This is a genomic window from Streptomyces sp. NPDC048269 (assembly GCF_040652395.1).
In the GTDB taxonomy this organism is placed as follows: domain Bacteria; phylum Actinomycetota; class Actinomycetes; order Streptomycetales; family Streptomycetaceae; genus Streptomyces.
On the sequence record NZ_JBEZLW010000003.1, the window covers coordinates 309621 to 366761 of the forward strand.

Annotated in this window: 49 protein-coding genes; 22 read left to right on the forward strand and 27 right to left on the reverse strand. The window is 72.9% G+C overall.

Going from position 1 to position 57141, the window contains the following annotated elements:
- Positions 1–597: 597 nt before the first annotated feature.
- Positions 598–2109, reverse strand: a complete 1512-nt coding sequence (locus AB0D48_RS05390) for a diaminobutyrate--2-oxoglutarate transaminase family protein (RefSeq protein ID WP_362390998.1) — start codon at positions 2107–2109, stop codon at positions 598–600.
- 250 nt (positions 2110–2359) lie between these two features.
- On the opposite strand from AB0D48_RS05390, the gene AB0D48_RS05395 reads away from it, so the two are divergent.
- Positions 2360–3529 (forward strand): hypothetical protein, encoded by a 1170-nt coding sequence (locus tag AB0D48_RS05395; RefSeq protein WP_362391000.1) that lies wholly within the window; start codon positions 2360–2362, stop codon positions 3527–3529.
- A gap of 96 nt (positions 3530–3625) precedes the next feature.
- Here the strand turns inward: AB0D48_RS05395 and hflX are convergent, their stop codons facing one another.
- The 6 genes from hflX to miaA form a co-directional block, all read right to left on the reverse strand.
- Positions 3626–5131, reverse strand: a complete 1506-nt coding sequence (hflX, locus tag AB0D48_RS05400; protein WP_362391002.1) for a GTPase HflX — start codon at positions 5129–5131, stop codon at positions 3626–3628.
- Between the two features lie 135 nt (positions 5132–5266).
- Positions 5267–6727 (reverse strand): M1 family metallopeptidase, encoded by a 1461-nt coding sequence (locus AB0D48_RS05405; protein WP_362391004.1) that lies wholly within the window; start codon positions 6725–6727, stop codon positions 5267–5269.
- Between the two features lie 87 nt (positions 6728–6814).
- Positions 6815–8893: an HD domain-containing protein gene (locus AB0D48_RS05410; protein ID WP_362391006.1), complete on the reverse strand. Its 2079-nt coding sequence runs from the start codon at positions 8891–8893 to the stop codon at positions 6815–6817.
- Positions 8894–9033: 140 nt separating this feature from the next.
- Positions 9034–9909, reverse strand: a complete 876-nt coding sequence (dapF, locus tag AB0D48_RS05415) for a diaminopimelate epimerase (protein WP_362391008.1) — start codon at positions 9907–9909, stop codon at positions 9034–9036.
- 112 nt (positions 9910–10021) lie between these two features.
- Positions 10022–10573 carry a hypothetical protein gene (locus AB0D48_RS05420; protein WP_362391119.1) on the reverse strand — a complete coding sequence of 184 codons (552 nt, stop codon included), beginning with the start codon at positions 10571–10573 and terminating at the stop codon, positions 10022–10024.
- Between the two features lie 132 nt (positions 10574–10705).
- Positions 10706–11644: a tRNA (adenosine(37)-N6)-dimethylallyltransferase MiaA gene (miaA, locus tag AB0D48_RS05425; protein ID WP_362391010.1), complete on the reverse strand. Its 939-nt coding sequence runs from the start codon at positions 11642–11644 to the stop codon at positions 10706–10708.
- A 216-nt stretch (positions 11645–11860) separates the two neighbouring features.
- Here miaA and AB0D48_RS05430 point away from each other — a divergent pair, with 216 nt between their 5' ends.
- Positions 11861–12040 (forward strand): gliding motility protein, encoded by a 180-nt coding sequence (locus tag AB0D48_RS05430; protein ID WP_362391012.1) that lies wholly within the window; start codon positions 11861–11863, stop codon positions 12038–12040.
- 23 nt (positions 12041–12063) lie between these two features.
- Positions 12064–12318 carry an antitoxin gene (locus AB0D48_RS05435; RefSeq protein ID WP_362391014.1) on the forward strand — a complete coding sequence of 85 codons (255 nt, stop codon included), beginning with the start codon at positions 12064–12066 and terminating at the stop codon, positions 12316–12318.
- 220 nt (positions 12319–12538) lie between these two features.
- On the opposite strand, the gene AB0D48_RS05440 is transcribed toward AB0D48_RS05435, so the two are convergent.
- Both AB0D48_RS05440 and miaB read right to left on the reverse strand, forming a co-directional pair.
- Positions 12539–13246 (reverse strand): hypothetical protein, encoded by a 708-nt coding sequence (locus AB0D48_RS05440; protein ID WP_362391016.1) that lies wholly within the window; start codon positions 13244–13246, stop codon positions 12539–12541.
- Positions 13247–13364: 118 nt separating this feature from the next.
- Positions 13365–14891: a tRNA (N6-isopentenyl adenosine(37)-C2)-methylthiotransferase MiaB gene (miaB, locus tag AB0D48_RS05445; protein WP_362391018.1), complete on the reverse strand. Its 1527-nt coding sequence runs from the start codon at positions 14889–14891 to the stop codon at positions 13365–13367.
- An 82-nt stretch (positions 14892–14973) separates the two neighbouring features.
- Here miaB and AB0D48_RS05450 point away from each other — a divergent pair, with 82 nt between their 5' ends.
- Positions 14974–15969, forward strand: coding sequence for a TAXI family TRAP transporter solute-binding subunit (locus AB0D48_RS05450; protein WP_362391021.1), 996 nt, complete (start codon positions 14974–14976; stop codon positions 15967–15969).
- 202 nt (positions 15970–16171) lie between these two features.
- Here AB0D48_RS05450 and AB0D48_RS05455 read toward each other — a convergent pair whose 3' ends face one another.
- Positions 16172–17137: an ROK family protein gene (locus tag AB0D48_RS05455; protein ID WP_362391121.1), complete on the reverse strand. Its 966-nt coding sequence runs from the start codon at positions 17135–17137 to the stop codon at positions 16172–16174.
- A gap of 78 nt (positions 17138–17215) precedes the next feature.
- Positions 17216–18322: a LacI family DNA-binding transcriptional regulator gene (locus AB0D48_RS05460; protein ID WP_362391123.1), complete on the reverse strand. Its 1107-nt coding sequence runs from the start codon at positions 18320–18322 to the stop codon at positions 17216–17218.
- Positions 18323–18572: 250 nt separating this feature from the next.
- Here AB0D48_RS05460 and AB0D48_RS05465 point away from each other — a divergent pair, with 250 nt between their 5' ends.
- Complete coding sequence (locus AB0D48_RS05465) at positions 18573–19823, forward strand: glycosyl hydrolase (protein ID WP_362391023.1); 1251 nt, start codon at positions 18573–18575, stop codon at positions 19821–19823.
- Between the two features lie 27 nt (positions 19824–19850).
- Positions 19851–22076, forward strand: coding sequence for an endo-beta-N-acetylglucosaminidase (locus tag AB0D48_RS05470; protein WP_362391025.1), 2226 nt, complete (start codon positions 19851–19853; stop codon positions 22074–22076).
- A 22-nt stretch (positions 22077–22098) separates the two neighbouring features.
- On the opposite strand, the gene AB0D48_RS05475 is transcribed toward AB0D48_RS05470, so the two are convergent.
- On the reverse strand, positions 22099–23511 hold the full coding sequence (locus AB0D48_RS05475) for a HAMP domain-containing sensor histidine kinase (protein WP_362391027.1): 1413 nt from the start codon (positions 23509–23511) through the stop codon (positions 22099–22101).
- Positions 23512–23522: 11 nt separating this feature from the next.
- Positions 23523–24239: a response regulator transcription factor gene (locus AB0D48_RS05480; RefSeq protein WP_362391029.1), complete on the reverse strand. Its 717-nt coding sequence runs from the start codon at positions 24237–24239 to the stop codon at positions 23523–23525.
- A 277-nt stretch (positions 24240–24516) separates the two neighbouring features.
- Between AB0D48_RS05480 and AB0D48_RS05485 the strand changes: the two genes are divergently transcribed.
- The 8 genes from AB0D48_RS05485 to AB0D48_RS05520 all read left to right on the forward strand — a co-directional run bounded on the left by AB0D48_RS05485 (position 24517) and on the right by AB0D48_RS05520 (position 30788).
- Positions 24517–25302, forward strand: coding sequence for an amino acid ABC transporter ATP-binding protein (locus tag AB0D48_RS05485; protein ID WP_362391031.1), 786 nt, complete (start codon positions 24517–24519; stop codon positions 25300–25302).
- A gap of 117 nt (positions 25303–25419) precedes the next feature.
- A complete protein-coding gene (locus AB0D48_RS05490; RefSeq protein ID WP_362391033.1) occupies positions 25420–26268 on the forward strand; it encodes a glutamate ABC transporter substrate-binding protein in 849 nt (282 codons plus the stop codon).
- 83 nt (positions 26269–26351) lie between these two features.
- On the forward strand, positions 26352–27026 hold the full coding sequence (locus tag AB0D48_RS05495) for an amino acid ABC transporter permease (protein ID WP_362391035.1): 675 nt from the start codon (positions 26352–26354) through the stop codon (positions 27024–27026).
- Positions 27023–27919: an amino acid ABC transporter permease gene (locus AB0D48_RS05500; protein ID WP_362391037.1), complete on the forward strand. Its 897-nt coding sequence runs from the start codon at positions 27023–27025 to the stop codon at positions 27917–27919. The genes AB0D48_RS05495 and AB0D48_RS05500 overlap by 4 nt, the downstream gene beginning before the upstream one ends.
- Positions 27920–28072: 153 nt before the next feature.
- Complete coding sequence (locus tag AB0D48_RS05505) at positions 28073–29662, forward strand: FAD-dependent monooxygenase (protein ID WP_362391039.1); 1590 nt, start codon at positions 28073–28075, stop codon at positions 29660–29662.
- A gap of 32 nt (positions 29663–29694) precedes the next feature.
- Positions 29695–29781 (forward strand): putative leader peptide, encoded by an 87-nt coding sequence (locus tag AB0D48_RS05510; RefSeq protein WP_311318651.1) that lies wholly within the window; start codon positions 29695–29697, stop codon positions 29779–29781.
- A 78-nt stretch (positions 29782–29859) separates the two neighbouring features.
- The gene (locus AB0D48_RS05515; protein ID WP_362391041.1) at positions 29860–30399 is read left to right on the forward strand and encodes a cysteine dioxygenase; all 540 of its coding nucleotides are present in this window, start codon (positions 29860–29862) and stop codon (positions 30397–30399) included.
- Positions 30396–30788, forward strand: a complete 393-nt coding sequence (locus AB0D48_RS05520) for a rhodanese-like domain-containing protein (protein ID WP_362391043.1) — start codon at positions 30396–30398, stop codon at positions 30786–30788. Before AB0D48_RS05515 ends, AB0D48_RS05520 begins: the two co-directional genes overlap by 4 nt.
- Positions 30789–30850: 62 nt before the next feature.
- On the opposite strand, the gene AB0D48_RS05525 is transcribed toward AB0D48_RS05520, so the two are convergent.
- The 3 genes from AB0D48_RS05525 to recA form a co-directional block, all read right to left on the reverse strand.
- Positions 30851–33400 carry an FtsX-like permease family protein gene (locus tag AB0D48_RS05525; protein ID WP_362391045.1) on the reverse strand — a complete coding sequence of 850 codons (2550 nt, stop codon included), beginning with the start codon at positions 33398–33400 and terminating at the stop codon, positions 30851–30853.
- A gap of 71 nt (positions 33401–33471) precedes the next feature.
- Positions 33472–34035 carry a recombination regulator RecX gene (recX, locus tag AB0D48_RS05530; protein WP_362391047.1) on the reverse strand — a complete coding sequence of 188 codons (564 nt, stop codon included), beginning with the start codon at positions 34033–34035 and terminating at the stop codon, positions 33472–33474.
- Positions 34036–34038: 3 nt separating this feature from the next.
- On the reverse strand, positions 34039–35157 hold the full coding sequence (gene recA / locus AB0D48_RS05535) for a recombinase RecA (protein ID WP_362391049.1): 1119 nt from the start codon (positions 35155–35157) through the stop codon (positions 34039–34041).
- A gap of 207 nt (positions 35158–35364) precedes the next feature.
- Between recA and AB0D48_RS05540 the strand changes: the two genes are divergently transcribed.
- Positions 35365–36156, forward strand: a complete 792-nt coding sequence (locus AB0D48_RS05540) for a hypothetical protein (protein ID WP_362391051.1) — start codon at positions 35365–35367, stop codon at positions 36154–36156.
- A 523-nt stretch (positions 36157–36679) separates the two neighbouring features.
- On the forward strand, positions 36680–37435 hold the full coding sequence (locus AB0D48_RS05545) for a Clp protease N-terminal domain-containing protein (RefSeq protein ID WP_362391053.1): 756 nt from the start codon (positions 36680–36682) through the stop codon (positions 37433–37435).
- Here AB0D48_RS05545 and AB0D48_RS05550 read toward each other — a convergent pair.
- Together AB0D48_RS05550 and AB0D48_RS05555 are read right to left on the reverse strand one after the other, a co-directional pair.
- On the reverse strand, positions 37389–38519 hold the full coding sequence (locus AB0D48_RS05550) for an AI-2E family transporter (RefSeq protein WP_362391125.1): 1131 nt from the start codon (positions 38517–38519) through the stop codon (positions 37389–37391). The two genes, AB0D48_RS05545 and AB0D48_RS05550, sit on opposite strands and share 47 nt — an antisense overlap.
- 238 nt (positions 38520–38757) lie before the next feature.
- Positions 38758–38952: a DUF3046 domain-containing protein gene (locus AB0D48_RS05555; protein ID WP_362391055.1), complete on the reverse strand. Its 195-nt coding sequence runs from the start codon at positions 38950–38952 to the stop codon at positions 38758–38760.
- Between the two features lie 81 nt (positions 38953–39033).
- Here AB0D48_RS05555 and AB0D48_RS05560 point away from each other — a divergent pair, with 81 nt between their 5' ends.
- Positions 39034–40008, forward strand: a complete 975-nt coding sequence (locus AB0D48_RS05560) for a hypothetical protein (RefSeq protein ID WP_362391057.1) — start codon at positions 39034–39036, stop codon at positions 40006–40008.
- Here AB0D48_RS05560 and AB0D48_RS05565 read toward each other — a convergent pair.
- Positions 39977–40285, reverse strand: a complete 309-nt coding sequence (locus AB0D48_RS05565) for an AzlD domain-containing protein (protein ID WP_362391059.1) — start codon at positions 40283–40285, stop codon at positions 39977–39979. The two genes, AB0D48_RS05560 and AB0D48_RS05565, sit on opposite strands and share 32 nt — an antisense overlap.
- Entirely contained in the window at positions 40282–40983 is a 702-nt protein-coding gene (locus tag AB0D48_RS05570) for an AzlC family ABC transporter permease (RefSeq protein WP_362391061.1), read from the reverse strand. Before AB0D48_RS05570 ends, AB0D48_RS05565 begins: the two co-directional genes overlap by 4 nt.
- Before the next feature lie 167 nt (positions 40984–41150).
- Here AB0D48_RS05570 and AB0D48_RS05575 point away from each other — a divergent pair, with 167 nt between their 5' ends.
- Complete coding sequence (locus tag AB0D48_RS05575) at positions 41151–44198, forward strand: hypothetical protein (RefSeq protein WP_362391063.1); 3048 nt, start codon at positions 41151–41153, stop codon at positions 44196–44198.
- On the opposite strand, the gene AB0D48_RS05580 is transcribed toward AB0D48_RS05575, so the two are convergent.
- A complete protein-coding gene (locus tag AB0D48_RS05580) occupies positions 44134–44976 on the reverse strand; it encodes an AraC family transcriptional regulator (RefSeq protein ID WP_362391065.1) in 843 nt (280 codons plus the stop codon). The genes AB0D48_RS05575 and AB0D48_RS05580 overlap by 65 nt on opposite strands.
- Before the next feature lie 80 nt (positions 44977–45056).
- Here AB0D48_RS05580 and AB0D48_RS05585 point away from each other — a divergent pair, with 80 nt between their 5' ends.
- From AB0D48_RS05585 to AB0D48_RS05600, 4 genes are all read left to right on the forward strand, one after another.
- The gene (locus AB0D48_RS05585; RefSeq protein WP_362391067.1) at positions 45057–49646 is read left to right on the forward strand and encodes an ATP-dependent helicase; all 4590 of its coding nucleotides are present in this window, start codon (positions 45057–45059) and stop codon (positions 49644–49646) included.
- A gap of 157 nt (positions 49647–49803) precedes the next feature.
- Complete coding sequence (locus tag AB0D48_RS05590; RefSeq protein ID WP_362391069.1) at positions 49804–50490, forward strand: hypothetical protein; 687 nt, start codon at positions 49804–49806, stop codon at positions 50488–50490.
- A 221-nt stretch (positions 50491–50711) separates the two neighbouring features.
- On the forward strand, positions 50712–51506 hold the full coding sequence (locus AB0D48_RS05595; RefSeq protein ID WP_362391071.1) for a DNA-formamidopyrimidine glycosylase family protein: 795 nt from the start codon (positions 50712–50714) through the stop codon (positions 51504–51506).
- Positions 51507–51542: 36 nt separating this feature from the next.
- A complete protein-coding gene (locus tag AB0D48_RS05600; RefSeq protein ID WP_362391073.1) occupies positions 51543–52322 on the forward strand; it encodes an SDR family NAD(P)-dependent oxidoreductase in 780 nt (259 codons plus the stop codon).
- Here the strand turns inward: AB0D48_RS05600 and AB0D48_RS05605 are convergent.
- The 6 genes from AB0D48_RS05605 to AB0D48_RS05630 all read right to left on the reverse strand — a co-directional run bounded on the left by AB0D48_RS05605 (position 52270) and on the right by AB0D48_RS05630 (position 56981).
- Positions 52270–52560, reverse strand: a complete 291-nt coding sequence (locus tag AB0D48_RS05605) for a hypothetical protein (RefSeq protein ID WP_362391075.1) — start codon at positions 52558–52560, stop codon at positions 52270–52272. The two genes, AB0D48_RS05600 and AB0D48_RS05605, sit on opposite strands and share 53 nt — an antisense overlap.
- Positions 52561–52749: 189 nt before the next feature.
- Positions 52750–53127 (reverse strand): helix-turn-helix transcriptional regulator, encoded by a 378-nt coding sequence (locus AB0D48_RS05610; RefSeq protein WP_202199433.1) that lies wholly within the window; start codon positions 53125–53127, stop codon positions 52750–52752.
- Positions 53128–53236: 109 nt separating this feature from the next.
- Entirely contained in the window at positions 53237–53746 is a 510-nt protein-coding gene (locus AB0D48_RS05615) for a CinA family protein (protein WP_362391127.1), read from the reverse strand.
- Between the two features lie 54 nt (positions 53747–53800).
- A complete protein-coding gene (gene pgsA, locus AB0D48_RS05620) occupies positions 53801–54457 on the reverse strand; it encodes a CDP-diacylglycerol--glycerol-3-phosphate 3-phosphatidyltransferase (protein WP_362391077.1) in 657 nt (218 codons plus the stop codon).
- Positions 54454–55947 (reverse strand): 30S ribosomal protein S12 methylthiotransferase RimO, encoded by a 1494-nt coding sequence (gene rimO / locus AB0D48_RS05625; RefSeq protein WP_362391079.1) that lies wholly within the window; start codon positions 55945–55947, stop codon positions 54454–54456. Before rimO ends, pgsA begins: the two co-directional genes overlap by 4 nt.
- A gap of 137 nt (positions 55948–56084) precedes the next feature.
- Positions 56085–56981 (reverse strand): RodZ domain-containing protein, encoded by an 897-nt coding sequence (locus AB0D48_RS05630; protein WP_362391081.1) that lies wholly within the window; start codon positions 56979–56981, stop codon positions 56085–56087.
- Positions 56982–57141 lie beyond the last annotated feature (160 nt).

Below are 57141 nucleotides of genomic sequence, written 5' to 3' on the forward strand. Positions count from 1 at the left end.
GGCGGGGCCGGCGGCCTCTGCGGCGCCTCGCTCGGATGCTGTGAGCGACCCGGGGGCCGGCTGTGCGGTGGGGGCGGGCGACGCCGCGGGGGCCAGGCGCTGCTGGGACTCGGCTGGGCCGGGGGGTGCTGGCTCGGCGGGGCGGGGGGACGCCGCGGCGCCTCGCGCGGATGCCGCGAGCAACCCGGGGGCCGGCTGTTCGGCGGGGGCGGGAAACGCCGCGGGCGCCAGGCGCTGCGTCTCGGCGGGGCCGGCGGACCCTGCGCCGCCTTGCTCAGGTGCCGGGTGTGACCCGGAGGCCGGCTGTGCGGTGGGGGCGGGAAACGCCGCGGGGGCCAGGCGCTGCTGGGACTCGGCTGGGCCGGGGGGTGCTGGGGGGACTCGTTCGGACACCGGGCGGGGACCGGGGGGCGCTGGTTCGGGCGTCGTGGGGTAGGCGAGGGCCCGGTGGGGGCCGGGGGCGGACGCGGCGGCCGGGTGGGGGCCGGGGGCGGGGGCCTGCTGGTGGGCGGGGGCGGCCGGGGATGTGGGGAGCGGGTCGCGGCGGGGCGGGGTGGACTGGTGCGGATCGGGCATCGCGGGTCCTTGGGGTCCGGGTCAGTGGGGCCGTCGGGCGGCGGCCGGGATGGCGTCGGCCAGGCGGTCGAGGACCGCCGCGGCCTGCTCGTCGGTCAGGGTCAGTGGGGGGAGCAGGCGGACGACGGCGTTGTGGCGGCCGCCGAGTTCGATGATCAGGCCGCGGTCCAGGCACTCCTGACGGACGGCCGCGGCCAGGGCCGGCGCGGCGGCCCCGGTGTCGGGGTCGATGAGTTCGATGCCGATCATCAGGCCGCGGCCCCGGACGTCCCCGATACAGGACTGGGCGGAGGCCAGGCCGCGCAGAGCCGTCAGCATGCGCTCGCCCAGGGCTGCCGCCCGCTCGGCGAGCCTGTTCTCGCGGACGAAGGCGAGCGTGGCGGCACCGGCCGCCATGGCGAGCTGGTTGCCGCGGAAGGTGCCCGCGTGGGCGCCGGGGGTCCACACGTCCAGGCCCGCCCGGTACACGATCACCGCGAGCGGCAGGCTGCCACCGATCGCCTTGGACAGGACCATCACGTCCGGCACCACCCCGGCGTGGTCGACCCCCCAGAAAGCGCCGGTCCGGCCGACCCCGGTCTGCACCTCGTCCGCGATCATCGGGATGCCCCGCGCCTCGGTGATCTCCCGCATCCGGCGCAGCCAGGCGTCCGGGGCGGGGAGGACCCCGCCCTCACCCTGTACGGGTTCGACGATCAGGCCGGCGGGGGCGGGCACCCCGCCCTTGGGGTCGTCGAGGAGGTTCTCCGCCCAGCGGGCACCGAGTTCGGCCCCCTCGGGGCCGCCGACTCCGAACGGGCAGCGGTGGTCCTGCGGGTAAGGTAGCCGGGTCACCCGTACGTCCGGGGCGCCCCCGGACGCGTCGAGGGCCCCCGCGGTCATCCCGTGGTAGGCCCCGGTGAAGGCGAGCAGCCCGGAGCGCCCGGTCGCGGTGCGGACCAGTTTCAGGGCGGCTTCCACGGCGTCCGTGCCGGCCGGCCCGCAGAACTGGATGCGGGCGTCGGCGGCAAGTTGCGGCGGCAGGTTGGCGAACAGCTCAGTGGTGAAGGCGTCCTTGACCGGGGTCGCGAGGTCCAGCACGTGCAGCGGGGCCCCGGAGTCGAGGACGCCGCGGATGGCTTCGAGTACGACCGGGTGGTTGTGTCCGAGGGCGAGGGTCCCGGCCCCGGAGAGGCAGTCGAGGTAGCGTCGCCCGTCGGCGCCTTCGATCGTCAGCCCGCGGGCCCGTACCGGGACGATGGGCAGCGAGCGGGCGTACGTCCGGGCGGCGGACTCCCGCTGCGCCTGCCTGCGCAGGATGCCGTCCGGGGAGAGGGACCGGCCGGGTCCGCCAACTCCCCCGGTCGCGCCGGGTCCCGGCAGCCGGCTCCCCTGCTGCGGCACGTGCGGTGTGATCTCCGGGGCGGTCTCCGGGACGGTCTCCGGCATGAGTTCCGGCATGAGTTCCGGCATGGGATCCGGCATCAGATCCGGCGTGCTCTGCGGCGTTTTCTGCGCAGCGGCCTCGGCCGCGGCCGGCTCGGTCAAAGCCACGAGTTTCGTCCTCCCGCACGGATTGCCCTACCGGATCGCGCCTCGAACACGAACGCTGCCCGCCCATCCCCCGTACGTACCAACGACGGTGACGGCGACGGATCACGGGTGGACCCAAGATCCTTGGCCCTCAAGGCCCGTCGGGACGGGAGCCCGGGGGAACCACGCCCCGGGCTGTGCCGTCCCTCACCACGGCGGCATAGTGGGGTGCTGCACTCCACGCCTCGAAACCACCAGGGGGACGAACGACATGCGACCGAACCGACCGGTCACCGCGATCCTGTGCGCGGCCGCGCTCGCGCTGACCGCCGCGGCCTGCGGCCCCGGCGACGGGGAGGCCGGCGGCGACGCCAAGCCGACCGTGGCGGCGAGCCTTCCGGGCTCGGACGGGATCAAGATCCCGGACCAGCTCAAGGACAAGCTCAAGGAGCACGGCATCGACCTGGAGAAGTGGAAGGGGGGTGCGTGGAAGAACTGGAAGAAGGAGGACTGGCTCCGCGAGGCGGGCGACTACGTCAACCCGATCATCGAGGGCCTGTGGGACTCGGACCGCATGCGTGACGCCGAGCAGCCGAAGCAGCCGGCCGTCGACCCGGACGCGGGCAAGGACCAGGGCGTGACGGACCCGACCCCGGCGCCGGTGACGGCCAAGGCGGCGAACGCGCCCTACCACCAGAGCGTTCCGCAGGCGGGCAAGGTCTTCTTCGACGGCCCCGAGGGCTCGATGGTCTGCTCGGCGACCGTGGTCAAGGACCCGGCCCACCCCGGCAAGTCCAACCTGGTCTGGACGGCGGGACACTGCGTGCACGCGGGCAAGTCCGGCGGCTGGTACCGCAACATCGCCTTCGTCCCGTCCTACAACAATGCGGGCAAGCCGACGGCGCAGCTCAAGGGCGCGCCCCGCGAGCAGGTGGCCCCGTACGGCGTCTGGTGGAGCGACTGGGCGCAGACCTCCGACCAGTGGATCGCGACCGGCGGTCCGACCGGCGGCGCGGGTGCCCCGTACGACTTCGCGGTCCTGCACGTGACTCCGGAGAAGGGCGGCGGCAAGTCCCTGGAGGAGACCGTTGGTTCGGCGCTCCCGGTGGAGTTCAACGCCCCCGCGGTCCCGAAGGTCGCGAGCATCACGGCCACCGGTTACCCGGCGGCGGCGCCGTTCGACGGCCAGAAGGCCTACCAGTGCGCGGACAAGCCGGGCCGGCTGTCGCTGACGGCGAACGACCCGGTGATGTACCGCATCGGCTGCACCATGACCGGCGGTTCCTCGGGCGGCGGCTGGATCGCGGCCGGCGCGGACGGCAAGCCGGCGCTGGTGTCGAACACCTCGATCGGTCCGGCCAAGGCGGGCTGGCTGGCCGGCCCCCGGCTGGGTCCTGAGGCGCAGGGCATCTTCACCGCGGTGAGCGGCAAGTTCAAGTAGTCCCCGAACGACGGAGAACGGCTGAGGCCCCCTGCGGTGCAGGGGGCCTCAGCCGTTCTCACATGTACGTCAGGCACGTCAGCGCACGCGCACGCGTCACCGCTTCGCGAGTGCGTACGGTGCCAGGTCCGCCGCCAGTTCCTGGTGGACCCGCGCCTTGAGCAGGGTGCCCTCCGGGGTGTGCTCCTCGGAGATCACGTCACCCTCGGCGTGGGCCTTGGCGACCAGCGAGCCGAGGGTGTACGGCACGAGGGCCTCCACCTCGACCTCGGGCCGCGGCAGCTCGGTGTCGATGAGCGCGAGGAGTTCCTCGATGCCCATGCCGGTGCGCGCCGAGACGGCGATGGAGTGCCGCTCGATGCGCAGCAGCCGCTGCAGGACGAGCGGGTCCGCCGCGTCCGCCTTGTTGATCACCACGATCTCGGGCACGTTCACGGCGCCGACCTCGCGGATCACCTCGCGCACCGCCGCCAGCTGCTCCTCCGGCGCCGGGTGCGAGCCGTCCACGATGTGCAGGATGAGGTCGGAGTCGCCGACCTCCTCCATCGTGGAGCGGAACGCCTCGACGAGGTGGTGGGGCAGGTGCCGGACGAAGCCGACCGTGTCCGCCAGGGTGTAGACCCGGCCGCTCGGGGTCTCGGCCCGGCGCACGGTCGGGTCGAGGGTGGCGAACAGCGCGTTCTCCACCAGCACGCCCGCGCCCGTGAGGCGGTTGAGCAGTGAGGACTTGCCGGCGTTGGTGTAGCCCGCGATGGCGACCGAGGGCACCTTGTTGCGGCGGCGTTCCTGCCGCTTGATGTCGCGGCCGGTCTTCATCTCCGCGATCTCCCGGCGCATCTTCGCCATCTTCTCGCGGATCCGTCGCCGGTCGGTCTCGATCTTGGTCTCACCGGGGCCTCGGGTGGCCATGCCGCCACCGCCGCCGCCACCCATCTGACGGGACAGCGAGGCACCCCAGCCGCGCAGGCGCGGCAGCATGTACTGCATCTGCGCGAGAGCGACCTGCGCCTTGCCCTCTCGGGACTTGGCGTGCTGGGCGAAGATGTCCAGGATGAGGGCGGTCCGGTCGACCACCTTCACCTTGACGACGTCTTCGAGGGCGATGAGCTGGCCGGGGCTGAGCTCACCGTCGCAGACGACGGTGTCGGCGCCGCTCTCCATGACGATGTCACGCAGCTCGCGTGCCTTGCCCGAGCCGATGAAGGTGGCCGGGTCCGGCTTGTCGCGGCGCTGGATCACGCCGTCGAGTACGAGGGCACCTGCCGTCTCGGCGAGGGCGGCGAGCTCCGCGAGGGAGTTCTCCGCGTCGTTCACCGTGCCGGAGGTCCAGACACCGACGAGGACGACGCGCTCCAGACGGAGCTGCCGGTACTCGACCTCGGTGACGTCTTCGAGCTCGGTGGAGAGGCCGGCCACGCGGCGCAGGGCCGCGCGCTCGGAGCGTTCGAACTGCTCGCCGTCCCGGTCTCCGTCGATCTCGTGGCTCCAGGCGACGTCCTCTTCCATCAGGGCATCGGCCCGAAGGCTCTCGGTGAAGCTCTGCGCGTCCGGCACGTCCCGTGCGTCCCGCGCGTCCTGGGAAGGGGAAGAAGAGGAGGTCATTGGATCCTTACGTCGATTCGAATAGCACTGCCGCAACACTGCTGGAACTGTCACGTCCAACGTGTCACACCGCCCGGGGATTCCCCGAACGGACCTGTCGATGGTGACATGCCCGTTCCCCGCGGGTCACACCCTTTATTTGACGGGCGCGGCCCCGCTGCGCGCGGACCCGCTCCACTCCGGGTGCCCGGGCATGGCCGGGGTCTTCTGTCCGTACAGCCACGGCTCCAGGAACGCCGTCAGGTCCCGGCCCGCCTCCTCGGAGGCCACGCGTACGAAGTCGTCCGTGCCCGCGACGCCGTCCCGGTGCTCCGCCACCCAGCGCCGCTCGACCCGGTCGAAGGCGTCCGTGCCGATCTCCTCGCGCAGCGCGTAGAGGATCAGGGCGGCCCCGTCGTAGACCACGGGCCGGAACAGCCCGATCTTCTGGCCGGGGGCGGCGGCCTTCGGAGCCGCGGGGGGGCCGCCCGCCGCCCGCCACTGGTCGGAGCGCTGGTACGCCTCGCGCATGCGCCGCTCCAGGGAGTACTTGCCGAGCCCGTCCGCGTACAGGGCCTCGTACCACGTGGCGTGTCCCTCGTTGAGCCACAGGTCGGACCAGGTCCGCGGGGCGACGCTGTCGCCGAACCACTGGTGGGCGAGCTCGTGGACCATCACGGCCTCCACGTACCACTCGGGGTAGCCCTCGCCCGAGAAGAGGCCGTGTTCGAAGAGCGAGAGCGTCTGCGTCTCCAGCTCGAAGCCGGTGGTGGCCCGGGCGATCAGCACGCCGTAGTTCTCGAAGGGGTAGCGGCCGACCCGCTCCTCCATCCACGCGATGTGCCCCGCGGTCTTCTTCAGCCAGGGGTCGAGCTTCTGCCGGTCCTGGGCGGCCACCACGTGGCGCAGCGGCAGCCCGTGCGGTCCGGTGCCGTGGACGACGGCGGAGCGGCCGACGGAGACCTGGGCCAGCTCGGTGGCCATCGGGTGCCGGGTCCGGTACGTCCACGTCGTGGAGGGGCCCATGCGGAAGGCGGGGACGTCCGGCAGTCCGTTGGCGACGACCGTGAGGCCGTCCGGGGCGGTGACGCGGAAGGTGAAGAAGGCCTTGTCGGCGGGGTGGTCGTTGCAGGGGAAGACGCGGTGGGCGGCGTCCGCCTGGTTGGCCATGGCCAGGCCGTCCTCGGTGGGCACCCAGCCGCCGTCGCCGCGCCCCCGCGGGTCGCTGGTGTGCCGGATCGTGATGTGCAGCGGCACATTGCGCGGGACGGGGCGCACGGGGGTCAGTACGAGGTCCTCCCCCACGCTCTCGAACCGCGCCGGCTCGCCGTTGACCTCGGCGGACGCCACCTTTCCGTGGGTGAAGTCCAGGTTGATCCGGTCCAGCGGCTGCAGGGTACGGGCGTCGATCACGGTGACCGCGTCGAGGGGGGTGCGGTTGTCCTTGTAGGTGAAGGACAGGTCGTACGAGAGCACGTCGTACCCGGGGTTCCCGAGCTCCGGGAACAGCCGGTCGCCGATGCCCAGCGCCGTCGGCGGGGGCAGCACGGCGGCGACGAGGGTGAGGGAGGCCGCGGCGAGCAGGGCGGCGCGCAGGCGCGGGGAGGTGAGCTGCATCCACCACCGCTTACCAGCGCCCGCCGCGTTGCCGCGAACGGCGCGCGACGAGTCCACTCGAACGGGACCTTCCGGCGCCGACCCGGCCTACGCGCGGCTGACGTCGTACACGCCCGGCACGTCCCGCATCGCCCGCATCAGGGCGGGCAGTCCGCCCGCGTCGGGCAGCTGGAGGGTGTAGGTGTGCCGGACCCGCTGCTCGACCGGTGGTTCCACGGTCGCGGAGACGACCTCGACCCCCTCGCGGGCGATGGCCTCGGTCAGGTCGGCCAGCAGATGGGGACGGCCGAACGATTCGGCTAGCAGCGTCACGCGGCAGTCCGCCGTGGCCCGCCAGTGCACGGCGACGGAGGTACGCCCGACGGCGCGCATCTGGGCCACCGCGGCGCACTGGATCCGGTGCACGGTGACGGCCCCGCCACGGACCACGAACCCGGCGACCGCGTCCGGCGGTACCGGGGTGCAGCATCCGGCGAGCCGCACGGGGGCGTCCGGCAGGTCGGCGACGGCGTTGGCCCCGCCGCCCCGGGCCCCGACGACCGACAGCGGCGCCCGCGCGGCCGAGGTGGTGGCCATCGCCCGGTCGGGATGGGCGTCGAGCCAGCGGCTGATGGCGATGCGGGCGGCGGGGGTCCGCGCGTGGTCCAGCCACTCGGCGGCGGGTCCGGAGGAGGTGTCCTGCGCGAGGAGCAGTTGCACGGTGTCCCCGTCGGACAGCGGGGAGGACAGGGAGGTGAGGCGCCCGTTGACCCGGGCGCCGATACAGCCGTGGGCCGCCTCGCCGTGCTGCGCGTAGGCGGCGTCGATACAGCTGGCACCGGCCGGCAGGCCCAGCGTGCCGCCGTCGGCCCGGAAGACGGTGATCTCCCGGTCCTGGGCCAGCTCGGCGCGCAGGACGCTCCAGAAGGTGTCGGGGTCGGGCGCGGACTGCTGCCAGTCGAGCAGCCGGGAAAGCCAGCCGGGCCGCGTCGGGTCGACCCGCTCCTCCTCGCATTCGGCGGCGTCCGCCGTCGCGGTGGCGTACGGATTGCCGAGCGCGACCACGCCCGCCTCCGCGACGCGGTGCATCTGCCGCGTCCGCACGATGACTTCGGCTACGTAGCCCTCGGGTGTGGCGACGGCGGTGTGCAGCGACTGGTAGAGGTTGAACTTGGGAGCGGCGATGAAGTCCTTGAACTCCGAGACGACCGGGGTGAAGCAGGTGTGCAGCTCGCCCAGGACGCCGTAGCAGTCGGCGTTCTCGCCGACGAGGACGAGGATGCGGCCGAAGTCGGAGCCGCGCAGTTCGCCGCGCTTGAGGGCGATCCGGTGCACGGAGACGAAGTGCCGGGGCCGGACCTGTACTTGGGCGGCGATGCCGGCTTCGCGCAGGACGGCGCGTACGGAGTCGGCGATGGCGGGCAGCGGGTCGCGTTCCCCCGCGTGGGCCGCGATGAGGGCGCGGGTGTGCTCGTACTCCTCGGGGTGCAGGATCGCGAAGACGAGGTCTTCGAGCTCCGTCTTGAGGGCCTGGACGCCGAGCCGTTCGGCGAGGGGGATGAGCACGTCGCGCGTGACCTTGGCGATGCGGGCCTGTTTCTCGGGGCGCATCACGCCGAGGGTGCGCATGTTGTGCAGCCGGTCGGCGAGTTTGATGGACATCACGCGGACGTCGTTGCCGGTCGCGACGAGCATCTTGCGGAAGGTCTCGGGCTCGGCGGCGGCGCCGTAGTCGATCTTCTCCACCTTGGTGACGCCGTCGACGATGAAGCAGACCTCCTCGCCGAACTCCTCGCGGACCTGATCGAGCGTCACCTCGGTGTCCTCGACGGTGTCGTGGAGGAGCGAGGCCGTCAAAGTGGTGGTCTCGGCGCCGAGTTCGGCGAGGATCAGGGTGACGGCGAGCGGATGTGTGATGTACGGCTCACCACTTTTTCGCATCTGACCGCGGTGGGAGGTCTCCGCGAGGACGTACGCGCGCCGCAGAACGGACAGATCGGCGTCCGGATGATGGGCGCGGTGCGCCTCGGCCACGTGGCCGATGGCGTCCGGAAGACGGTCGCGGGACGTGGGCCCCAGCAGGGCCGCACGCCCGAGCCGGCGCAGATCGAGCCTGGTCCGGCCCCGTCTACGGAGCTCAGGGCGCGCTTCGGGGTGTGCTTCGGGGTTCGTGGCCTCTGCACTCATGGGCACCTCCGGCGGCTTCGACCGGCGGTGGCGGGCATGGGGTGAACCCTCAGGGCCGGTGCCTGATGTTACCGACCCCACCACGTGGCGCAGTCCACCTCTCGCTGAGCGTGAAACGGATCACCCATTGGAGGGAACCTTCAGGCGAAAGCCGTTTCGGTGAGCCAGGCCGCTTCGAACTCTCCCGAAGCCACGATCACGGCCGGTCCCGTCATGTCGATCTGCCCGTCGGGGTGCTCGGTGATGACGAGGGTTCCGCCGGGGAGGTCGACGGTGTACGTGACGGGTTCTCCGGTGGCGGCAGGGTCCGCTCCGTCGCGGCGGATGGCGGCCACGGCCACGGCGCAGGCGCCGGTGCCGCAGGAGCGGGTCTCCCCGGAGCCGCGCTCGTGGACGCGCATGGCGACGTGCCGGGGGCCTCGGTCGACGACGAACTCGACGTTGACGCCGGCCGGGTAGGCGGACTCCGGGCTGAACGGCGGGGCGGTGTGCAGGTTCCCGGCGTCGTCGAGGCTGTCGACGAAGGCCACGGCGTGCGGGTTGCCCATGTTCACGTTGCGTGCGGGCCAGGTCTTGGCACCGACGCTGACGGAGACCTCGCCCTCGGGGAACGCGGCGCGGCCCATGGAGACGGTGACGTCGCCGCTCTTGTCGAGGTGGACCCGCTTGACGCCGCCGCGGGTGGCGATCGAGAGGTCGCCGGGCTCCACGTGGCCCGCGTGCTGGAGGTAGCGGGCGAAGACGCGTACGCCGTTGCCGCACATCTCGGCGACGGAGCCGTCGCTGTTGCGGTAGTCCATGAACCACTCCGCCTCGCCGGCCAGGTGCGCGGCGTCGGGGTGCGCGGCGGACCGGACCACGTGCAGGACGCCGTCCGCGCCGATCCCGGCCCGGCGGTCACACAGCTTCGCCACGGCGGACGCGGGCAGCTCCAGGGAGTTGTCCGGGTCCGGGACGATCACGAAGTCGTTCTCGGTGCCGTGGCCCTTGAGGAAGGGGAGGGTGGTCTGCGTCACCCGCCCATGGTACCGAGCCGCAGTTCAGGGGCGCTGCGCAGGCCCGCGGCGGGCGGTCCGGGGGCGACGCGTCCCCGGAGTCGGAGGGCGGCGCGTCCCCGGAGTCGGGGGGTCAGCGCAGCCGGGCGACGCGGTACACGGCGAGGGATACGACGGCCAGCACGACCAGGGCGTACAGCGCGGCCATGCGCCAGTCGGGGCGGCGGCCGCTCCCCCGGGCCGGGAGCCCGGGCCAGGTGTAGCCCACCCGGCGGGCGGCCATCATCCCCCAGCCGGCGGCGCAGCAGCTGATGAGGAAGCCGAGCATGGCCACGACGGCTCCGCCGTCGCCGAACTCGAAGGCGAGCGGGAAGGCGAACATCAGCGAGCCGGCGGCGGCGAGCACCGCGATGGGGGCGATCTGCCACAGGCGCAGGCGCCGCTGCGGACGCAGTTCGACCTCGAACTCGGGGCCGGCGGCGGCCTCGGCCTCCGCCGAGTCGGGCGCGTCCGGGCCGTCCGGGGTCAGCCGCGCGGGGTCGGCGGGCAGCCCGAGCCCGGCGGGGCCGTCGGGCCCCGCGGACCCGTCCACCCGGTCGGGGGACCCGTCCGTCCGGTCGAGAAGCTTCGGGTCCGCTTCCCGCCGGGTGTCGTCCCGCCCGGTGTCACGGGGGCCGGCCTCCATCGCCACGCGCCCTCCCCACTCGGACTCAGTACGCCGCAATTCACTGCCGGTGACCACACCCGCAGGAGTTTGATGATGGCACGCCGCCGGGCCCTCGACGGGCGCCCGGAGCGTCCCGATGCCATCACGTGATCAGGCTGTGACCGCTCGTTCGACCAACGTCTGCGCGAGCCCGGGGAGTTCCCCCCGGTCAGCGGCGGCGCCGCTGAGCCAGTGCACGCGGGGATCGCGGCGGAACCACGAGTCCTGCCGGCGGGCGAACCGCTTGGTGGCCCGGACCGTCTCGGCCCTGGCCTCGTCCTCGGTGCACTCCCCTGCGAGCGCGGCGAGCACCTGCTGGTAGCCGAGCGCCCTGGAGGCGGTGATTCCGTCGCGCAGGCCGCGGGCCTCCAGCTCGCGGACCTCGTCGACAAGCCCGTCCTCCCACATGCGGTCCACGCGGCGCGCGATCCGCTCGTCGAGTTCGGGCCGGGCCACGTCGACGCCGATCTGCACGGTGTCGTAGACGGACTCGTGGCCGGGCAGGTTGGCCGTGAAGGGGCGGCCGGTGATCTCGATGACCTCCAGCGCGCGGACGATCCGGCGGCCGTTGCTGGGCAGGATCGCCCGGGCGGCGGCCGGGTCGACGGCGGCGAGGCGGGCGTGCAGGGCGCCCGGGCCGCGCAGGGTGGCCTCTTCCTCGAGCCTGGCGCGGACCTCGGGGTCGGTGCCGGGGAACTCCATGGCGTCCAGGGCGCCCCGTACGTACAGGCCGGATCCGCCGACGAGCACGGGCGTGCGGCCCTCGGCGAGGAGCTTGTCGATCTCGATGCGGGCCAGGCGCTGGTACTCGGCGACGTTGGCGGTCTCGGTGACGTCCCAGATGTCGAGGAGGTGGTGCGGGACCCCGCCGCGTTCCCCGGTCGTCAGTTTGGCGGTGCCGATGTCCATCCCCCGGTACAGCTGCATGGAGTCGGCGTTGACGACTTCGCCGTCGAAGTGACGGGCCAGGGCGACGCCCAGATCGGACTTTCCGGCCGCGGTGGGACCGACGACGGCGATGACCCGCGGTGCGGGGGCTGCTTTCCTCACCGCCCCAGTCTCGCAAACCCCACGGCATGTACCCGATCGAGCTACGTGACGGGGTGGGGGCGGGGTCGTTGCCCTGGCGAGGTTCCGGCCCGGCGTATGCCCGCATGCGCCCGGCGGAGGCCGGTCCGGCCAAGGCGGAACTTCACTCACACGAGTAGCGTTATGGGAGTAGACATGGGCGTTTTTGATCGGTTTTTTCGTCGTAAGGACGGGGTTGTGACCGAGGAGGTCGCGGCGGAAGCCCTGACGGCGGAGTCCGGCGAGGCCGAAGAGGCCGAGGCCGAGGCCGAGCCCGCTGTGGCGGAGGCTCCGGCGGCGGAAGCCATGGAGATTCCGAAGCAGCAGTCGGCCGAGGTGGCCGCGGACAGCGAAGCCGGCGAGGGCGCCCGTACGTAGCGACCGCCAATGGAAGGTGCCCCATGGGCCTGCTGGACAATCTGAAGGCCAAGCTCGCTCCGGCGAAGGACAAGGTCGGAGACCTCGCCCAGAAGAACGAGGGCAGGATCAACGAGGGTCTGGACAAGATGGCCAAGGCCGTGGACTCCAAGACCAAGGGCAAGTACAGCGAACGGATCACCACGGTCGAAGCCAAGGCGAAGGGCGCCCTGGGCAAGATCGCGCACAAGGACGACACCCCCGGCGGGCCGCCGACGCCGCCGCCGATGGCCACCTGACGCGGTCCCCGAAGGGGCGTGGGAGCGGAAGATGCCGCTCCCACGCCCCTTCAGGCGTTCCGGCGGCCGTACGTCGCAGGGGCGCCGCGGGGCGCCCGGCCCCGTTCACGACGCGGCCCGGCCCGGCCCGGCCCGGCCAGATGGCCTTGCACGGTGCGGACGGGCTGGACGGTGCGGACGGGCTGGACGGTGCGGGCCGGCTGGACGGTGCGAGGGGGGCTCAGGACCAGGCAGCGACGAAGTACCCCACGCCGTACGGCGCGTCCTCGTACAGCAGGCGCCCGTCGAGGCCCGCCCCCTCGGCGGCGCCGGCCAGCACCTGCCAAGGGGCCCGGCCGGCTGCCTGGAGCTCGGCCGCGAGCTGCGCGTCCAGCGCGGCGAGCGCGGCCACGTCGCCGGCGCCCAGCGCGCGGGCGGCAGCCCCGTCGAAGGCGGCGGCGCGCTCGTCGAGGTAGCCGGGGGCCTTCAGGGTCCGGCATGCGCTGCCGTCGCCCATCACGAGCAGGGCCACCCGGGCGGCGCGCGCGGCGAGCTCCCGGCCCGTCTCAAGGCACCGGGCGGTCTCCAGCGGCTCCGCGACCCCGAGCCCCTCGACCGGAGCGGCTCCCCAGCCCGCGCGGCGCAGCAGCCAGGCGCCCACGGCCAGCGAGGTGGGCAGCGGGCGCCTCCCCTCCGCGCCCTCCCCGAGCCGTACCTCCGCCTCGACGCCGAAACCGCGGAACGTGCCGCGGGCGCCCTGCGGGTACGCACCGAGGTGGTCCTGGTCGGCGGCCCCCACGACGACCAGCAGGTCGGGCCGGGAGGCGGAGAGCACCGCGAGCGCGTCGGAGCAGGCGGTGCGGGCGTCGCCGAGTTCGGCGGCGGCCCCTGCGGCGACCTCCGGCACGAGCAGCGGCGGGGCGGGACAGACGGCAGCGGCTACGAGCATGATCCGCAGCCTAGCCCGCGGCCGCCCGCGGCGGCAGCGGGCCCCGGCTCAGCGGGGCCGGGGCCCGGGCCGGAGCCTGGGCGGCGAAGCCCTGGGCCCGGCAGGGCACGACTGCGGGTCAGGACGAGGCGGGCGCCGCGCAGCCTGACGTGGCGGCCGGCAGCGGCGCCGGTACACCCAGGGTCGGGATGCCGAGCATGACGCCCGCCGGCTGGGCCGGGGCGGCGTTGCGCTTCTCCCAGGCGTCGCCCGCGCGGGTGCGGCGTACGGTCCGCGTCGGGCCCTCGGCCAGCAGGTGGTGGGGGGCCGCGTAGGTGATGTCCACGGTCACCACGTCACCCGGACGGACCTCCGCGTCCGGCTTCGTGAAGTGGACCAGGCGGTTGTCGGGGGCACGGCCGGACAGGCGGTGGGTGGCGCCGTCCTTGCGGCCCTCGCCCTCCGCGACCATGACCTCCAGGGTGCGGCCGATCTGCTTCTTGTTCTCCTCCCAGGAGATCTCCTCCTGGAGGGCGACCAGGCGCATGTAGCGGTCCTGTACGACCTCCTTGGGGATCTGCCCGTCCATGTCGGCCGCGGGAGTGCCGGGCCGCTTGGAGTACTGGAAGGTGAAGGCGTTCGCGAAGCGGGCCTCGCGCACGGTGTGCATCGTCTGCTGGAAGTCCTCCTCCGTCTCACCGGGGAAGCCCACGATGATGTCGGTGGAGATCGCGGCGTGCGGAATCGCGGCACGGACCTTCTCGATGATGCCGAGGAACCGCTCCTGCCGGTACGAGCGGCGCATCGCCTTCAGGATCGTGTCCGAGCCGGACTGCAGCGGCATGTGGAGCTGCGGCATCACGTTCGGGGTCTCGGCCATCGCCGCGATCACGTCGTCCGTGAAGTCGCGCGGGTGCGGGGAGGTGAAGCGGACCCGCTCCAGGCCCTCGATCTGCCCGCAGGCGCGCAGCAGCTTGCTGAAGGCCTCGCGGTCGCCGAGGTCCGAGCCGTACGCGTTCACGTTCTGGCCGAGCAGGGTGATCTCCGAGACGCCTTCGGCGACCAGGGCCTCCACCTCGGCGAGGATGTCGCCGGGACGGCGGTCCTCCTCCTTGCCGCGCAGCGCCGGGACGATGCAGAAGGTGCAGGTGTTGTTGCAGCCGACGGAGATCGAGACCCAGGCGGCGTACGCGGACTCGCGGCGGGTCGGCAGCGTCGAGGGGAACGCCTCGAGCGACTCGGCGATCTCGACCTGCGCCTCCTCCTGGATGCGGGCGCGCTCCAGCAGCACGGGGAGCTTTCCGATGTTGTGCGTACCGAAGACGACGTCGACCCAGGGGGCCCGCTTGACGATCGTGTCGCGGTCCTTCTGGGCGAGGCAGCCGCCGACGGCGATCTGCATGCCGGGGCGCTTGGTCTTCATCGGGGCGAGCCGTCCGAGGTTGCCGTACAGCTTGTTGTCGGCGTTCTCGCGGACGGCGCAGGTGTTGAACACGACCACGTCGGCGTCGCCGTCGGAGCCCTCGGGCGCACGCGTGTAGCCCGCGTCCTCCAGCAGACCGGACAGCCGCTCGGAGTCGTGCACGTTCATCTGGCACCCGTAGGTGCGCACCTCGTATGTTCCCTTGACGTCCACTGCCGTGCTCCGGTCGCTGCTGCTGGTCATGCAACAAGGGTAGGCGGTGCCCGGGAGCCCTCCGGCCCCTCGTCCCGTGACAGGACGGCGGGCGGGTGGCAGGATCGCGGCCATGCCTCTCGTACCGCCCCGGATCAGCAGGCGCCAAGCCCTGCGGGCCCTGGTGGCCGTACTCGCCGTGCTCGGCGTCCTGCTGTGGTGGCTGAAGCCCTTCGGGGAGCCGGAGCTCAAGGGCGGGCTGACCTTCAGCACGGGTGTCAGGACCGGGGTCTACCACCGGTACGGCCAGCTGCTGGAACAGGAGCTCAGGCAGGACATGCCCGGGGTGAAGGTCCGGCTGGAGACCAGCGAGGGATCGCAGCAGAACCTCCAGCGGGTGGCCGCCGGGGAGGCGGACTTCACGGTGGCGACGGCGGACGCGGTCGCCAAGTACCGGCAGGAAGCGAAGCCGGGGGCGGACGACCTGCGCGGGTGTGCGCGGCTCTACGACGACTACGTGCAGCTGGTGGTGCCGGCCGCTGCTCCGGTGCAGTCGGCGCGGGACCTGCGCGGCAAGCGGGTGGCGATCGGCCAGCCGGGCTCCGGGGTGCGGCTCATCTCCGAGCGGCTGCTGACGGCGGCCGGGCTGGATCCGGCCACCGACATCACGCCGGTGTCCATCGGCATCGACACCATGCCGGCCGAGCTGGAGGCCGGCCGGATCGACGCGTTCTTCTGGTCCGGCGGGCTCCCGACGAACGCGGTGCGCGAGTTGTCGGAGCGGTTCGAGATCCGGCTCGTGCAGCTCGGGGACCTGGTGGAGGCGCTGCAGGCGAGCGGGAGCCCGGCGCGCTACTACCGGGCGGCGGTGATGCCGCAGGACGCGTACACGCGGGCGCGCAACACCAGCGCGGTGGCGACCCTGGCTGTGCCGAACTTGTTGGTGACCACGGAGAAGACGGACGCCGAGCTGACGGAGCGGTTCACGCGGACGGTGATCCTCAGCCGCGACCGCATCGGGCACCAGGTGCACGCGGCGCAGCTCGTGGACCTGCGGACGGCCATCTACACCGACCCCCTCGCGCTGCACGAGGGCGCGCGGCGCTACTACCGCTCGGTCAAGCCCTGACCTCTACGCGCCGATCGTTGCGCGCGAAGCTTCACCCGCCGACCGTCGCGCGCTGGACGTCACGCCGTGACGTCCGCGGCCTGCCCGTCACGGCCGGACTTCACGGCCTGGGCTTCACGCTCCGGCCTTCACACTCTTGGCATCCGCGGCCTGGCCCTCACGACTTCGCCTTCACGCTGCCCCGGACGTCACGCCCTGACCTTCACGAGGACGGCAGCAGCATGCTCGCCGCGGCGGCGGCTCCGATCAGGCCCGCGTGCGTGCCCAGGGTGGCCGGGACCACCTGCAGGTCCCGCACGAAGGACAGCGTGGCGTAGGCGGCGAGGTGCGTGCGGATCGGGGCGAACAGGGTGTCGCCGGAGGCGGCCACGCCGCCTCCGATGACCGCGATGTCCGTCTCGACGAGGGTCGCGGTGGCCGCGATGGCCGCCGCCAGGGCGCGGCCCGCTCGGTCGAAGGCGGCCTGGGCGACGGGGTCGCCGGCCTGGGCGGCCGCGGCCACACCCGCCGCCGTGGCGTCGCCGCCGGGCTCCGCGGGGGTCCAGCCCTGGGCCAGGGCCCAGCGGGCGATGGCGGTGCCGGAGGCGATCGACTCGACGCAGCCGTGGCCGCCGCAGGCGCACGGCTCCCCGTCGAAGGCGACGCTGATGTGGCCGATGTGGCCCGCGTTGCCGGTGGGGCCGGGGTGGAGCTTGTTGTTCAGGATGAGGCCGCCGCCGACGCCCGTGGAGACCACCATGCACAGCGCGTTCGCGTGGCCCCGGGCCGCGCCCAGCCAGTGTTCCGCCGCGGCCATCGCCACACCGTCACCGGCCAGTACGGTCGGCACCTCCGCCCCGTCCGCCCCTCGTGCCCCGCGCGCCGCGAGTTCGGCCTCGACCCGGGCCAGGACCGGGAACTCCCGCCACGCCCCGATGTTGACCGGGCTGACCGTGCCCCGGGAGGCGTCCACCGGGCCCGCGCTGCCGATCCCGCAGCGGACCGCGGACGACCACAGCGGCGAGCGGGACAGGTCGGCGACGACCCCGGCCACCGCCGCCATGACGGCGTCCGCGTCCGCGTCCGCCGCGCGCGGGGTCGGGCGACGGGTCAGGGCGGACATCGTGCCGTCGGGGTGCACCAGCGCCCCGGCGATCTTCGTCCCGCCGATGTCGATCGCCACCGTCAGGCCTGCGGCCGCGGCTCCGGCTCGCGGTGTGGAGTGGGGGGCGGTGGGAGTGATCACGGTGGCGGCTCCAGGAAGGGGTCAGGATTCAGTATGGGCCGCGGGCGCCGCCGTACTCTCGCGAGGCTCCAGCCGCGGCTGCTCGCTCTGGCGCACCCCGGCAGGCCTTCCCGCGAGGACGGCGAGGAGCTCCTCGGCGGCGAGGCGGCCGAAGCCCGCGGTGTCCCGGACGAGGGCGGTGAGCCGGGGGTGGGTGACCCGGCAGAGCGCGGAGTCGTCCCAGGCCACGATCGAGAGCCGGCCCGGTACGGGGATGCCCAGCTCGGCGGCGACCGCGATCCCGGCGACTGCCATCACGTCGTTGTCGTAGACCAGCGCGGTGGGGGGCTCGGGCTCGGCGAGGACCCGGCGGGTGGCCGCCGCGCCCTCCGCGTCGGAGTAGTCGGTGACCACGGAACGCACCCGGTCGGGCCCGAGGCCGCGCCGTGCGGCCTCGGTCCGCAGCGACTCGATCCGGCGGGCCGTGTGGGCGAGGCCGGGGAGCCCGGCGATGTGGACGATCCGGCGGTGGCCCAGCCCGTGGAGGTGGTCCAGGACCTGGACCATGGCCCCTGCGTCGTCGGCCCGGACCGAGGAGAGCGGGTCCGCGACGGGGTGGGAGGGATCCTCGGACGTGCCGTGGGAGAGGCCGTGGGAAAGGCCCTGGGAAGGACCGTGGGAGGGTGCCTCGCCCACCATGACGGCCGGCAGGGCCAGCTGACCGAGGAGCTCCGGACGCGGGTCCGTCGTGCGCGGGTCGACGACGAGGACGCCGTCGACCCGCCGCTCGGCCCACCAGCGGCGGTAGACGGCGCATTCGGCCTCGATGTCCTCGACCACCTGGAACAGCAGGGCCGTCCGGGCGGCGGAGAGGACCTCCTGTATGCCGGAGACGAGCTGGAGGAAGAAGGACTCGACGCCGAGTGTGTGCGCGGGCCGGGCGAGGACGAGTCCGACGGCGCCGGAGCGCTCGCCGGACAGGGCGCGGGCGGCGCTGTTGGGCTGCCAGCCGAGCTCCTCGGCGACCCGGCGGATCCGGGCGCGGGTCTCCCGGGAGACCCCCGGCCGGTCGTTGAGCGCGAAGGACACGGCGCTCTCCGACACCCCGGCCTGGCGGGCGATGTCCTTGATCGTGGGTCTGCGGGCCATGGCCAGACCGTACGCGATCTCGCCCTGACGGGCCGCCATGACCGAAATACCGCTGTCCATTTCCCCGCAGTTCCAGGTGGCCGGTCACAACTAAAGCGCATTAGCTTCTCCAGGTTCCGATGAACAGAACCCTTGTGTCAACAGGGCTGAAGCGCATAAGTAGGCGGTCCGGAGGCCCTGTTGACTTTCCCCATCCACACCGGCAGGTTGTGGCCCGCCCGGTGAATTCCTCAGAACTCCAGGACGCCTTGTGCACGGACACGCGCTCCGATTCGGTGCCAACTACACGCCGGCCCGCGGCTGGTTCCACCACTGGCTGGACTTCGACCTCGACGAGGTCAGGTCCGACCTCGACTCGATCGCCGCGCTCGGGCTGGACCACATCCGCGTGTTCCCGCTGTGGCCGGTGTTCCAGCCGAACCGGACGCTGATCCGGCCGCGTGCGGTCGAGCAGCTCGTCGCGCTCGCCGACGCGGCCGCCGAGCGGGGGCTCGACGTCAACGTGGACGGCCTGCAGGGCCACTTGTCGAGTTTCGACTTCCTGCCCGCCTGGACCCGGACCTGGCACCGGCGCAACCTCTTCGCCGACCCGGACGTGGTCGCCGGCCAGGAGGAGTACCTGCGCACGCTGGCCGCCGCCCTCGCCGACCGGCCGAACTTCCTGGGCATGACCGTGGGCAACGAGATCAACCAGTTCGCCGGGTCCCCCCACCCCGACCCCGACCGGATCACCCCCGATCAGGCGGCCCGCTGGCTGGAGCGGATGCTCGCCGCCTGCGAAGAGGGGGCGCCCGGGCGGTTCCACCTGCACGCCGAGTACGACGCCGCCTGGTACCAGGACGGTCACCCCTTCACCGTCGCCCAGGCCGCGCGGCTGGGCGCGGCCACCGCCGTGCACTCCTGGGTGTTCAACGGCACCGCGCAGCGCCACGGCCCGGCGGGAACGGCGACCGAGCACCATGCCGCGTACCTGATCGAGCTGTCGAAGGCCTGGGCCCTGGACCCGCGCCGCCCGGTGTGGCTCCAGGAGGTCGGCGCGCCCGCGCCGCTGATCGGGCCGGAGCGCGCGGCTCGGTTCACCGAGGCGACCGTGGCGAACGCCCTGGACTGCCCGGACCTGTGGGGCGTGACCTGGTGGTGCTCGCACGACGTGTCCCGGGAGCTCGCGGACTTCCCGGAGCTGGAGTACGGCCTCGGCCTGCTCACCAACGACCGCCGGCCCAAGCCGGCCGGCGCCGCCCTCGCGCGGATCACCGAGGAGTGGCGGGGGCGCGAGCACCGGCCGCCCGTACGGTCCACCGCGCTGGCGGTCGACGTCGGCGGGGCCGAGACGGCTCCGAGGCGCTCGGTGTGCGCTCCCGGCGGCCCGTTCTTCGAGGCGTGGGCGGCGCTCACCGCGGACGGGGTCCGGCCCGCGGTGGTGCTGGCCGAGCTCGCGGAGGACCCCGCGCACCTTTCCGCGCGCGGCATCACCGAGGTGCTGCGCGTACCCCCGCACTGATCTGACGCCCCTTCCGGAGGAGCCCGCATGTCCGAGACCGACAACGGCGTCGACCCTCGTACGGCCGAGCCCATACCCATACCCATGCCCATGCGCCTGCCCCGGCCCCTCCCCGCGCCCGCGCCGCCGCCCCCGCCCGCCTCCGTACGGCCGCCGGCCCGGCGCGCGGTGCTGGCCGCCGGGGCCGGGGCGGCCGCGCTGCTGGGCGCCCCGGCCCCGGCGTCCGCCGCCTGGGCCACGGCCACGCCCTCCACCCCCTCCACGACCTCCGCGCCCGCCGCTCCGGCCCCTCCGACCCCGGCCGACCTGGCCCCGTACGCCTCCTACTGGTTCCCGGACTCGCTCCCCAAGGGCGCCCCCGGCCCCGGGATCGTGTGGCGCTCGCTCAAGCGGTGGACCCCCGAAGGCGATCCCGACCTCGCCCACAACACCGCGACCGTGCCGCTCGCGACGCGCTTCACGCCGGTGCCGCCGCACCAGGGCGCGCGCGCCGGCCAGGCCCGGATCGCCTCGCTCGTCTCCTTCGGGCCCACCGCGCAGAACCCCTCCCAGGGCTCGGCCACCGCCGACTACTACGCGTTCACGCACTGGGCGTACATCGACGAGCTGGTCTTCTGGGGCGGCTCCTCCGGCGAGGGGATCGTGCTCGCGCCGAACGCGCCCGTGGTCGACGCCGCCCACCGCAACGGGGTCCGCGTCCTGGGCAATGTGTTCCTGCCGCCCGCGCCCTACGGCGGCGACCTCCAGTGGACCCGCGACCTGGTCCAGCGGGACTCCCTGGGCCGCTTCCCGATCGCGGAGCAGCTGGTGCGGGTGGCCACGGCGTACGGCTTCGACGGCTGGTTCGTCAACGCCGAGACCGACGGCGGAGACAGCGAACTCGCCTCCAGGATGCGGGAGTTCCTGCGCGCCCTGCGGGCGGCGGGCGAGCCGTACGGCCTGCGGATCACCTGGTACGACGCGATGGACAGCACCGGCCGGGTGGGCTGGCAGGGTGCCCTCAACGAGCTCAACCAGGAGTTCTTCGAGGACCGTGCCGGGAAGGTCGCGGACACGATGTTCGTGGACTTCCGCTGGACGCCGCAGACCCTGGCCGCCTCCGGCGCGCTCGCGCAGCGCCTGGGCCGCTCGCGCCACGAACTCTGGGCCGCCGTGGACACGGAGGCCAACGGCTGGAATTCCGGCGTCCGCTGGGACGCGATCATCCCGCGCGAGGGCGACCACGTCGTCAGCTACGGCTTCTACCGGCCGGAGTGGACCCGCAACCACCTCACCGACCGCTCCCCCGGTGCCTTCCACCGGGCCGACGACCGCTTCTGGACGGGCGAGTCCCTGGATCCCGCCCGGCCTGCGCCGGAATCGGGCTGGCGGGCTCCCGCGACGGCCGTCGCCGACCGTTCCACGGTCACCGCGCTGCCGTTCGCCTGCGCCTTCAACACGGGGCACGGGGAGCGCTGGTACGAGGACGGCCGGGCCGTGTCCGACACCCCCTGGAACCACCTCGGACTCCAGGACCGGCTGCCGGGCCGCCGCTGGGTCGTGGACACCGCCGGGGAGCGGCCAGCCGTGACCCTGGACTTCGCGCGCGCCTGGCGCGGCGGCTCCAGCCTGCTCGTCGCGGGCACGCTGACCGCCCCGGCGGCCGTCGGACTGCACTCCACCCGGTTCGCCCTCACCCGATCCACCGTCGTGGAGCTGGTGCACGCCACCGAGTCGGGCCCGGTCGCGGTGGAGGTCGGCGTGGCCACCCGCGAGCCGGCCGCTCCGGGCGAGCCGGTCCCGTACACCTGGTTCCGGGCGGACACCCTCGGCGCGGGGCCGGCCTGGCGCCGGGCGCGGGTCGCGCTGTCGTCACTGGCGGGGAAGACGGCGTACGGATGTGCCGTACGGATCACGGGACTCGGGAAGAGAGCCGTGGTGTGGCGGCTCGGGTCCTTGTCGGTGAGCGACACCGCCGCCGGTCGGCGGCCGGCGTCTCCCGCTGCCCTGACCGTGGACGCCTCGGCCCGTCACGACGACCGGGCGTGGCTGCGCCTGTCGTGGCGCCGGGCTGCCGGGGCGGTCCGGCATTACGAGGTGTCCCGCGTCCTGCCCGGCGGCACCCGCCGGTTCCTCGGCGGCACCTGCGGCACCGCCCTCCACCTGGCCGCCGTCCCCCGCGCCGGCCGGGAGCGGGCGGCGGCCTTCGAGGTCCGGGCCGTCGACGAGCTGTACGCGGTCTCCGCCCCGGCCCGTACGGTCCTCGCCTGGTAGCGGCGCCCGCCGGGCGGGGGCGTCAGGAGGTGTGCGGGTCGGTGCGCGGCACGGACACCGTCACCCGCAGCCCGTGCGGCGGGTTCTTCTCGTACGTGAGGGACCCGCCGCCAGCGGCGAGCAGGGCGCGGGAGATCGACAGCCCGAGCCCGGAGCCCTTGATGTTCTGGTGGCGGCCGCTGCGCCAGAAGCGGTCGCCGACGCGCAGCAGCTCGTCCTCGGTGAGGCCGGGGCCGCGGTCGGCGACGACCACGTGGACGGTGCGCCCTGCCGCCTCGACGGACACCTCGACCTCCTCACCCGTGGGGGTGAACTTCAGGGCGTTGTCGATGACGGCGTCGAGCGCGCTGGACAGGGCGATGGGGTCGGCCCATCCGGCGACGGCGGTCCGGCCCGTCTCGGTGAGCCGTACGCCCTTCTCCTCGGCGTAGGGGCGCCAGGCGGAGACCCGCTCGGAGGCCAGGGCCCCGATGTCGGTGAGGCTGATCTCGGCGGAGGCGTGCTCGGCCAGTGCCAGGTCCAGCAGGTCGTCCAGGACTTGCGTCAGGCGCTTGCCCTCGGCGCGCACGGAGGCGATCTCCTCGTTGCCCTCGGGGAGTTCGAGGGCGAGCAGCTCGATCCGCAGGAGCAGCGCGGCGAGCGGGTTGCGCAGCTGGTGGGAGGCGTCCGCGACGAACGCCCGCTGCTGCTCCAGTACCTCTTCGACGTTGTCGGCCATCTCGTTGAACGACCGGGCCAGGCGTTGGAGTTCCGGCGGACCGCCGGCGGCCGCGACGCGCGAGTTCATCCGCCCGGTGGCGATCCCGTGGGCGGCGGCGTCGAGGGTCTGCACGGGCTTGAGGACCCAGCTGGTGAGCCGCAGGGCGGCGCCGAAGGCGACCAGCATCGCGGCGGCGAGCCCGCTCGCGATGAGCAGCCAGCCCCTCAGGATCCGGCCGCGCATCAGATCGGTGGGCGACTCGGTGGCGACGACGGCGACCACGTCCCCGTCGAGGACGACGGGGGAGGCGACGAGCAGTTTGCCGTGGGTCTGCCAGGGCCACACCTGCGGCGGGTCGTGGCTGCGCCGTCCGGCCAGCGCCTCTTCGAAGGCGCGGCGGCCCTCGCCGGACTCGGGGAGCTGCCACCAGCCCGGGGAGCGGGCCATGGCGTTGTCGTCGCGGAGGAAGATGCCGACGCGGATGCCGTACAGCTCCTGGTAGCGGGCGAGTTCGTGCTGGAGGGTCTCGCGGCGCTCGTCGGCGCCGGTGGAGCCGGAACCCTCGGCGTCGACGACGAACTGGGCGAGGGCGGCGAAGCGGGCGCTGTCGTCGATGCGGTCGACGACGACCCGCTGCTGCTGCCCGGCGGCCAGGCTCACGGCGAGCGGGAAGCCCAGCGCGAGGAGGGTGCCCGCCATCAGGACGACGAGCAGCGGGAGGAGCCGGGCGCGCACGACAGGGCCCGCTAGGGGGCGGCCGGGGAGACGAGCCGGTAGCCCACCCCGCGGACGGTCTCGATGAGGGCGGGCATGCGCAGCTTGGAGCGCAGCGAGGCGACGTGGACCTCCAGGGTCCGGCCGGTTCCCTCCCAGCTGGTGCGCCACACCTCGCTGATGATCTGCTCGCGGCGGAAGACGACGCCGGGCCGCTGCGCGAGCAGGGCCAGCAGGTCGAACTCCTTGCGCGTGAGCGGTACGTCGATGCCGTCGACGCTGACCCGGCGGTTGGGCAGCTCGATGCTGACGGGGCCGAGCCTGACGACGGCGGGGGTGCCCGTCCCGGTGACGGCGGCCTCCTCGGAGGCGCCGGTGCGCCGGGCGACCGCGTGGATGCGGGCGAGGAGTTCACCGGTGTCGTACGGCTTGACCACGTAGTCGTCGGCGCCCATGTTGAGGCCGTGGATGCGGGAACGTACGTCGGCCCGGGCGGTCACCATGATGACGGGCGTGGCGGCGCGCTTGCGGATCTTGCCGCACACCTCGTAGCCGTCCTGGTCGGGCAGGCCGAGGTCGAGCAGGATCACCCCGTAGGGAGTGACGTTGGGCCGGCCGCCGGCGGGCAGCAGGGCCTGGAGGGCCTCCTCGCCGTTGCGGGCGTGGGTGACCTGGAAGCCGTGCCGGGCGAGGATCGCGGACAGGGCGGCGGCGACGTGGTCGTCGTCCTCGACGAGCAGCAGTCTCATGTCGTCCCCCTCTCCTTCCCTCGATCTTCGGATTCCGTACGTTGCAGGGCCACCCTGCATCCACGCCGATGCGGACGCCCACGTCAAGGGGGTTCCGCTCCGGCGCGCCTTCCGTTATGGACCCGGTACGACCGCATCCGGGCCACGCCGGTACCGCGCACGGAGCGTATCCGGGCGAGGCCGGATCGTTATGCTCAATTCTCCCTCAGATGTGATGACGCTGTGCACGTCACGTCACTACTGTCCTCCCAACCGAGGAGGACGGAGCAAGAAGCCGATGAGCGGAGTATCAGTGGCCAAGGACGTGCAGGACGCGGCCGGTGCCGCGGACGACCTGGTCGTACTGAGCAACGTCAACAAGCACTTCGGCGCGCTGCACGTGCTTCAGGACATCGATCTGAGCATTGCCCGCGGTGAGGTCGTCGTGGTGATCGGTCCTTCGGGATCCGGCAAGTCCACGCTGTGCCGGACCATCAACCGGCTGGAGACGATCGACTCCGGCACCATCACGCTCGACGGCAAGGAGCTGCCCTCGGAGGGCAAGAAGCTCGCCGAACTGCGCGCCGATGTCGGCATGGTGTTCCAGTCGTTCAATCTGTTCGCGCACAAGACGGTGCTGCAGAACGTCATGCTGGGCCAGGTCAAGGTCCGCAAGGCGGAGCAGGCAGCCGCCCGCGAGAAGGCCGTGGCCCTGCTGGACCGGGTGGGTGTCGGCTCCCAGGCGGACAAGTACCCGGCGCAGCTCTCCGGCGGCCAGCAGCAGCGCGTGGCGATCGCCCGCGCGCTGGCGATGGAGCCGAAGGTGATGCTCTTCGACGAGCCCACGTCGGCGCTGGACCCGGAGATGATCAACGAGGTGCTGGAAGTCATGCAGCAGCTCGCCCGGGAGGGCATGACGATGGTGGTCGTCACGCACGAGATGGGCTTCGCCCGCTCTGCGGCCAACCGGGTCGTCTTCATGGCCGACGGAAAGATCGTCGAAGAGGCCACGCCCGAGCAGTTCTTCAGCAACCCGCGCAGTGACCGCGCCAAGGACTTCCTGTCGAAGATCCTGCACCACTGAGGGTCCGGTCTGGTAGTCATCCGTATGCGGATCACCGCCGGAACGGTTCCTTTCGGCCGTGCGTGCGCCGTAAGCGTCGCTCGTCGTCAACAACGTCTCATCCGAGGGAAGTTCACCATGAAGATCTCCAAGGCCGCTGCGGCCGCGGCCGTAGCCGTAGCCCTTGCCCTGACCGCGACCGCCTGTGGCGGCAGCAGCGACAAGAGCAGTGACACCGGTGCGACCGGTGGCGGCAAGGACAAGATCGTTGTCGGCATCAAGTTCGACCAGCCGGGCCTGGGCCTGAAGACCCCGGACGGCAAGTACACCGGCTTCGACGTCGACGTCGCGACCTACGTCGCCAAGGAGCTCGGCTACCAGCCCGACCAGATCGAGTTCAAGCAGGCCGTCAGCGCCGAGCGCGAGAACCTGATCTCCAACGGTGACGTGAAGTTCGTCGTCGCGACCTACTCGATCAACGACAAGCGCAAGGAGAAGGTCGACTTCGCCGGCCCGTACTTCCTCGCGCACCAGGACCTGTTGGTCCGCGCCGACGACACGAGCATCACCAAGGCCGAGGACCTGAACAAGAAGAAGCTCTGCTCGGTCACCGGCTCCACCTCGGCGCAGAACGTCAAGACCAAGCTGGCGCCCGAGGCCGACCTGCTGGAGCAGGGTGGCTACTCCGAGTGCCTGACCGGCCTGGAGAACAAGGCCGTGGACGCGCTGACCACGGACAACTCGATCCTGGCGGGCTACGCGGCTCAGGAGAAGAACAAGGGCAAGTTCAAGCTGGTCGGGCTGAGCCTGAGCAACGAGAACTATGGCATCGGTCTGAAGAAGGGCGACAAGGAGCTCCAGACCAAGATCAACGCCGCGCTGAAGAAGATGGTCGAGGACGGCAGCTGGCAGAAGGCCGTGGACAAGAACCTCGGTCCGGCCAACTTCAAGAGCGAGCCTGCCCCGCAGATCACCGAAGGCAGCTGATTCATCGGTGAGGAGCGTCGCCGCCCGCCTGCCGCGGGCGGCGGCGCACCTCACCGGCCATCCTGGGGAGAGCGCAGGGCATCGTGTTCGATTTTCTTGATTCCGGGCAGTACGACGTGCTCGGAGCCTTCTGGGTGACGGTTCAGCTCACCCTCTACTCGGCGGTCGGGTCCCTGATCTGGGGCACCGTGCTGGCGGGGATGCGGGTCAGCCCGGTCCCGCTGCTGCGGGGCTTCGGTACCGCGTACGTCAACCTGGTGCGCAACACCCCGCTGACCTTGCTGGTCATCGGCTGCTCGCTGGGACTCAACCAGACCCTCCGCATCGCTCTGGGCGGCAGCACGTTCAAGGAGATCGGCTTCCGGCTCGCGGTCCTCGGACTGATCGCCTACACCGGAACCTTCGTCTGCGAGGCCCTGCGCTCCGGCATCAACACCGTGCCCGTCGGGCAGGCCGAGGCGGCCCGCGCGCTGGGACTGAGCTTCTTCCAGGTACTCACCCTGATCGTGCTCCCCCAGGCCTTCCGGGCGGTCATCGCACCGCTCGCCAACGTACTGATCGCGCTCACCAAGAACACCACGGTGGCGGCGACCATCGGCGTGGCCGAGGCCGCCCTGCTGATGAAGGAAATGCTCGAGAACGAGGCGCAGGCGACCTTCGCGGTCTTCGCGGTCTTCGCCCTCGGCTTCGTCCTGCTGACCCTGCCCACCGGTCTTCTGCTGGGCTGGGTCGCCAAGCGAGTGGCGGTGAAGCGATGACCTCCGTGCTGTACGACACCCCTGGCCCCAAGGCCAAGGCGCGCAACTGGATCTACAGCGGGATCTTCGTCGTCCTGTTCGGGCTCGTCCTGTGGTGGATGCTGTCGCTCATGGGCGAGAAGGGCCAGCTCGACGCCGACAAGTGGTCCCCCTTCGTCACCGACAGCCGGGTGTGGACCACGTACCTCATCCCCGGCCTGATGGAGACCCTCAAAGCCGGGGCGCTCTCCATGGTGATCGCCCTCCCGCTGGGCGCGCTGCTCGGCATCGGCCGCCTGTCGGACCACGCGTGGGTGCGGGGTCCGGTCGGCGCGTGGGTCGAGTTCTTCCGTGCCATCCCGGTGCTGATGCTGATGCTGTTCGGCAACGCGCTGATGGCGCCGCGGTTCTTGGACGTTCCCTCCGACACCCGGCCGTTCTGGGCCGTGGTCACGGGCCTGGTCCTCTACAACTCGGCCGTCATCGCCGAGATCGTCCGGGCGGGAGTGCTCTCCCTGCCCCGCGGCCAGACCGACGCGGCCAAGGCGATCGGCATGCGCAAGGGCCAGACGATGTTCTACGTGCTGATCCCGCAGGCCGTCACGGCGATGCTGCCGGCCCTGGTCAGCCAGCTCGTGGTGATCCTCAAGGACACCGCGCTCGGCGGCGCACTGCTGGGCTTCGCGGAGCTGCTCTCCACGAACCGGCAGATCTCGGCCAACTACAGCAACACCATTGCCACCCTCTTCGTGATCGCGCTGATCTACATCGTGGTCAACTTCGCCCTCACCACCTTCGCCTCCTGGCTGGAGGGCCGGCTGCGGAAGTCGACCAAGGGCACCGGCGCGGTCGTGGCCGGCGACGTGGCCGAGGTCGACGCGGGCGGCGCCGCGGGTGTGGGCGAGGCTCCCTGACACCCGGTCAGTACACTGGCGTGACACGTGTGGTGCGGCGGGAGTCATCCGTCGCACCACACGGCGTTGTCCCGACCTGTGTCACTTGACGCAGGCACCTCCAGTGGGTTGCATACGTTCTGTGATCACATACCGGACACCGGGAGCCACATCATGGACCCGGTGATCGTCGTCGGCGCGGGGCCCGTCGGACTCTCCCTGTCCCTCGCCCTGGCCGGCCAGGGCGTGCCCGCCATCGTGCTCGACGAAGGGCCCGGCAAGGAGGAGGCCCGCCCCGCCCGTACCGTCGTCCTGCACGCCGACACGGCTGCCATGGCACACCGGCTGGGCTGTACGACCCTGCGCTACGAGGGGGCGTACTTCGCCGCCTGGCGCACCATGCGGCGCAGCCGGCCCGCACAGCGCAGCACCTTCGACGACGGCCCGGCCCCGCTGCACCTGCCGCAGCACGCCCTGACGCGCGGGCTGCGCGAGGCCGCCACCGCGCACCCTCTCGTCCAGCTGGTCACCGACACCAGGCTGGACTCCGTGGAGCAGGACGGTCACGGGGTCACCGCGCACACCCGGGGCGCCGAGACCACGTGGTGGCGCGGGAGTTACCTGGTCGGCTGCGACGGCGCCCGCTCCACCGTGCGCAAGCTGCTCGGCATCCGCTTCCCCGGCCGCACCGCCGTGGAACGGTACGCCGTGGCCGCCCTGCGCACCGAACTGCCGTGGCCCGGCGAGGCCTTGCTGCACCGCAACGCGCCGTCCGGCCCCGAGGAGGTCACGTCCCGGCCGCTGCCCGACGGGGTGTGGCGCCTCGACTGGCTGCTCCCGGCGCGCGGAGATCTCGTCACTCCCGACGCGCTGGTGACCCTGGTCCGGGACACCCTCGCGGGGTGGTGCGGGGGCACGACTCCCCCGTACGACCTCATCGACACCGGGGTGTACACGCTGCACCACCGCCTCGCGCGGCGCTGGCGCGACGGACGCGCTTTCCTCGCCGGGGACGCCGCGCACCTGCTGGGGGCCCTCGGCACCCAAGGGGTCGAGGAGGGGCTCCGGGACGCCGAGAACCTCGCGTGGAAACTGTCCCTGGCCTGGCACCAGGGAGCTTCGGAGGAACTGCTCGACAGCTACGAGGGCGAGCGGCGCACCGCGGTCGCCGCCCGGCTGCGCGCGGCCGATCAGGCGATGCCGGCGCTGCGGGCCGGGGGCGGGCTGCGCACCTACCTGCCCGGCGCCTCGCGGTCCGCCGAATCCCTGCTCACCGACGGCCACCTGGGGCGGGGACCGCTGGGCGCGGCGCCGGCGTACGCCCCGCCGATGGCCGTACGCGAGGTCCCGACGGCCACGGAACCGGGGGGTGCGGTGGCGAACGTACCGGTGACCGCGCCCGACGGGGCGACGGTGCCGCTGCGCGACCTGCTGGGGCAGGGCCGGCTGCTGGTGGTCCTGGTCGCGCCGGGCACCGGGGTCTGGGACCGGCGGCACTGGCTCGGCGCCGGGCTGATGCCCCGCCTCGCGGCGGCGGTGAGCGCGTTGCCGGTCCGCACCGATCTGCTGGTCGCGGACCGCTACCCGGGTGCCCCGGCCCACACCGTGCTCCTGATCCGCCCGGACGGGCACCTGGCGGCGACGTTCGCGGGCGTGCGGCCGGCGGAACTGTACGAGGCGGCAGACGCGGTCCGAGCGGGCGCACCCGCGTCCCGGGTACCGGCGCCCTCGTCCGCCACGACACCGACGGCGGTGATCGATTGACCGTTTTGCGATCCCGTGGTTCACTCGCGAACATGACCGGCAACGACGTACGCCTGTGGCGGAGGGTCCACATGGACCTGCTCCGCTACGCGGGCTGCGTGTGTCGCCCTTCCTGCTGATTCGCCTTTTCCCCTGCGCGCGCCGTGCCGTCACCGGCCCGCGCGCACTTCCGCGAACCCCAGGAACGGTCCACTTCCATGTCTGCACCCGCGTACACCCCTGAGCCCGTGCTGGCCGGGGGCCCCGGCCCCACGGCCGCCGAACTCCTCGACTTCGCCCTGCGCACCGCGGCCGACGCCGAGGTCGTCGCCTCGCTGCCGCTCGACCCGGAAGGCCGCACCTGGGTCCGGCTGGACGGCCCCTCCGGCAGCGAGGCCTGGCTGATCGGCTGGCCGCCCGGCACCGGCACCGGCTGGCACGACCACGCCGAGTCGCGGGGCGCGTTCGCCACCGCGCGGGGCCGTCTCACCGAGCACTCGCTGGCCGTACGCCTGCCCTCGGAGGGCTGGCAGGCGCTGCACCTCGCCCCGGATGTGGACCGCAGCCGCAGCCTGGACGCGGGTACCGGACGGGACTTCGGCGAGCACCACGTGCACGAGGTGCTCAACGAGTCCCCGACCGAGCACGCCATCTCCGTGCACACCTACTACCCGCCGCTCCCCCTGATCCGCCGCTACAGCCGCACCGGCCCGCTGCTGACCCTGGAGCTCGTCGAGCGTCCGGAGGACTGGCAGTGAGCGGCCCGACCGGCATCGACGAGCTGCTGGAGCGGGTCCGCGAGGGCTACGCCCGGATCGACCCGCAGGAGGCCTACGCCGCCTCCCGCTCCGGCGCGCTCCTGGTGGACATCCGCTACCAGGCCCTGCGGGACCGCGACGGCCTGATCCCGGGCGCGCTGGTGGTCGAGCGAAACGAACTGGAGTGGCGCCTGGACCCCCGGGGCAGCCACCGCGTCCCTGAGGCCACGGGTCACGACCTCCAGGTGGTGGTGATCTGCAACGAGGGCTACGCCTCCAGCCTCGCGGCGGCCTCCCTCCACGCCCTGGGCCTCCACCGCGCCACGGACCTGACCGGCGGTTTCCAGGCCTGGAGGTCGGCCGGCCTCCCGGTGACCGCGCCGTCCTGAGACGCCGGCTCCGTTCCCGGCCCGCTCGGGCCGGGAACGGAGCCCCGCGGTCCGGGCCGGGATCAGCCCTTGGCCGTGGCCACATCCACCGGCGGGACCCGGAGCGCGACCCGGCCCGGGAGGGCAGTGGCCGCCAGGGCCAGTAGCCCCGCCAGCCCCACGACCACCGCGTACGCCACCGGCAGGACGGCCGGCGCCGCCGCCCCCGTCATGCCCACGCTGAACGCGGTCAGGACGGCCAGCGCGATCCCCGACCCCAGCACGACCCCGATCAGTACCACCGCCACCGCCTCGGCACGCAGCATCCGCAGCACCTGCCTCCGCTTCGCCCCGGCCAGCCGCAGCATCGCGAACTCCCGGGCCCGCTCGGCCGTCGACATCGCGAGGGTGTTCACCACGGCGACGGCGGTGAAGGCCAGTACGAGTCCCATCGCCAGCAGGTTGTTCTCCGCCCCGGCGTCCTGCCGCTCCGCCCGTACCTCGTCGGCGTCGCGCGCGGACAGCACCGCCACCCCGGGGTAGCCCCGTACCGCCGCGGCCAGTTGCTCCCGCCCGGCTCCCGGCGCCGCCACCAGGACGCTGCCCGCCAGCGGATTGTCCACGTGCGCGGCCACCAGCCCGTGCGGCAGCGTCAGGTCCCCGAAGCCCAGGCCCCGCGCGTAGACGGCCGAGACCGTCAGGGTGACCGGTGTCCCGTCGCCCAGTGTCAGCCGCAGCGGGCTGCCTGGCTCCAGCCCCAGCTGGTCGGCGGCGAGTTCGCTGACCGCCGCGTTGTCCTCGCCGAAGCCGGCCAGGCTCCCGCCGGTGACCCGGGGGTCCCACGTCCGGGTCAGCCCGGCCGGGGTCACGCCCTGGGCGGCGTACTTCACCAGCCCCACCCGTACCGAGGTGTGCACGACCTCGGTGGCCGCCTCGACCCCGGGGGTCCGGCGGATCCGCTCGGCGGCTTCCGCCGTGATGCCCGGTCCCTGTGCGGTCAGCACCCATCCGGCCCGGATCCCGTCGCGGGACTGTGCCCGGGCGGCGTCCCCGAGGGCCGGGGTGATGAAGAGCACGGTGCACGTCATGCCGACCAGCAGTGCGAGCGGGGTGACGGCGGAGGCCATCCGGGTGGCGTTGCCGCGCAGGTTCGCGGTGGCGAGGTGGCCTCCCGCCCCGGCGAGCCGCAGCGGACCGGCGAGGAGCGCGGTGGCGCCCCGTACCAGCAGCGGGCCCAGCAGCGAGACCGCACCGGCCAGCACCACCACGGCGAGGAACGTGACCGGGGTCGACGCCGGCTCGGTGCGCAGCGAGGCGAGCACCACGACCAGCACCGCCCCGCCGGCGAGCAGCAGCATCCCGAGCGCGGTGCGGGTCCAGGAGGGCCGGCGCGGTTCGAGCGCGGCTTCGGCGAGCGCCTCGGCGGGACGGATCCGGGCGATCCGCCGCCCGGTGATCCGCGCGGCGGCCCAGGCTCCGAGCAGGCTCGCGCCGACGGCGGCGAACATGGGGAAGATGCCGGCGGTGCGTTCCAGGGCCGTGGGAACGACCCCGCTGCCGACGAACCGGCCGTACAGCCAGGCGGCGAGCGGCAGCCCCGCGAACGCCCCGGCGATCCCGGCGGCCAGGCCGACGAGCAGCGCCTCACGGCCGATCATGCGCCGCAGTTGCCCGGGGGTGGCGGCGATGGCCCGCAGCAGGGCGAGTTCGCGGTGGCGCTGCTGGACGGAGAGGGCGAAGGTGCCGACGACCACGAGGATCGCGACGAGCAGCGAGGTGCCGCCCATCGCGCCGCCCATGGAGACCAGCTTGATCCGGGCCCCGGCAGCGTCGAGGAACTCCACCGGGCCGCGCTCGTCACCCGTCGCGACCTGCGCCGTGGCCGCAGGGGTGCCCTTCAGTGCCTGCCCGATGCGCCCGGCCAGTTCCCCGGGGGCGACACCGGGCCGGGGCAGCACCCCGATCGCGCTGACCTGCCCTTCGCGTGCGGCGAGCCGCTGGGCCTCGGCGTCGCTGAAGAAGAGGGAGCTCTGCTGGGCGAGGTCCCCGTGAGGGGGCGTCGCGACTCCGCTGACGCGGTACGTCTTCGGCTCGCCGGTGGACTGCACGGCGAGCTCGGACCCGGGCTTCAGCGCGGCGCGGGCTGCCAGCGCGCGGTCGACGACGACCTCGTCACCGTCCCGCGGGGCGCGGCCTTCGGCGAGCGTGAAGGGGGTGAGGGCGGCGGAGGTCCAGGCGTGCCCGTACGTGGGCTTCGGGCCGCCGGCGGCCTTGACGAGCGGGACGGCCTGGAAGGTCAGCTCGGGCACGGCCCGCTCGACTCCGGGCAGGGACCGTACGGTGTCCAGGGCGGCGGCTGGGAGCCAGGCTCGCTCGGCTACGGGCTTGGCCTTGTGCTTCGTCTTGGTCTTGCCCTTCTTCTCCTTGACCGTGGTCTCGTGGACGTTCTGGTCGGCGGAGACGAGGACCGGCGTGGCCGCGTAGCGCTCGGTGCCGATCTTGCCGCGGAGTCCTGTTTCCAGGAGCGTCCCGCACGCGGTGACGAGGGCGGCCGCGCACAGCAACGCGACGAAGGCGCCGAGGAAGCCGGCCTTGCGGTCTCTCACGGTCTGGAGGGCGTAACGCAGCATCATGCGGCCAACTCTGTTGCCGGGCACGCCTCTTGGCATTGGCGTACCCCGGCGTGTGCGCCCGGGGGCTAGCCCTACCCCATGTACCCCAGGTCTTCGGCGTCCTCGCCCTCCGCCTCCAGCGCGCGGCGGACCACCCGCAGGGCCATGCCCTCCGGGTAACCCTTGCGGGCGAGCATCCCGGCGAGCCTCCGGATCCGCTTGTCGCGTTCCAGGCCCCGGGTGGCGCGGAGCTTGCGCTCCACGAGCTCCCGGGCGGTCTGCTCCTCCTGGTCGGAGTCCAGCTGCTCCAGGGCCTCCGCCACCAGGGTGGCGTGCACCCCCTTGGTCCGGAGCTCCTGGGCGAGTGCCCGTCGGGCCAGGCCCCGGCCACGGTGCCGGGACTCGACCCAGGCCCCGGCGAAGGCGGCGTCGTCGATCAGGCCCACTTCCTCGTACCGGGAGAGGACCTGCTGCGACACCTCGTCGGGGATGCCCCGCTTGGCCAGTGCGTCCGCGAGCTGCCGCCGGGTGCGCGGCATCCCCGTGAGCAGGCGCAGGCAGATCGCCCGCGCCTGCTCCTCGGGGCTCTGGGGCGGCAGTTCCTGGCGGCGCTCACGGCCGCTCCGGTCCTCACCGCCCCCTTCCTGCTCCCGCACGGGTCAGCTCTTGGCCGCGGCGGTCTTGGCCGTCGTCTTGGCCTTCGACGCCGGGGCGGGCACGGCGGCGGCCGTGGCGTCGGCCGCTGCGGCACCGGCTTCGGCGGTGGCCGTATCGGCGTCCTTGCGGACCCCCACGCCCAGCTTCTCCTTGATCTTCCGCTCGATCTCGTCGGAGAGGGCGGGGTTGTCGCAGAGGAACTTCCGCGCGTTCTCCTTGCCCTGGCCGAGCTGGTCGCCCTCGTACGTGTACCAGGCGCCGGCCTTGCGCACGAAGCCGTGCTCGACACCCATGTCGATCAGACCGCCCTCGCGGCTGATGCCCTGGCCGTAGAGGATGTCGAACTCGGCCTGCTTGAACGGCGGCGCGACCTTGTTCTTGACCACCTTGACGCGGGTGCGGTTGCCGACCGCGTCCGTGCCGTCCTTGAGGGTCTCGATGCGGCGGATGTCCAGACGCACGGAGGCGTAGAACTTCAGCGCGCGGCCACCGGTGGTGGTCTCCGGCGAGCCGAACATCACACCGATCTTCTCGCGGAGCTGGTTGATGAAGATCGCGGTGGTCTTGGACTGGTTGAGCGCACCGGTGATCTTCCGGAGCGCCTGGCTCATCAGGCGGGCCTGGAGGCCCACGTGCGAGTCGCCCATCTCACCCTCGATCTCGGCGCGCGGCACCAGGGCCGCCACGGAGTCGATGACGATCAGGTCGAGGGCACCGGAGCGGACGAGCATGTCCACGATCTCCAGCGCCTGCTCGCCGGTGTCCGGCTGCGACAGGATGAGGTTGTCGGTGTCGACGCCGAGGGCCTTCGCGTACTCGGGGTCGAGCGCGTGCTCGGCGTCCACGAAGGCGACGGTGCCGCCGGCCTTCTGCGCGTTGGCCACGGCGTGCAGGGTCAGGGTCGTCTTACCGGAGGACTCCGGCCCGTACACCTCGATCACGCGGCCGCGGGGCAGCCCGCCGACGCCGAGGGCGATGTCCAGCGCGGTCGACCCGGTGGGGATGACCTCGATGGGGTCGTTCGGCTTGTCGCCGAGGCGCATGACCGCACCCTTGCCGAATTGCCGTTCAATCTGTGCGAGCGCGGCGTCGAGAGCCTTCTCGCGGTCGGTGCCTGCCATGGGTTCCACCCGGTTTGCTTGAGTCGATCGCTTCACGCCATTGACGCTAATGCCTGCCACTGACAATGCGCCTCCACGACCGGTTCGGCTGTGGATAACCAATCAGAATGGATGTTCGATTTCCGTGTCAAGCGCGCCGCGCCCGGCCCGTCCGTGCCCGATCATGGCTCGACAGCGAACCGGACGAGAGGGCGGTACGTGAACCGGGTGGGGAACAGGAAGGCGCACCGTACGGCGGCAGCCGCGGTCGCCGGTGCGGCACTGCTGGCCGGCGTCACCGCGTGCGGGACGGGCAACGGAGGCGGAGGCGGAGGCGCGGCCACCGCGAGCCCGGGCGCGAGCACGAGTACGAGCCCGAGTACGAGCACCCACGCCGCGACGGGTCCGGGCACGGGCTCGGGCGGCCCGGCGGGACCCGGCGTGGAGCGGCTCAGGGCCCTCGCGCTCGCGCCAGGCGAGAAGGCGGGACGCTACGAGGCCGGCGAGCCCGTCCTCGACGAGCCCATGAGTGAGCTCTACGACACCACCCCCGCGGCCTGCCGCCCGGTGACCAGCCTCGGCAAGGCGGGCCACACGGCCCACGCCTACACCAAGACCGGTGTGCCCGGCGAGTGGCAGGCCGTCGAAACCGAGATCCTGCTGCGCTCCTACAAGGACGGGGGCGCGGCCGCGGCGATGAAGAGCCTGGCCGAGGCGGGGCGGCAGTGCGCGGGCGGCTACACCGAGGACCGCGCGCTCGCCGAGGCCAAGGTCCTCAAGGTGGAGCCGGCCAAGGCACCCGCGCTCGGGGACGAGGCGCTGGCGTTCCGCATCGTCGTGCAGGACGTGAAGGACGAGGACGTCTCGCTGTACAAGTACCTCACGGTGATCCGCTCCGGGCCGGTGACCCTCGCCTTCCGCTCGGACGCCATCGACACCGAGGACTTCGGCGGAGTGCCGCAGGAAGTGGTCACGGCCCAGTGGGAGAAGTTCACGAAGGGCGGCGGCGCGGCGTCGTAGCGGCGCCGGTCCCGGCCGTTCCCACGCCGCCCGGCCGGCCGCATACCCGCGAGCACGGACACACGACACGACACGGGGAACACGCGGGCCGGGGGGTAGCCGTGTGGTCTTCATCCCCCTGGGAGCGGGGGTGCCGCTGCTCGCCGCGACCGCCGTCCGCGTCTTGCAGGTGCAGCGCGGTCAGGGCCGGTTCGGCCACGTACGGCCGGCCGCCCTGCAGGTAGGCGGCCTCGTGCAGGGTGGCGGGCGGGCCGCTCGCCGCCCCCTGCCGGAGTGTGGTGCAGTCCTCGACGGGGACGACGGCGGGGACGCGCACGGCGACGGGAACGGCCCGCCCCGTCCTGCCACGCCCTGTCTGGTGGCCGGGGTCCCGCTCCCGCGGAGGCCGCCGCCACCCTCACCCGCGTGGCCCGCGTGGGCGTCTCGCACCACGACGCTTCCGCCCCCCTGGCCATCCATCCGGCCCCCCGACATGACAACCCAAGGTTGACACCGCCTGGACTGTCAACCTAGGGTTGCACTCATGACGAACCCTTCCGTGGAACCCGTTCGCATGACCAATCCGGTACGCCTCGACGACCTGATCGAGGCCATCAAGAAGGTCCACACCGACACCCTGGAGCAGCTCAGCGACGCCGTCGTCGCCGCAGAGCACCTCGGTGACGTGGCGGACCACCTCATCGGCCACTTCGTCGACCAGGCCCGCCGCTCCGGCGCCTCCTGGACCGACATCGGCCGGAGCATGGGTGTCACCCGTCAGGCCGCCCAGAAGCGCTTCGTCCCCAAGGCCGACAAGGAGGGCGACCCGGGCCTCGACCCCAACCAGGGCTTCGGCCGCTTCACCCCGCGCGCCCGCAACGTCGTCATGTCCGCGCAGAACGAGGCCCGTGCCGCGGGCAGCACCGAAATCCGCACCGAGCACCTCGTGCTGGGCCTGCTGTCCGAGCCCGAGGGCCTCGCGGCGCTCGCCCTCGACGCCCAGGGGGTCGCGGCGGACGACGTACGGGCCGCCGTGGCCGCCGTACTGCCCCCGGGCCAGGCGGAGGTACCCGACCTCATCCCGTTCGACGCGTCCGCGAAGAAGGCCCTGGAGCTCACCTTCCGCGAGGCCCTGCGCCTGGGCCACGGCTACGTCGGCACCGAGCACATCCTGTTCGCGCTCCTGGAACTGGAGAACGGCGAGGGTCTGCTCAGCGGCCTCGGCGCGGACAAGGCCGCCGCCGAGGCGACCGTCAGCGACGCCTTGGCAGCCGTACTCGGCGCCGCGGACGGGAAGTAGAGGAGGCCGCGTCGTCCGTCAGCGCGTACCGCTTCACGTACGCGCCGAGGAACGCCTGCAGCGTGGCGACGGCCGGGATCGCGATGAGCGCCCCGACCGCGCCCAGCAGGGCGGTGCCCGCGATGACCGACCCGAAGGCCACCGCAGGATGGATGTCCACGGTCTTCGACGTCAGCTTGGGCTGGAGGACGTAGTTCTCGAACTGCTGGTAGACCACCACGAATCCGAGGACGTACAGCGCGTACCAGGGATCGACGGTGAAGGCGATCAGGATCGGCAGCGCGCCCGCGAGATAGGTGCCGATGGTGGGGATGAACTGGGAGACCAGCCCCACCCAGACGGCGAGCGCGGGCGCGTACGGCACTCCGAGGACCGCCAGCAGGACGTAGTGAGCGATGCCGGAGATCAGCGCCATCAGCCCGCGCGAGTAGAGGTAGCCGCCCGTCTTGTCGACGGCGATCTCCCAGGCGCGCAGCACCTCGGCCTGCTTGGCGGGCGGCAGTACGGAGCACAGCGCGCGCCGCAGCCGCGGTCCGTCGGCGGCGAAGTAGAAGGAGAACAGCCCGATCGTCAGCAGCTTGAAGAGTCCGCCGAGCACGGTGGCGGACACGTCGAGCACGCCGGACGCGCTGTTCTGCACGTACTTGCGCAGCCAGTCGGAGCGCAGCAGGCTGGCCTGGATGTCCAGCCGGGACAGCTCGGTGTGGAACGTGGAGTTGATCGAGTTGATCACCCTGTCGAGGTAGCCCGGGAACCCTTCCACCATCTCGACGATCTGCCCGGCGAGCATCGAGCCGAGCAGCGCGAGGAAGCCCGCGGTCCCGACGAACACCGCGAGGGTCACCAGGAAGGTGGCGAGCCCGCGGCGCATGCCGTGGGCCGCCATCCGGGACACCGCGGGTTCGATCGCGAGCGCGAGGAAGAACGCGATCAGGATGTTGACGAGCAGCCCGATGAGCTGGTGGAAGGCCCAGCTGCCGAGCTGGAAGCAGGCGACGAGGGCGAGTACGAGGACCACGGCGCGCGGCAGCCAGCGCGGCATCCGCGCGTCCGCCCCGGCGACGGCAGTACCGGTCGGGGGGATGCCGGGCCCGGCGGGCCCTTCGGGGCCTGCCGGCGGGGCAGCGCCTGTGGGGCCGCCGGGCTCGGCGGCCCCGTCCGGCGGCGGCGGGCCCTGGGCGTCCGCGGGCTGGTCTGCCGGCCGGTCCGCGGGCTGGTCGGTCGTCGTCTCATCACTGGCTGCCACGCTGCCAAGTCTGTCCCACCGGAGGCCCGAACCGCGAAGCGGTCCTCCGGGCCCTGCCCGGACCGTCAGCGCGGCGTCATCGCAGCGAGGCCGGCACGTCCATCGCCGAACACACCGCGCGCCACACGTCCTTGGCCTCCCAGCCCGCGTCCAGCGCCTCGTGGACCGTGCGCCCCCCGAGCTCCGTCATGACGTGGTCCCGAGCGAAGGAGTCCGCGTAGGCCGCGCCGAAGTGCTCCGCCATCCGTTCCCAGAAAATCGTCAACCGCATGCATCCAGTATCCCGCCCCGGAGAGTGCACCCGCCCCGTTCGGCCCCCGTCGCGGCACCACGGCGCCCTACGGTTTCTCGCATGCCTGGAGACGAAGCTCCCCCAGCGGCCGCTCCGGCGGCCACGGCCCCGCTGGCCCGCGCCGAGCAGTTCATGTGGCTCACGGCCCGCGTGCTGGAGCAGCGGCGGTTCGCGTTCCACTTCCTGGGCGGGGACGCCGACCCGGTGGACACCGCCCTCGGCTCCTACCTCAACGGCGACGGCGGTTACGGACACGCCCTCGATCCGGATCTGCGCGGCCCGCTCAGCCAGCCCCTGCACACCGCGCACGCACTGCGCGTCCTGGACAGCCTCGGCCGCTGCGCCGGGCAGCGCATCGAGAGGCTCTGCCGCCACCTGACCGGGGTCTCCACGCCGGAGGGCGCCCTTCCGGTGGTCTGGCCGACCCCGCGCGGTTACCCGGCCGCCCCCTACCACCCGGTGTTCGACGACCCGCCGGGCGAACTGCTGACCACGGGCCCGGTCGTCGGCCTGCTGCACCGCAACCGGGTCTGGCACGCCTGGCTCTTCCGGGCCACGGACTTCTGCTGGGACCGGATCGAGAGCCTGCACCACTCGCATCCGTACGAGGTCCAGAGCGCGGTGGCCTTCCTCGACGGCGCCCCCGACCGGGCCCGGGCCGCGGCGGCCGCGGACCGGCTGGGGCGGCTGGTGCGCGAGCGGCGGCTCGCGGTGCTCGATCCGCTGCGGCGGGCGGAGTACCCGGCGGCTCCCGGCTACGCGCCCGGCGAGCAGCTCTTCCCGCACGACTTCGCGCGGCGGCCGGAGTCGCTGGCGCGCGGCTGGTTCACCGACGAGGAGCTGCGCCGCTCGCTGGATTTCCTGGCCGCCGAGCAGCAGCCGGACGGCGGCTGGCCGGTGCGCCGCCGGGCCTGGGCGCCGGGCAGCTCGCTGGAGCGGCGCCCGATCGCCACGCTGGAGGCCCTGCTGACGCTGCGGGCGTACGGGCGCCTGCCGGCCGGGGTCAGCCGCCCAGGGCCCGTACTCCCGCGGTGACGACGACGGCGGCCCCGACCACGACGAGGAACGGCGCCCGCAGCAGCAGCGCGAGCGCGGCGGCCGCGAGCCCGGCCGCGCGGGCGTCGAGGACGAGCTCGTGCCCGGTGCTGAAGGTCTGCTGGGCGGTGAGCGCGGCGAGCAGGGCGACGGGCAGCAGGGCGGACAGCCGGCGCACCAGCGGCCGCTCCAGGGCCCCGGCGGGGACGAGCAGTCCGGCGAGCTTGACGGCGTAGCAGCCGAGGACGGTGAGTCCGATGGCGATCCAGACGTTCACGAGCGGCGTCCCTTCATCCACAGCACGGCGGGCGCGGCCAGCGCGGCGATCAGCACGGGCACCCCGGCGGGCAGCAGGGGCAGGAAGCCCAGTCCGAGGACGAGCGCGAGGCCGGCGACGGCCCGCTCGGTGGAGGTCTTCAGCATCGGCGCGAGGAGGGCCAGGAAGACGGCGGGTCCTGCGGCGTCCAGCCCCCAGGCGGCGGTGTCCCCGATGGCCTCGGCGCCGAGCGCCCCGAGGAGGGTGGTGACGTTCCACAGGACGTAGAGGCTGAGGCCGGTGACGGTGAAGCCGAGCCGGGCCGACCTGCGGTCAGGCTGGGCCAGCGCCACGGCCGTGGTCTCGTCGATGACCCAGTGCGCGGCGAAGGGCCGTACGGCGCGGGGCAGCGCGAGCAGGTGCGACAGCCGTAGTCCGTAGAAGGCGTTGCGCGTCCCGAGGAAGAAGGCCCCGGCGGCGGCGGTGAACGGGTTGCCACCGGCTGCCAAGGCTCCGACCAGCGCGAACTGCGAGGCGCCGGTGAAGACGAGCAGGCTCAGTACGCAGGCCTGCAGCACGCTGATCCCGGCTCCCGCGGCGGTCACCCCGAACGCGAACCCGGACAGCCCGACGGCCACCCCCACCCCGAGTGCGTCCCGCACGACGGCGGCGCGCGGCCGCCCGGCGGCGACCCCCTCGGGGGTCTCCTGTATCACCATCTGATGTTCTCCCACGCCCTGAAACTACGCAGGGGGTGGCGTGCGGGTCTTGTACGTTCTTGCGCGCGTATCGTCGCGCTCCGAACCCGGCTCGCTACGGTGAGCGCATGGAGACTGCTCCGCCACGCGTTGTTGTACGTCCTTCATACGCCGGTTGGGCCGCGTGGTTGTGCTGGTTCGGCCTGATCGCCGGTGGCGTTCTCCTCGGCCTGTACTTCGGCGAGCACAGAGACCTCCCCGAGGAGGTGTCGCTCCAGCTCGCGGGCAGCTGGGACCGCGCCTGCCGGATCATCTACGGGCAGAGTCTGTGGTGTCCGGTCCCCGGCGAGCAGCTCCGGCCGTTCCGCAGGGCCCTCTGGCTGGATTCGTTCCGCTTCGTCCCGGGATACACGCTGGCGCTGCTGGCCGTGTTCGGTCTGGGCAGCTGCTTCCTGTACCGCAAGGTGTCACGGAGGTTGATGTTGCGGGGCCTCGCCGCCACCGGGGTGATGGCCGCGGCGGACATCTGCGAGAACGTCTTCCTCTACCGGGCCATGGACGGGCTCGGCACGGGCGCGGAGGGCGACTGGCGGAGGGCGTCCTGGTGCGCGCTGCTGAAGTGGGCGCTCGCCGGGCCGCTGACGGTGGCGGCCCTGTGGATCGCCCTCACCCTGGTGGCCCGCTTCTTCCTGCTTCCCAGAGCCGTGGTGAAGACCACCGGGACCGCGCCGCCGGGTACACCACGGCCCGCCACACCTCCGCCCGCCCGGGTCCCCCGCGTACGGAAGGCCCACGAGCTGGCGAACCGCGGTGTGGTTGAGGACGACCCGGACATCATCACCCCGCCCGCCGCGCCGCACGCGATGACCCCCGTGAGCGAGTGGTCGGATCCCTCCGTCTCGGCGGAGCCGCCGGACAGCGTCAGAGAACGCTGGCGCACCCGTGCGCTCGAACTGCCCGGCCGGAAAGCGGCGGAGGTGGGCATCTGCGTCTCCGGCGGCGGCATCCGCTCCGCCTCGGTCACCCTGGGCGCGCTGCAGGCCCTGCGCGAGGGTGGTGTGCTGGCCAAGGCCCGCTACCTGGTCTCCGTATCGGGCGGCGGCTACATGTCCGGAGCGTTCCAGCTGGCGCTCACCGGCCGGCGGCCGGCCCATGTCGCGAGCGCCGGACTCGCCACGGTGCGGGACGTGTTCGCGCCCGGCAGCCCGGAGGAGGACCACATCCGCCGGCATGCCAAGTACCTTGCGGACAGCCCGCGGGAGAAACTGCTGGCGGCGGGCATCGTCCTGCGCGGCCTGAGCGTGTCGCTGGGCCTGCTGGCGCTGGCGTTCGTCGTCGTCGGTGTGTATCTCAGCGCGTTCTACCACCTCGTCCCGTTGACGGATCTGGACCGTCTGCGGACGTATCCCGCTGCGTTCCCCGGGTTGTCCGACCAGCTGCACGCAGAGGTGCGTACGCCCCTCGTCGCCCTGGTGGCACTTGCCGCGGTGGTGTCCGTGGCGGCGTCCTTGATCAGGTCGCACAACGGGAAGTCGCGCCCGCTCTGGGTGCGGACCACGGTGAAAGGCCTCCTGGTCCTGGCGGCGGCCGTCGCCGTGTTCGCCCTGATCCTGCCGACCGTACTGTGGTTCTTCGCCTGGCTGGCCAACCGTGAGGACATCTTCCCGGAGGGCCCCCAGGGCATCTCGATCTTCGGTGCGCTGACGGCCGCCGCGACCGGGCTGGGCGGTCTGTTCACGGCCTCCATGAACAGGGTGACGAAGGTGAGACCGGACGGCGACAAGGCGGGTCCGTTCTCGCGGGCCGGCTCGCTCGTGACCCGTACCGGCACCAGCTGCGTCCAGACGCTCGTGGTCTGGCTGGTGCTCACGCTCGTCGCGTTCTTCGGTCTGGCCCTGCTGTCCTGGTCCGCCGTGTACGCGCACAGCTGGAGCGGGTGGTGGCGGTGGGGCCTGGCGGCCCTGCTGCTCTTCTCGGCCCTCGCCGTCGACCAGACCACCTTCAGCCTGCACCCCTTCTACCGGCAGCGGCTGGCCAGTGCGTTCGCGGTGCGCCGGGCCGTACTGCGCGACGGCTCGGTCGGCGCCCTTCCGTACGACTACAACGCCGAGCAGACCAAGCTGTCCACGTACGGCAAGCGCGTGGCCGGCCCGGAAGACAAGGAGGGCGAGCAGCACAAGGGGGACGGGGAAGGCAAGGACGGCAAGGAAGGCACCTTCCCGCAGACCATCTTCGTCGCCTCGGCGGCCCTGTCCCTGCGCAACCGCACCGCGCCGGGACGGCCCGCGGTGCCGTTCACCTTCTCCCACGACTACATCGGCGGTCCCGACACCGGGTGGGTACGGACGACCACGATGGAGAACACGGCGCACCCCCTGGTCAGCCGCGACCTCACCGTGCAGTCCGCCGTCGCGGTGTCCGGCGCCGCGTTCGCCTCCGCGATGGGCACCCAGTCGATGGCCGCGCAGCGGCTGCTCGCCCTGTCCAACCTGCGCCTGGGCACGTGGGTGCCCAACCCTCTCTACCTCGCGGAGGTGGCCCAGCGGGGCCCGGACTGGGTCATGCCGCGGCTCCCGCGGGTACGCCGGCTCCGCTACCAGCTCCAGGAGCTGGTCGGCCGCTACTCGGACAGCAGCCCCATGCTGCTGTGCACCGACGGCGGGCACTTCGACAACCTGGGTCTGGTGGAGCTGCTGCGGCTGCGCTGCCGGACGGTGTACGTGATCGACTCCTCCGGGGACTCGCCTCCGCTGGCCACGACCCTGGCCCAGGCGGTCACGCTCGCCTACGAGGACCTGGGCGTGCAGATCACCTTCGACCAGAAGGAGGTGCTGAAGCTGGTGCCGGGAAGCGCCGAGAAGGTGGAGCCGACGGAACCGATGGCCGCCCTCAACACGAGGTTCTCCGCGAGCTGTCTCGTCAAGGGCGTCATCACGTACCCGGAGGAGGTGGACTTCGAGGACGGCAAGCCGGGCACCAGGCTCGGGACCATCGTCTTCGCGAAGGCCAGCCTGACCCCGGACATGCCGTACGAGCTGCTGAGTTACGCCCTCAGGGAGAAGGCGTTCCCCCGGCAGAGCACCATGGACCAATGGTTCGACCACACCCAGTTCGACGCCTACCGCGAACTGGGGTACCACCTCGGCGCCGCGGCCGTCTGGCCCGCGCCGGTCAAGCGCCGCCGCCTGTTCGACCGCGCCGGTAGGCCCCCGGCGGAACCCCGACGATCCGGGTGAAGTGCCGGTTCAGGTGCGGCTGGTCGGTGAAGCCGACCAGCACGGCCGCCTCCGCCGGCGGGGTGCCCCCGTCCAGCAGGCGGCGGGCCCGGCGGACGCGGGCGTCGGTCAGCCAGGTGTGCGGGGGCATGCCGTAGCGGTCGCGGAAGGCGCGCAGCAGCGCGAACGGGCTGGTGCCCAGTTCGGCCGCGAGCTGCTCCAGTGCCGGCGGGTCCGCGAGGCGTGCCTCCAGGACGGCCCGGGCCCGCTCGGCGTCGGAGGCGCCCGCGCGCCGTACCGTACGGGCGGGCAGCGGGCCCGCGTGGCGGCTCAGCATCCGCGCCACGACGCCCCGCAGCAGCGTGTCGGCCGCCAGTGCGTTCCCCGCCTCGGCGGCCCGGTGGACTTCGGTGATCGCCCGGGAGCCCTGCGGGTCGGCGACCATGTCGGCGGTGAAACCCGGGGTGCCGCGCAGGGTGCCGATCTCGTCGGCGACCTCGGTGATCAGCGCACGGGAGGGGTAGAGGGTCGCGTACGCCCAGCCCTCGGGCACCCCGGCCCGCGCCGTGTGCGCGACCTCGGGGTTGATCAGGACCACGCTGCCCGGCCCGGCCCGTACGGTGCCGCCGGGGAGCCCGATCTCCTCGATGCCGCCGGTGACGGCCGCGATGACGTACCCGTCGTGGGCGTGCCGCGGGAAGGTGTGGCGCACGTAGTGGGCGCGCAGCAGGTCCAGCCCGGGCAGTTCCGGGTACCGCCAGTGCCGGGCCCACTCCCGGCGCCCCTCGTCCGTCCCCATCTCCCCATTCTGCGCCCCGCCGGGGACGGGTGTTCTCGCAGGTCCGGCCCGTTGTCAGTGGCGGGGTGCACGATGGGGGCATGTCCGGCTCCGCGCTCGCCTCGTTCTCCCCCGCGACCCGCTCCTGGTTCACAGGGGCCTTCGTCTCGCCCACCTCCGCGCAGGAGGGTGCCTGGCGGGCCATCGGGGAGGGGTCGGACGTGCTTGTCGTGGCGCCCACCGGCTCGGGCAAGACCCTGGCCGCCTTCCTCGCCGCCCTTGACCAGCTGGCCTCGGTCCCGCCCCCCGCAGAGCCGAGGAAGCGCTGCCGGGTGCTGTACGTGTCTCCGCTGAAGGCCCTGGCCGTGGACGTGGAGCGCAATCTCCGCAGCCCGCTGACGGGTATCCGCCAGGAGTCCGTCCGCCTCGGTCTGCCCGAGCCGGAGATCCGGGTCGGGATCCGCTCCGGCGACACCCCGCCGGCCGAGCGGCGTGCGATGGTCACCCGCCCGCCGGACATCCTCATCACCACGCCCGAGTCGCTGTTCCTGATGCTGACCTCGGCCGCCCGGGACGCCCTCACCGGGATCGAGACCGTGATCCTGGACGAGGTGCACGCGGTGGCCGGGACCAAGCGCGGCGCGCACCTCGCCCTGTCCCTGGAGCGGCTGGACGAGCTGCTGCCGCGTCCGGCCCGCCGGATCGGGCTGTCGGCGACGGTCCGGCCGGTGGACGAAGTGGCCCGGTACCTCGCGCCGCGCGGCCGGGTGGAGATCGTCCAGCCGCCGTCGGCCAAGGAGTTCGACCTGTCGGTGGTCGTCCCGGTGCAGGACATGGGCGAGTTGGGCGGATCCCCCGCCACCGAGGGCCGGGAGGGCGGTGACAAGCCGTCCATCTGGCCGCATGTGGAGGAGCGCATCGCGGACCTGGTGCAGGCGCACCGCTCCACGATCGTGTTCGCCAACTCCCGCCGCCTCGCCGAGCGGCTCTGCAACCGGCTCAACGAGATCGCGTACGAGCGGGCCATGGGCGAGAAGCTGCCCGAGGGCTCTCCCCCGGCGGAGATCATGGCCCAGTCGGGCGCCTCCCACGGCGCGCCGCCGCTGCTGGCCCGCGCCCACCACGGCTCCGTCTCCAAGGAACAGCGGGCCCTGGTGGAGGAGGATCTGAAGGCGGGCCGGCTGCCGGCCGTCGTCGCCACCTCCAGCCTGGAGCTGGGCATCGACATGGGTGCCGTGGACCTGGTGGTGCAGGTGGAGTCCCCGCCGTCGGTGGCCTCCGGGCTCCAGCGGGTGGGACGCGCCGGGCACCAGGTGGGCGCGGTCTCCACCGGTGTGGTCTTCCCCAAGTACCGGGGTGACTTGGTGCAGGCGGCGGTGGTCACCGAGCGGATGCGCACGGGATCGATCGAGTCCCTCCGGATCCCGTCGAACCCGCTGGACGTACTGGCACAGCAGCTGGTCGCGATGGTCGCGATGGACACCTGGCAGCTGGACGACCTGCTGGCCCTGGTGCGCCGGGCGGCGCCCTTCGCCGCGCTGCCCGAGTCGGCGTTCACCGCGGTGCTGGACATGCTGGCGGGCCGCTACCCCTCGGACGCGTTCGCCGAGCTCAGACCGCGCGTCGTCTGGGACCGCGTCGCCGGGACGATCACCGGCCGGCCGGGGGCCCAGCGCCTCGCGGTGACCTCCGGCGGCACCATCCCCGACCGCGGCCTCTTCGGCGTCTTCCTCGCGGGCTCGGACCCGAAGAAGGGCGGCGGCCGCGTCGGCGAGCTCGACGAGGAGATGGTCTACGAGTCGCGCGTCGGGGACGTCTTCACCCTGGGCACCACCTCCTGGCGGATCGAGGACATCACCCGCGACCGCGTCCTGGTCACCCCCGCGCCCGGCGTGCCGGGCCGGCTGCCGTTCTGGAAGGGCGACCAGCTGGGCCGCCCCCTCGAACTGGGCCGCGCGGTCGGCGCGTTCCTCCGTGAGCTGGGCGGCCTGACCGACGAGGACGCCCGGCTGCGGCTGCTGGCGGCCGGCCTGGACGCCTGGGCCGCCGAGAACGTCCTGGCGTACCTCGCCGAGCAGCGGGAGGCCTGCGGCCACGTGCCGGACGACCGGACCATCCTGGTCGAGCGCTTCCGCGACGAGCTCGGCGACTGGCGGGTCGTCGTCCACTCGCCCTTCGGCGCGCAGGTGCACGCCCCGTGGGCGCTGGCGCTCGGCGCCCGCCTCGCCGAGAAGTACGGCATGGACGCGCAGGTCATGCACGCCGACGACGGGATCGTGCTCCGCCTCCCGGACGCCGACCTGCTGTCCATGGACCTCCTCGACCACGACCCCTCCCAGCCCGCCGGCTTCGAGTTCGACGACGAGCAGGCCCCGCTGGGCGCGGCCGACGTCGCCTTCGACCACGGCGACATCAACCAGCTCGTGACCGACCAGGTCGGCGGCTCGGCGCTGTTCGCCTCCCGCTTCCGCGAGTGCGCGGCCCGCGCCCTGTTGCTGCCGCGGCGCAGTCCGGGCAAGCGCACCCCGTTGTGGCAGCAGCGTCAGCGCGCCTCCCAACTGCTGCAGGTGGCCTCGGAGTTCGGTTCCTTCCCGATCGTGCTGGAAGCCGTACGCGAGTGCCTCCAGGACGTCTTCGACGTGCCCGGCCTGACCGAGCTGATGGGCGACATCGAGGCGCGCCGCGTCCGCCTGGTCGAGGTCACCACTCCCGAACCCTCGCCGTTCGCCCGGTCGTTGCTCTTCGGGTACGTCGCCCAGTTCCTCTACGAGGGCGACTCGCCCCTGGCCGAGCGCAGGGCGGCCGCGCTGTCGCTGGACTCGCGCCTGCTGGCCGAGCTGCTCGGCCAGGCGGAGCTGCGCGAACTGCTCGACGCGGAGGTACTGGAGGAGCTGGAGCGGGAACTCCAGTGGCTCACCGAGGACCGGCGGGCCAAGGACCCCGAGTCGGTGGCCGACCTGCTGCGCCTGCTGGGGCCGCTGACGGAGGAGGAGCTGGCCGAGCGCGGGGCCGATCCGGCCTGGGCGGGGGAGCTCGCGTCGGCCCGTCGCGCCATCCGGGTCCGGATCGGCGGCGCCGACCACTGGGCCGCGGTCGAGGACGCGGGGCGGCTTCGGGACGCACTGGGCACGGCTCTGCCGGTCGGCGTCCCGGAGGCGTTCACCGAGCCGGTCAAGGACCCGCTGGGCGATCTCCTCGCCCGCTACGCCCGCACCCACGGGCCGTTCACCACGGCGGCCGTCGCCACCCGCTTCGGCCTGGGCACGGCGGTCACCGAGGGTGCCCTGCACCGGCTGGCGGCGGCCGGACGGGTGGTCCAGGGCGAGTTCCACCCGGCGGGCATCGGCCAGGAGTGGTGCGACGCCACGGTGCTGCGCAGGCTCCGGCGCCGTTCGCTGGCCGCACTGCGCCAGGAACTGGAGCCGGTCCCGCCGACCTCCCTGGCCACCTTCCTCCCGCAGTGGCAGCACCTGGGCGGGGCCCTGCGCGGCATCGACGGTCTGGCCCGCGCGGTCGAGCAGTTGCAGGGCGCCCCGGTCCCGGCCTCCGCGCTGGAACGTCTGATCCTCCCGTCGCGGGTGAGCGGCTACTCCCCCGGGCTGCTGGACGAGCTGACCACCGCGGGCGAGGTGGTGTGGGCGGGCGCCGGCGCCCTCCCCGGCAAGGACGGCTGGATCTCCCTCTACCTGGCGGACGCCGCCCCGCTGCTCCTGCCCCCGCCGCACCCCCTGGAGCTGAGCCCCCTGCACCAGGCGGTCCTCGACCGCCTCTCGGGCGGGTACGGCCTGTTCTTCCGCCAGATCGCCGAGTCGGTCCGCGCGGCGTTCCCCGAAGCGTCCGATCTCGCCCTCTCCGAGGCGGTGTGGGACCTCGCCTGGTCGGGCCGGCTCACCAACGACACCCTGGGTCCCCTGCGGGCACTGCTGGGCTCGGGACGCACGGCGGGCTCCACCGCCCACCGGGCCCGGCGGACGGTCCCGCGCGGGCGGTACGGCACGCTCAGCGCGACCGTGTCCCGTACCGGCCCGCCCACGGTCTCGGGCCGCTGGTCGCTCCTGCCGTCCCAGGCCCCGGACCCCACCCACCGGGCCCATGCCCTGGCCCGTACCCTGCTGGACCGGCACGGGGTGGTCACCCGGGGCGCGGTCGCGGCGGAAGGGGTGGAGGGCGGCTTCAGCGCGGTCTACCGCGTCCTGTCGGCCTTCGAGGACAGCGGCCAGGCACGCCGGGGCTATGTGGTCGAGGGGCTCGGCGCGGCCCAGTTCGCGATGGACGGCGCGGTGGACCGCCTGCGGGCCGCCGAGCGGACCCCGCCCCCGCTGGCGGCGGTCGTGCTGGCCGCCGCCGACCCGGCGAACGCGTACGGCGCGGCGCTGGCCTGGCCGGAGCCGCCCGCCGGGGCCACCCACAAGCCCGGCCGGAAGGCGGGCTCCCTGGTGGTCCTGGTCGACGGCGAGCTCACCCTGTATCTGGAGCGCGGCGGCAAGACGCTCCTGGCCTGGCCGGATCCCGGCGACCCCCGCCTCACGGCCGCGGTCGAGGCCCTCGCCGCCGCCTCCCGCACGGGTACCCTCCCCGCCCTCACGGTGGAACGGATCAACACCGCCGCGGCCCTGACCTCACCCCTGGGCCCGGCCCTGGAGGCGGCCGGCTTCCATGCCACCCCGAGGGGTCTGCGCCTGCGCTCCTGACTGGTTCCGTACGGTCTCGACTCCGCCACGTATGTCTTGGGCATGTCACGAAACCGCTGCCGACCCGGGCTGAGCTGGCAGAACTCCTTATCCATGCTTTATCAAGATGATCACAGGCATCGCGCTGGACGATGCGCAGTCATGGGGGAGAAGAAAAGTGAGCACCATCAGCATGCGCAAAACCACCCTGGGCGCGGTCGGTCTGGCGGTCGCCGGAACCCTCGCCCTGACGGGCTGCAAGAACGGCAACGAAGAGCCCGCGGCGCTGCCGTCCTCCCCGGCCTCCCCGTCCGCCCAGCCCTCGCAGCCGGCCCAGCCGAGCAGCTCGGCGAGCCCCTCGTCCGGTGGCTACGGCGACGCCCCCGCCGGGGCTGCGGGAACGGCCAAGTCGGGCCAGACCTTCAAGCTCGGCGAGGCCGCGACGGTCCCGTTCAGCTACGGGAGCAACAAGGGCGGCCAGATAGCCCTCACCGTCACCGCGATCGAGCAGGGCAACCCCTCCGACCTCGACGCGCTGAAGCTCGGCGACAAGGTGAGCGGGAAGGTCCCGTACTACATCCGCTACACGGTCAAGAACACCGGCACCACGGACCTGTCTTTCTCCTCGGTCGGCCACATCAAGGGCCTGCTCGGGGACGGCAGCGAGGCCCAGGGCCTGTCGATCATCGGCAAGTTCGAGAAGTGCCCGAACGAGTCCCTGCCGAAGGGCTTCACCAACGGCCAGACGCAGAACAGCTGCGCGGTGGCGCTGGCCCCGTCGGCCCAGACGAAGGTCTCCGCGGCCGAGTACTGGGGCGAGCCGTACAACTCGCTGAGCAACAACAAGGGCCTCGTCTGGAAGTAGCAGCGGCGGCTGGAAGTAGCAGCGGCGACCACCCCGACCCGCGCTCCAACCCGAGGCACACTCGAAGCCACACCTGAACGAGCCCCCGCGGCGGCACCCCGCCGCGGGGGCTCGTCCCGTACGGCCCCTCGAACCCACGGCCCCCCAACCGCCAGGGCCCGGCGAACCCATGCCCCCCAACGCCACCCCCGACCCCACGGCCCCGGGGTGACAATGGGGCCATGCCCGAAGGTGACAGCATCCGGCGCGCGGCCACCCGCCTCCACACCGCCCTGGCCGGCCGGGAACTCACGCGCTGCGACCTCCGCGTCCCCCGCTTCGCCACCGCCGACCTGACCGGCCGCACCACCCTCGACGTCACCCCCCGCGGCAAACACCTCCTCGCCCGCTTCGAAGGCGGGCTCACCCTGCACAGCCACCTCCGCATGGACGGCGCCTGGCACGTCTTCCCCGCGGGAGCGAAGTGGCACGGCGGCCCCCTCTACGAGATCCGGGCGATCCTCGGCACCACCGACCACACCGCCGTCGGCTACCGCCTCCCCGTCCTGGAGCTGATCCGCACCGCCGACGAGGACCGGGCCGTGGGCCACCTCGGCCCCGACCTCCTCGGCCCCGACTGGGACCCCGACCGGGCGGCCGCCAATCTCCTCGCCGCCCCCGAGCGCCCCCTCGGTGAGGCCCTGCTCGACCAGCGCAACCTCGCCGGGATCGGCAACATCTACAAGGCCGAGCTCTGCTTCCTGGCCCAGGTGACCCCCTGGACCCCGGTCGGCGCGCTCCCCGGGACCACCCTCCCCCGCCTCGCCACCGCCGCCCACCGCCTGCTGTCGGCGAACACCGGCGACAGGCCGGGCCCCCGCAACACCACCGGCAGCCGCCGCCCCGGCCAGGCCCTCTTCGTCTACGGTCGCACCCACCGCCCCTGCCTGCGCTGTGGCACCCCGATCCGCGAGGCCTCCCAGGACGACCGCCCCACGTACTGGTGTCCCCGCTGCCAATCCGGCCCGACACCCTAGTTGACGGACCGTCAGATGCGCTCGTACGGTCCCGCCATGCCCACATCCACAGCCACGGCCCCGTACGACCTCACCGGCCGCACCGCCCTGATAACCGGCGCCGCCAGCGGCATCGGCCGCGCCACCGCCGTCCTCCTCGCCGGAGCGGGCGCGCACGTGCACTGCGCCGACCGCGACGAGCAGGGCCTCGCCGAGACGGCGGCCCTCGTCACCAAGGCCGGCCACGGCGCCGCCACCGTCCATCCCCTCGACGTCACCGATCGGACCGCCCTGCGGGCCGCCGTCACCGCTGCGGGCCCGCTCGACATCGCCGCCGCCATCGCCGGGGTCATGCACACCAGCAGCGTCCTGGAGACCACCGACGAGGACCTCGACCGGATCCTGGACATCAACTTCAAGGGCGTCCTGCGTACCTGCCAGGAAGCCGCCCGGTCCATGATCGCGTCGGGCCGCCCCGGCTCGATCGTCACGATGGCCTCAGGAGCCGTGGACGCCGCCCAGCCCGGCCTGCTCTGCTACAGCGCCGCCAAGGCGGCCGTCGTCCAGCTGACCAAGACGCTCGCCACCGAGACGGGCCCGCACGGCATCCGCGTCAACGCCGTCGCCCCCGGCTGGATCCGCACCCCGATGACCGGCCGCCACAGCCCCGAGGTCCAGGAGCAGACCGAGGCGACGATGGTCCGGATGTCCCCGCTGCGCCGGGTCGGCGAGCCGGAGGACATCGCCCAGGCCGTGCTCTACCTGGCGTCGGACGCCTCGTCCTTCATGACGGGCCAGATCCTCCGCCCCAACGGCGGAGTGTCGATGCCCTGGTAGCTCTGGTGGCCCGGGCGGCCCTGCCGGTCCCACCCCCGGCCGTGTCGGCCCTGCCGGCCCTGTCCGCCCTGCGCACCGGACCCGGGACACAGTGCACCGGGAGCAGCCCCAGCCCCCACCCGCCCACGGCCACGGCGCCCTCCACGGGCCCGGACTCCGCGGGTGCCAGGACCAGCCGCAGTACGGCCCACCACCACAGCACCCCCACCGCAAGCGCGAGCGTCGAAGCCACAGGCATGCGCAGTAACCGCCGCACGGCTACCTCCCTGGGGCCGGGACCCGGACGGCCCCATCCTCCCGCACCCCTCCCGCCCCCGCACCCAGAACAGCCGGGAGCCCCTCCCGCACCCAGAACGGCCGGGAGCCCCGGCCGGTGCTGCACGCACCGGCCGGGGCTCCGGCCACACTCACACGCTCACGTGCTCGCTCACGCGGCTACGACATTCACCGCTTCCGCAGGCGCCTTGATGGTCACCCGCTCCGGCCCCGTGACCGAAGCCATGGAAACCGAATTGAGCATCGGGCGTACCGGCACACTCACCGGTTCGCTTGCCGCGGCCGACTGTGCCAGCTCGGCCAGCGACAGTTCATCGCTGACTTCGCGCATCAGCTCGGACATCCGTACGTCCAACGCGTCGCAGATCGCGGAGAGCAGCTCGGAGGATGCCTCCTTCTGCCCCCGCTCCACCTCGGAGAGATAGCCGAGCGAAACTCGGGCCGACGAGGAGACTTCGCGCAGAGTACGGCCCTGGCGCTGGCGCTGCCGACGCAGCACGTCACCCAGCAGGCGACGGAGCAGAATCATCGGTGGCTCCCTCCTCTGACCGTGTAGCCGCATCCTTCACGCCCCACCGTACCGCCTCGCGCCGCGGCCGTGCGGGGAGCGATGTCGTGTTCACTCAGGGCTGCAAACATCAAATCCCCCCGTTCTGTTCCGTATCCTGCCCCCGCGCATTCCCACGGAGTTGGCCTGAGAGAAGTTCGAGCACTGTCCGTGCACTCTCCCTACGGATTTCCGCCCGGGAGCCGTTCAACCTCAGCTGGACCGTTTTCCTGCCCCGCGGGCCCTCCACAGCGACGAAAACCGTGCCCACCGGCTGCCCGTCCTGCGGGTCCGGGCCGGCCACCCCGGTCGTCGCGATCCCCCACGAAGCGCCCATCACGCGCCGCACCCCGGCTGCCATCTCGGCCGCGACCTGGGCGTTCACCGCGCCTTCGGCGGCCAGCAGCGCGGCGTCCACCCCGAGGACCCGGTGCTTGAGCTCCGTGGCGTACGCAGTGACCGAGCCGCGGAAGGACCGTGAGGCCCCGGGGACGGCGGTGAGCTCGGCGGCCACCATGCCGCCCGTCAGCGATTCGGCGACGGCGAGGGTCTGGCCACTCTCCGTGAGCAGCCGCAACACGTCCGTGGCCGCGGCGGCCAGCGCCGCCGTCCCGGCTGCCCCCTCAGCCACCGGAAAATTCCCCCGCCACATCCGTCACTTCGCAGCCCGCTCCGCGGCGAGACCCTTGCGGCGCAGTACGACCGCCTGCCGGATGTAGTCCAAACCGGTGACGACGGTCAGCACGACGGCGAGCGCCATCACCCAGAAGCGCATGGTCGCCAGCGCGCCGGTCAGCGCGAGCACGTACATGCCCACGGCCGTGCCCTGCACCAGGGTCTTCAGCTTGCCGCCCCGGCTGGCCGGAATCACTCCGTAACGGATGACCCAGAAACGCAGGAGCGTGATGCCGAGCTCCCGCCCGAGGATCACCCCGGTCACCCACCAGGGCAGGTCACCCAGCCAGGAGAGGCAGATCAGAGCCGACCCCATGATCGCCTTGTCGGCGATGGGGTCGGCGATCTTGCCGAAGTCCGTGACCAGGTTGTACGTCCGGGCCAGGTGCCCGTCGAAGATGTCCGTGATCATGGCGACGGCGAACGCCGCCCAGGCCCAGGCCCGCCAGGCCGGGTCGTAGCCGCCCTCGGCGAGCAGCAGGAAGACGAAGCCCGGCACCAGCACGAGCCGGATCATCGTCAGGATGTTGGCGATGTTCCACAGGCTGGCCTGATCGACCGCCGCGGGTCCCAGCTTCGCGCCGGGCGCGGGCCTGCGGCCGGTCCCGCCCGCCGCAGATGCCGGGACTCCGGTCATCCGGCCGCCTCCTCAAATTCCGTACCCAGGGGCTCGGCCACCAGGTCCACACCCAGGGTGCCGACCACCTTCGCCGTGACGATGCGCCCGGGCACCAGTCCCGTGCCGTCCGTGAAGACGACCTGGCCGTCGGTCTCGGGAGCCTGGTGGGCGGCGCGCCCGTAGGCACCCTCGCCGTCCTCCGCCTCGTCCAGCGGAACGACGGTCTCGACGAGTACTTCCAGGGTCTCCCCGATCCGCTCCTCCGCGCGCTGCGAGGTGAGCTCCTCGGCGAGCCGCTGCATGTGCGCGAGCCGCTCGGCGATGGTGTCCTCGTCCAGCTTGTCGTCGTAGCCGGCGGCCTCGGTGCCGTCCTCGTCGGAGTAGCCGAAGACGCCGATGGCGTCGAGGCGCGCGTGGGTGAGGAAACGCTCCAGCTCGGCGAAGTCCGACTCCTTCTCGCCGGGGAAGCCGACGATGAAGTTGGACCGGACGCCGGCTTGCGGGGCCTTGGAGCGGATGGTGTCCAGCAGCTCCAGGAACCGGTCGGTGTCACCGAAGCGGCGCATGGCGCGCAGCACGTCGGGGGCCGAGTGCTGGAAGGACAGGTCGAAGTACGGGACGACCTTCGGGGTCGAGGTCAGTACGTCGATCAGGCCGGGCCGCATCTCGGCCGGCTGGAGGTAGCTGACGCGGACCCGCTCGATGCCGTCCACCTCGGCCAGCTCGGGCAGCAGGGTCTCCAGCAGCCGGATGTCGCCGAGGTCCTTGCCGTACGAGGTGTTGTTCTCGGAGACCAGCATGATCTCCTTGACGCCCTGCTCGGCGAGCCAGCGGGTCTCGCCCAGCACGTCGCTGGGGCGGCGGGAGATGAAGGAGCCGCGGAAGGACGGGATGGCGCAGAACGAGCAGCGCCGGTCGCAGCCGGAGGCCAGCTTGACCGAGGCGACCGGGCTCTTGTCCAGGCGGCGGCGCAGGGGCGCGCGCGGCCCGGAGGCGGGGGCGACGCCCTCGGGCAGGTCCGCGGGGGCGGCCTCGGGCTCCTGCGCGTGGCCGGGAAGTGCCACCTCGGCGTCCTGGCGCGCCGCCGGGCTGATCGGCAGCAGCTTGCGCCGGTCGCGCGGGGTGTGGGAGGCGTGGATGCCGCCGTTCAGGATGGTCTGGAGGCGGTCGGAGATGTCGGCGTAGTCGTCGAAACCGAGGACTCCGTCGGCCTCGGGGAGCGCTTCGGCGAGTTCCTTGCCGTAGCGCTCGGCCATACAGCCGACGGCGACGACGGCCTGGGTCTTGCCGTGATCCTTGAGATCATTGGCTTCCAGCAGGGCGTCTACGGAGTCCTTCTTGGCGGCTTCGACGAAGCCGCAGGTGTTGACGACGGCTACGTCCGCATCGGCGGCGTCCTCGACGAGCTCCCAGCCATCCGCCGCCAAGCGGCCTGCGAGCTCCTCCGAGTCCACCTCGTTACGGGCGCAGCCAAGAGTGACAAGGGCGACGGTACGGCGTTCGGGCATGGACTCAAGACTACTTCGTCCCGGCGGCGGCCCCCGCCTCAAGCCCCCTTACAGCAAGATCCCCGGGGCCGGCGGCAGACACCGCACAGCACCCCGGGGATCCGGATCAAAGCGTTCCGCCCTAGGGCGGCCTCCTGTCAGCCCGCCTGGGGCTGCCCCTGGAGGGGGTCTTCCTTCGTGTATGTGAGACGTTCCACCTGGCCCGGCTGGAAGTCGTCCTTGATCTCCTTGCCGTTCACGAAGAGCTTCACGGCCCCGGCGTCGCCGAGCACGAGGTCGACGGACTCCTTGTCCGTGAAGGTCTTCGACTCACCCTGGATGAGGGTGCCGTCGAAGAGGAGCCGGCCGGTGGAGTCCTTCGCGGAGATCCAGCTCTCGCCGGTGTCGGCCGTCAGGACGACCGTGACGAGGTCCTTGGGCGCGGCGGCGATGGCGCTGTCGGAAGGCTCCGGCTTGGGCGCCTGCGGGGTCTGTGGGGGCTGGGCAGTCGGCTTGCCGCCGGACTGCTTGGGCGCGGGCTTCGGGGCGACGGAACCTTCCGCCACCGGCCGCTTGGCCTTCTCGTCGCCGCCGCCGAAGGCGGTGAAGCCCACGAAGCCGATCACGGCGACGATGGCGGCGACCATCGCGGCGGTCCAGTTGGGCCGCTGCTTCTCCGGGCGGATCCGCTCGGCTTCGAACATCGGCGCGGCGGGGGTGGGTGCCGGCCGGCCGCCGTGGGCCGCGTCGTAGGCCTCGACCAGGGGTTCCGGATCGAGGCGTACGGCGCGGGCGAGCGTACGGATGTGGCCGCGGGCGTAGACATCGCCGCCGCAGCGGGTGAAGTCGTCCTCTTCGATCGCGTGCAGGATCGGGATGCGCACGCGGGTGGTGGAACTGACCTCGTCGACGGTGAGCCCGGCGGCGATCCGGGCCTTCTTGAGGGCCGTCCCGATGGACGGTGCTTCGACGGAACGTTCGACGATGCGGTCCTCGGACCGGTCGTCGGTCGAAGGCCGGTCTTCTTCGGGGGAGTTGGAGTTGCCGATGGACACGAGGGCGCCTTTCGAGCGTGTAGCCACCTGCTGGATGTCCAGTCTAGGGGGGTGACGAAAGGGTGGAGCAACCGGAGGGTGCACTTCCTACGCCATCCGAATGGCGCGGAAGGGTCGCCTCCGGTGCGGCGGCCCTGCGCCCGTGACCATCCCGTGCGCG

Bases quoted from the DNA above. Each gene is read 5' to 3' on its own strand.
- AB0D48_RS05470 (WP_362391025.1), top strand. From the start codon at position 19,851: ATGTCCGAGACCGACAACGGCGTCGACCCTCGTACGGCCGAGCCCATA.
- hflX (WP_362391002.1), bottom strand. From the start codon at position 5,131: ATGACCTCCTCTTCTTCCCCTTCCCAGGACGCGCGGGACGCACGGGAC.
- AB0D48_RS05510 (WP_311318651.1), top strand. From the start codon at position 29,695: ATGACCGGCAACGACGTACGCCTGTGGCGGAGGGTCCACATGGACCTG.
- AB0D48_RS05515 (WP_362391041.1), top strand. From the start codon at position 29,860: ATGTCTGCACCCGCGTACACCCCTGAGCCCGTGCTGGCCGGGGGCCCC.
- AB0D48_RS05560 (WP_362391057.1), top strand. From the start codon at position 39,034: ATGCCTGGAGACGAAGCTCCCCCAGCGGCCGCTCCGGCGGCCACGGCC.
- miaB (WP_362391018.1), bottom strand. From the start codon at position 14,891: ATGACCAGCAGCAGCGACCGGAGCACGGCAGTGGACGTCAAGGGAACA.
- AB0D48_RS05480 (WP_362391029.1), bottom strand. From the start codon at position 24,239: ATGAGACTGCTGCTCGTCGAGGACGACGACCACGTCGCCGCCGCCCTG.
- AB0D48_RS05405 (WP_362391004.1), bottom strand. From the start codon at position 6,727: ATGCAGCTCACCTCCCCGCGCCTGCGCGCCGCCCTGCTCGCCGCGGCC.
- AB0D48_RS05600 (WP_362391073.1), top strand. From the start codon at position 51,543: ATGCCCACATCCACAGCCACGGCCCCGTACGACCTCACCGGCCGCACC.
- AB0D48_RS05555 (WP_362391055.1), bottom strand. From the start codon at position 38,952: ATGCGGTTGACGATTTTCTGGGAACGGATGGCGGAGCACTTCGGCGCG.
- AB0D48_RS05505 (WP_362391039.1), top strand. From the start codon at position 28,073: ATGGACCCGGTGATCGTCGTCGGCGCGGGGCCCGTCGGACTCTCCCTG.
- AB0D48_RS05440 (WP_362391016.1), bottom strand. From the start codon at position 13,246: ATGCTCGTAGCCGCTGCCGTCTGTCCCGCCCCGCCGCTGCTCGTGCCG.
- rimO (WP_362391079.1), bottom strand. From the start codon at position 55,947: ATGCCCGAACGCCGTACCGTCGCCCTTGTCACTCTTGGCTGCGCCCGT.
- AB0D48_RS05605 (WP_362391075.1), bottom strand. From the start codon at position 52,560: ATGCCTGTGGCTTCGACGCTCGCGCTTGCGGTGGGGGTGCTGTGGTGG.
- AB0D48_RS05585 (WP_362391067.1), top strand. From the start codon at position 45,057: ATGTCCGGCTCCGCGCTCGCCTCGTTCTCCCCCGCGACCCGCTCCTGG.
- pgsA (WP_362391077.1), bottom strand. From the start codon at position 54,457: ATGACCGGAGTCCCGGCATCTGCGGCGGGCGGGACCGGCCGCAGGCCC.
- AB0D48_RS05580 (WP_362391065.1), bottom strand. From the start codon at position 44,976: ATGGGGACGGACGAGGGGCGCCGGGAGTGGGCCCGGCACTGGCGGTAC.
- AB0D48_RS05450 (WP_362391021.1), top strand. From the start codon at position 14,974: ATGCCTCTCGTACCGCCCCGGATCAGCAGGCGCCAAGCCCTGCGGGCC.
- AB0D48_RS05610 (WP_202199433.1), bottom strand. From the start codon at position 53,127: ATGATTCTGCTCCGTCGCCTGCTGGGTGACGTGCTGCGTCGGCAGCGC.
- AB0D48_RS05395 (WP_362391000.1), top strand. From the start codon at position 2,360: ATGCGACCGAACCGACCGGTCACCGCGATCCTGTGCGCGGCCGCGCTC.
- recA (WP_362391049.1), bottom strand. From the start codon at position 35,157: ATGGCAGGCACCGACCGCGAGAAGGCTCTCGACGCCGCGCTCGCACAG.
- AB0D48_RS05490 (WP_362391033.1), top strand. From the start codon at position 25,420: ATGAAGATCTCCAAGGCCGCTGCGGCCGCGGCCGTAGCCGTAGCCCTT.
- AB0D48_RS05595 (WP_362391071.1), top strand. From the start codon at position 50,712: ATGCCCGAAGGTGACAGCATCCGGCGCGCGGCCACCCGCCTCCACACC.
- AB0D48_RS05485 (WP_362391031.1), top strand. From the start codon at position 24,517: ATGAGCGGAGTATCAGTGGCCAAGGACGTGCAGGACGCGGCCGGTGCC.
- AB0D48_RS05420 (WP_362391119.1), bottom strand. From the start codon at position 10,573: ATGGAGGCCGGCCCCCGTGACACCGGGCGGGACGACACCCGGCGGGAA.
- AB0D48_RS05570 (WP_362391061.1), bottom strand. From the start codon at position 40,983: ATGGTGATACAGGAGACCCCCGAGGGGGTCGCCGCCGGGCGGCCGCGC.
- AB0D48_RS05460 (WP_362391123.1), bottom strand. From the start codon at position 18,322: ATGGCCCGCAGACCCACGATCAAGGACATCGCCCGCCAGGCCGGGGTG.
- AB0D48_RS05545 (WP_362391053.1), top strand. From the start codon at position 36,680: ATGACGAACCCTTCCGTGGAACCCGTTCGCATGACCAATCCGGTACGC.
- AB0D48_RS05410 (WP_362391006.1), bottom strand. From the start codon at position 8,893: ATGAGTGCAGAGGCCACGAACCCCGAAGCACACCCCGAAGCGCGCCCT.
- AB0D48_RS05525 (WP_362391045.1), bottom strand. From the start codon at position 33,400: ATGATGCTGCGTTACGCCCTCCAGACCGTGAGAGACCGCAAGGCCGGC.
- AB0D48_RS05500 (WP_362391037.1), top strand. From the start codon at position 27,023: ATGACCTCCGTGCTGTACGACACCCCTGGCCCCAAGGCCAAGGCGCGC.
- AB0D48_RS05435 (WP_362391014.1), top strand. From the start codon at position 12,064: ATGGGCCTGCTGGACAATCTGAAGGCCAAGCTCGCTCCGGCGAAGGAC.